Origin of the sequence: Streptomyces sp. NPDC059828 (assembly GCF_042731955.1) — a bacterium.
In the GTDB taxonomy this organism is placed as follows: Bacteria; Actinomycetota; Actinomycetes; order Streptomycetales; family Streptomycetaceae; genus Streptomyces.
Genome location: NZ_JBHWIW010000005.1, coordinates 164269 through 212944, shown reverse-complemented (window position 1 = coordinate 212944; position 48676 = coordinate 164269). Strand labels below are relative to the sequence as shown.

The window sequence follows — 48676 nt, the reverse complement described above, 5'->3', positions numbered from 1 at the left end:
GGACGAAAGTCCCGGGCCCGGCCCTGAATGCCTGCCGACGGCTACGCGCGCTTCGCGCGGCAGCCCGTCAGTTGTCGTCCTCGTCGATGAGGAAGCCCCGCATCGGCGACGGTGCCTGCTGCATCGGCTGCTGGCCCTGGGGCCGCACCGGTGCCATCGGCTGGGTCATCGCCGGCGACATCTGCTGCTGGCCGCCGTAGGACGGGCCCGCAGGCGAGGGGTGGCCGCCCATGGTCTGGTTGCCGCCGTAGGACGGGGCACCGGCTCCGGCCGGGGCCATGGAGGGCGCCGGGGACGGGGGCAGCGAAGCCGTCGCGGGGGTCCGCGGCGGGGCCAGGGAGTCATCGGCCTGGGTCTCCAGCTGACGGAGCTGGCTCTCCAGGTAGGACTTCAGCCGCGTGCGGTACTCGCGCTCGAAGCCGCGCAGGTCCTCGACCTTGCGCTCCAGCGTGGCGCGGGCCGACTCCAGCGAGCCCATGGCGACGCGGTGCTTCTCCTGTGCGTCCCGCTCCAGCGCGTCGGCCTTGGCGCGGGCGTCCCGCTCCAGGCCCTCGGCGCGCGAACGCGCCTCACCGACGATCTTGTTGGCCTCGGAGCGGGCCTCGGCGATGGCCTGGTCGGCCGTCTGCTGGGCGAGCGAGAGCACACGCGCGGCACTGTCGCCGCCCGGGCCCTGACCGGGGCCACCCATCGGACCGCCCATGGGGCCGCCCATCGGGCCACCCATGGGACCGCCCTGCATCGGACCGGGGCCCATGGGGCCGGGCCCCTGCGGACCGCCCTGCATCGGACCACCCTGCATCGGACCACCCTGCATCGGACCACCCTGCATCGGGCCGCCCTGCATCGGACCGGCCGGCAGCTGAGGGGCACCACCGGGCAGCTGGGGGGGACCCATCTGCGGGGGCTGCTGCTGGACCGGGGGCCCGGATATGGCAGCGGGCACAGGAGCGCCAGGACCTCGGCCGTCCTGCGGCTCCGGAGGTTTGCGCATGCCCTGCTGCTGGTTCTGCGCCGCGGCACGGGTCGCTGCCGCGAGCTTGGCGCGCAGGTCCTCGTTCTCGCGAAGCAGACGGGTCAGCTCGGCTTCGACCTCGTCGAGAAAGGCATCGACCTCGTCCTCGTCATAGCCTTCTCGGAGGCGGACGGTCGTGAACTGCTTGTTCCGCACGTCCTCGGGGGTCAGCGGCATCTCTTCTTCACCTCTACGTAGTCGTCGGCAGTCGGCAAGACCGTATCGCTCACATCCCGCTCCCCACCCCGCGGACGATGGAGAGCAAGATATAGACGATGATCATCAGAACGAAGAAGGACAGGTCGAGTGCCACGCCCCCGAGACGCAACGGCGGAATGAACCGCCGCAGAAGCTTGAGCGGTGGATCGGTGACAGTGTAAGTGGCCTCAAGGACGACCACCATCGCCTTCCCGGGTTGCCATGAGCGGGCGAACTGGAAGACGTAGTCCATGACCAGCCGGAAGAAGAGCACGACGAGGAAGCACACCAGCGCGATGTAGACAACCTGCACTGCGACGCCCATTACCGCGCGTACCTCTCCCCTGGCTCTCGTGTCCGGCCTCGCGGCCGGGTCGTTCGTTCCCGGTGTTCAGCTCTGATTGAAGAACCCGCCCTCTGCGATGCGGGCCTTGTCCTCCGCCGTGACATCGACGTTAGCAGGCGACAGCAGGAACACCTTCTGCGTCACTCGCTCAATGCTGCCATGGAGACCGAAGACGAGTCCCGCGGCAAAGTCGACAAGTCGCTTTGCGTCGGTGTCGTCCATCTCCGTGAGGTTCATGATCACGGGGGTGCCCTCGCGGAAGTGTTCCCCGATGGTACGGGCCTCGTTGTAGGTCCGGGGGTGCAGCGTCGTGATGCGGTAGGGCTCCCGCTCGGACACAACCTTGGGCATGATCACCGGGGCGTTCTTCTCCAGATTCGGACGTTCAGGTGTGATGGATGCCACGGGGGCGATTCGCGCCGGACGTCCTGATTCCGCGGGCGGCGGCGCGGAATGGGCAACCGGTTCACGAGGGGCGGGCGGCTGCACGGCACGCACCGGCTCCTCCCGTTCCACCTGGTGCGGGGGCTGGTGCCGACGCCGATCCCGCTCGGGCTCCGGGTCCATCTCGGGTTCGAAGTCGTCGTCGGGGTCGAAACCCCGGCCGTCGTACCCATCGTCCTCCACGAGGCCGAGGTAGACCGCCATCTTGCGCATCGCGCCGGCCATTCTCTGAGTCCTCCGCTCTGTGGTGGATCGGCTTCGTTCGGCTACGTCACCAAGTGCCCGCGATCCACTCGGCCTGTCCGCTATTCGACGGAAATGACCATATTTTCTACTGTGGTCCGACTTGCATCGCGACGTTACCCGAGCCGAGGTCGGACTCCGAGTACCGCCGTACCGACGCGCACATGTGTCGCTCCGGCCGCCACAGCGTCCTCGAGGTCCGCACTCATCCCCGCTGACACCATGTTCGCAGCAGGATGGGCCGCGCGCACGCCCGATGAGAATTCCATCAACCGCTCGAAGGCGGCCTGTTGACGCCCTGCGTAGGGACCTTCCAGCGGCGCGACGGTCATCAGTCCGTCGAGCCTGAGACCGGGCGACTCGTCGACCGCGGCCGCCAACTCCGCGATGCCGTCGGGCGAGACGCCGCCACGACCGCCCGAGCCCGACTCCGCTTCGAGGGCGACCTGGATCAGGCAGCCAAGTTCACGCCCCTCGCGCACCGCCGCGGCGGACAGTGCCCGAACGAGCTTCAACCGGTCGACCGACTGCACAATATCGGCATAAGTCGCCACCGATCGGACCTTGTTGGTCTGGAGCTGACCCACGAAGTGCCAGGTGAGATCGAGATCGGAACACTCGGCGGCCTTCGGTGCCGCGTCCTGGTCCTTGTTCTCTGCGACATGCCGCACCCCGAGCTCATGCAGCAGCCGCACATCGCTCGCGGGGTACGTCTTGGTGACCACGATGAGGGTCACTTCTTCCCGCTTGCGCCCGGCCGCGGTGCAGGCGGAAGCGATACGTTCCTCCACCCGCGCGAGGTTCTCGGCGAGTTCGGTCCTGCGGTCGGTCATCGCTCTTCTCTTCCACTGCCTTCGGCCCCCAGCCAGACGTAGCCGGCCAGACGCCCCGTGGTGCGGTCGCGGCGATACGAGTAGTGGTCGCCCGATTCCCGTGTGCAGACCGCCGATGCCTGGCGGTCACGTACCCCGAGTGCCGCGAGCTGGGCATGGACCCCGGCCGTGACGTCAACGGCGGGAGTGCCCCAGCTGGTCTCCGACCATGCCTCGGGCACCACGGCCGCGACCTCGGCGCGCATCGCCTCCGGCACCTCGTAACACCGCCCGCAGACAGCGGGTCCTGTGCGGGCGACGATCCGTCCCGGATCGGCCCCGAGCGCGATCATGGCCTCCACGGCGGCCGGTACGACCCCCGCGACCATTCCGGGGCGCCCCGCGTGTGCCGCACCCGCGACCCCGGCGACGGGATCGGCGAGGAGCACCGGTGTGCAGTCGGCGGTGAGTACCGCGAGGGCCAGCCCGCGCCGGGCGGTCACCACCGCGTCCACCGCGGGCGCATCCCCTGTGGACGCGGCGGTCGCCCAGGGGCCGTCGACCAGGGCGACATCACGTCCGTGCACCTGGTTCATCCAGATCACGAGTCCCGGTTCGAGCCCGAGCGCCTTGGCGGCCAGTTCACGGTTCGTGCGAACGGCGGCGGGGTCGTCGCCGACCGCGCCGCCGAGATTGAGCTCCGCGTACGGAGCGGCGCTCACCCCGCCCCACCTGTCGGTGAAGGCGAAGTGGGCGCCGCTCACGCTGTCCTGCCCCCGTATCACCGCGATGTCACTTCAGGAAGTCCGGGACATCCAGCTCTTCGGCCTGGCTGTCGTACGGGCGGGCCGGGGGGACCTGCGGGGTGGAGCCGCCATGGAGCGAGCTGTCGCCCGCCACGGGAGCCGGCTCGGCCGGGGCCGGGGACTCCTCGCGCGGGGGCACCGTGCCGAGGCCGCCGAGGGAGCGGGGCTCCGGGCGGGCCGCGGGCGCGGGCTCCTCACGCTTGGCCGCGGTGGAGCCGATCACGTTCTCCCGGCGGGCCGGGGGCTGGCCCCCGTCGAAGCCGGCCGCGATGACCGTGACCCGCACCTCGTCCCCGAGCGCGTCGTCGATGACGGCGCCGAAGATGATGTTGGCCTCGGGGTGGGCGGCCTCGCTGACCAGCTGGGCCGCCTCGTTGATCTCGAACAGACCGAGGTCCGAGCCGCCGGAGATGGAGAGCAGCACGCCACGGGCGCCGTCGATGGACGCCTCCAGCAGCGGCGAGGAGATCGCCATCTCGGCCGCGGCCACCGCTCGGTCGTCGCCACGGGCGGAACCGATGCCCATGAGGGCGGATCCGGCCTCGGACATGACCGACTTGACGTCGGCGAAGTCGAGGTTGATCAGGCCCGGTGTGGTGATCAGATCGGTGATGCCCTGGACACCGGACAGCAGGACCTGGTCGGCGGACTTGAACGCGTCGAGCACGCTGACCTGGCGGTCCGAGATGGACAGCAGCCGGTCGTTCGGGATCACGATGAGGGTGTCCACCTCTTCGCGGAGCTCGGCGATGCCGTCCTCGGCCTGGTTGGCGCGGCGGCGGCCCTCGAAGGTGAAGGGCCGGGTGACCACGCCGATGGTCAGTGCGCCCAGCGAGCGCGCGATGTTGGCCACGACGGGCGCGCCGCCGGTGCCGGTGCCGCCGCCTTCGCCCGCGGTGACGAAGACCATGTCGGCCCCCTTGAGGACCTCCTCGATCTCCTCGCGGTGGTCCTCTGCCGCCTTGCGGCCGACGGCCGGGTTGGCCCCGGCGCCGAGGCCGCGGGTGAGCTCGCGGCCGACATCGAGCTTGACGTCGGCGTCGCTCATCAGCAGCGCCTGTGCGTCGGTGTTGATCGCGATGAACTCGACGCCCTTGAGGCCGACCTCGATCATCCGGTTGATGGCATTCACACCACCGCCGCCGACACCGATGACCTTGATGACTGCGAGGTAGTTCTGCGGTGCTGCCACGTCGAAGGCCTCTCGCCTCGAGATACGTGTCGTCCTTCGCGGGGGATCCCGCGCCGTGACGACGGATGCCGATGGGACGGTCCGAAATGCCGACCCAAACCCTAACGTTGAAGTTTAGGGTTACCAGTGTCTCTTGTTCAGGACTCTCTCGAACGAGACACTAAGTCGATAAGTGGCGCGCGTTCAACGAACACGCCGAACCTCCCGTTTTTCTTTTCACCCTATGTGATCAGCCGTTGCGCTGACCAACCAGGGTGCTGGCCTGCGCATATGCGCGTCAACTTCCCGATGCCGCAGGGGCGGTCGGGGCACTGACATCGAAGTACCGGGCGTCGGGCTGTGCTTTCAGCAGCGCCGCCAGCGCCCGGGCCTTGGCCTCGCCGTCGTCTCCGCTGCCCCACATCACCGTTCTGCCCTGCGTCAGCTTCATGGTGATGAAGTCATACGAACGGATTTCGACGGACCGAAGCGCCCGGGCGGCACCCGGCGGAAGCCCGGAGGTGGCACGGACCGCCTCGCGCACCAGTCGCTGCTCGCCGAAACGGCGCAGACTCGACGGCTGGAGGCCGGTCGCCTCGAGCAGAGGCAGCCCCTTGGGGGGCGTGTCCACGGTCGCGAACCGCACCCCTTTCGCGTCCAACTCGACGAACTTCCCGCCCTCTTCCACGAGGAGCACCGGCTTTCGCTCCACCACCGTCAACTCGACCCCGCGCGGCCAGGACCGGACGGCCTCGACCGAGTCGATCCGGGGCATCTCCTGACGCAACCGCGCCTCGATCCCGTCCAGATCAACCGAAACGAGTGGTGATCCGACCGGGACCGCCGCCGCCCGTTCCACCTCGCGCGGGGTGAGCACGGTCGTACCGGCGACCCGGACCTCCTCGATGCGCAGCCAGGAAGAGCCGTACAGCAGCCAGATCCCGGCGCCGGAGAGCACGACGAGCGCCGAGACGGCCAGCAGCATCCGGAGGCGGAACACCCGGGACGGGCTACGGCCAGGGGCTCTCCCGCTCCGGCCCGGCTGCCCGGAACCGCCGGAGCCGGAGCCGGAGCGACTGGGTTTACCGGGTTTTCCGGATCCGCTGGACGGGCTCGACGGGCGCTGGCCGTTCGGCTTGCGTGCGCCGCGATCGGCGGTCGTCGGTCCGGCCATCTCCGCGCCCTGCCCTTCGTCGTGCTGCCGTCGTGGTGCCTGGCCGGCACCTATCGGCGCGCCCTGGCGGCAATCGCCTCGTAGACCATTCCGACAAGCAGATCGTCTGCATCCCGGCGTCCGAACTCGGCGGCGGCGCGGGACATCTCGTACAACCGGTGCGGATCGGCGAGCACCGGGAGCACGTTCCCCTGGACCCACTGGGGGCTCAGCTCGGCGTCGTCGACCAGCAGTCCGCCACCGGCCTTCACCACCGGCTGGGCGTTGAGCCGCTGTTCGCCGTTGCCGATCGGCAGCGGGACGTACGCGGCAGGCAGCCCGACGGCGGACAGCTCGGCGACGGTCATGGCGCCCGCGCGGCAGAGCATCATGTCGGCTGCCGCATACGCGAGATCCATCCGGTCCAGATACGGTACCGGGATGTAGGGCGGCATTCCGGGCATGTTGTCGACGCGCGGCAGCTCGTTCTTGGGGCCGACCGCATGCAGGATCTGGATCCCGGAGCGCTGGAGCAGCGGGGCGATCTGCTGGATCACCTCGTTGAGCCGGCGGGCTCCCTGGGAGCCACCGGAGACCAGCAGCGTGGGCAGATTGGGGTCGAGCCCGAAGGCCGCGCGGGCCTCGGGGCGCACCCGGGCCCGGTCCAGGGTCGCGATCGCCCGGCGCAGCGGGATGCCGATGTAGCGGGAGTCGCGCAGCTTGCTGTCCGGAGTGGAGACCGCTACAGCCGCGGCGTAGCGGGAGCCGATCTTGTTGGCCAGGCCCGGGCGGGCATTGGCCTCGTGGACCACGATCGGCACACCGAGCCGCTTGGCGGCGAGATAGCCGGGCAGCGCGACATAGCCTCCGAAGCCGACGACGCAGTCGGCCTTGGTGCGCTCCAGGATCTGCTCCGCCGCCTTGATGGTGCCGCGCAGCCGCCCGGGAACCGTGATCAGTTCGGGAGTCGGCTTGCGCGGCAGCGGCACGGCGGGGATCAGGGCCAGCTCATAGCCCCGCTCGGGAACAAGCCTGGTCTCCAGGCCCCGCTCCGTACCGAGTGCTGTGATGCCCACGGCCGGATCCTGCCTGCGCAGGGCGTCCGCGAGGGCGAGCGCGGGCTCGATGTGGCCGGCGGTCCCCCCGCCGGCGAGTACGACATGCACCGAAATTCACCGCTCTCCGGACGGACGCTTCGTCATGCGCCGTCTCATCGTCTTCCATCTCACCGCTGTCCCGCGTGCGGCCAGGGCCGCCTTCGCCGCGGGGTCCTCACGCGCGAACGCGATCAGCAGCCCCACGGCGAACATGGTCGGCAGCAGGGCGGAGCCTCCGTAGGAGAACAGCGGGAGGGGGACTCCGGCGATCGGCAGCAGACCGAGCACCGCACCGATGTTGATCACGGCCTGCGCCGTGATCCAGGTGGTCACACCTCCCGCGGCGTACCTCACGAAGGGGTCCTCCGTGCGTCCGGCCACGCGGATACCCGCATAGCCTAGAGCCGCGAAGAGAGTGAGCACCGACAGCGTCCCCGCCAGCCCCAGTTCCTCCCCGGTGATGGCGAAGATGAAGTCGGTGTGCGCTTCGGGTAGTTGGCCCCATTTTTCCACACTCGCACCGATGCCGGAACCGAACCATCCGCCGGACGCGAGCGCGTAGATCCCGTGCACGGCCTGCCAGCAGATGTCCCCGGGTCCCGGGTCGGTGGCGCCCACGCACTGGAACCTGCCCATCCGGTTGGGGCTGGTCTTGATCAGTACGGCACCGATGACCACGGCGACGGCGAGTACTCCGGTGAACAGCCTGGTGGGGGCTCCGGCCAGCCAGAGCAGCCCGAAGAGGATCGCGGCCAGGATGATCGAGGTGCCCATGTCCCCGCCGAGCATGATCAGCCCGAGCAGGAGGAAGGCGACCGGCACCAGCGGCACGAGCAGGTGCTTCCACTGGGTGAGCAGCCGCTTGTCCTGCTTGCGGGCGAGCAGGTCGGCGCCCCAGAGGATCAGGGCGAGCTTGCCGAACTCACTGGGCTGGAGCTGGAAGGGACCGCCGAGGTAGATCCAGTTCTGGTTGCCGTTGACGGAATGCCCTATCCCCGGGATCTGCACCAGCACCATCAGGAAGACGCTGACGAGGAGCAGAGGGTAGGCGAGCGCCCGGTGGAGCCGGGACGGCATCCGGGAGGCGGCCAGCAGCAGCACGGTGCCGATGGCCGCGGCCAGGAACTGCTTGCGGAAGAAGTACGAGGGGGCCAGCGAGTACGTCAGCGCCGTGATCATCGACGCGGAATAGACCATCACCAGGCCCAGCCCGGTGATCAGCAGCCCCGCGCCGAGGATCACGTAGTACGCGGTGAGCGGCCGGTCCCAGGCCCGTCGCGCCTGTTCGATGATCCGCCGGGGCCCCCCGCCTCCCGGTGCGCCGGGACTGCTGCCGCGGCTCGTCCCGCCGGGCACGGAGGGGCGTCGCCGCGCCGGGGTGCCCGCGGTGCTGCTGCGCGGCAGTACTCCGGGGAGCGCGGCAGTGGGGTCGTGCTGCGGCATGGGCGGTGTCCCCTCAAGAGCTCGGTTGGCCTCCGGTCGTGGGCGGTGGCGACGGGGACCCGGCCGGTCAGGCGAGTGCGCGGACGGCTTCCGCGAAGGCCTCGCCCCGCTTGTTGTAGTTGGTGAACATGTCCATCGAGGCACAGGCGGGGGCCAGCAGCACCGTGTCCCCCGGCTGTGCGAGCCCCGCCGCCGCGCGGACCGCCGCCGGCATCGCCCCAGTGTCTGTCCGCTCGATGTCGACCACCGGGACCTCGGGGGCGTGTCGCGCGAGCGCTTCGGCGATCAGCGCACGGTCCGCGCCCATCAGTACAACGCCCCGCAGCCGGGGTGCGGACGCGCGGACCAGCTCGTCGAAGGTCGCGCCCTTCGCCAGCCCGCCCGCGATCCATACGATCGGTTCATACGCCGCCAAAGAGGCTTCCGCGGCATGGGTGTTGGTGGCCTTGGAGTCGTCGACGTAGGCGACCCCCGCGACATGCGCGACATGCTCGATGCGGTGCGCGTCGGGGCGGAAGGCGCGCAGCCCGTCCCGTACGGCCGCGGGAGCGACCCCGTAGGCCCTGGCGAGGGCTGCGGCGGCCAGCGCGTTGGCGATGTTGTGCGGGGCCGGCGGGTTGATGTCGGAGACCTCGGCCAGCTCCTGGGCCTGCTTCTGCCGGTTCTCCACGAAGGCGCGGTCCACGAGGATGCCCTCCACCACGCCGAGCTGGGAGGGCCCGGGGGCGCCGAGGGTGAAGCCGATCGCACGGCAGCCCTCGACCACATCGGCCTCGCGCACCAGGTCCTCGGTGGCGGGGTCGGCGGCGTTGTAGACGCAGGCGACCGTGTTGCCCTCGTAGATCCGGCCCTTGTCGGCGGCGTACGCCTCCATCGAGCCGTGCCAGTCGAGGTGGTCGGGTGCGAGGTTGAGCACGGCGGCCGAGTGGGCGCGCAGCGAGGGCGCCCAGTGGAGCTGGTAGCTGGAGAGTTCGACGGCGAGCACGTCGTACTTTTCGTCGCCTCGCACGGCGTCCAGCAGCGAGACCCCGATGTTGCCCACGGCCGCCGTCTTCAGCCCCGCGGCCTCCAGGATCGAGGCGAGCATCCGCACGGTGGTGGTCTTGCCGTTGGTGCCGGTGACCGCGAGCCAGGGGGCCGAGTCGGGGCCGCGCAGCCGCCAGGCCAGTTCCACATCGCCCCAGACCTCCACGCCCGCCTCGGCGGCCGCGGCGAACAGGGGCTTGTCGGGCTTCCAGCCGGGCGCCGTGACGACCAGCTCGGTGCCCTCCGGCAGGGTCGCCCCGTCACCGAGGCGGACGGTGATCCCCGTCGCCTCCAGCTCCGCGGCCTGCGCACGCGCGCGCTCGTCGTCGCCGTCGTTGACGACCGTGACGACCGCACCCAGACCGTGCAGGACGCGCGCGGCCGGAATGCCGCTCACGCCCAGCCCGGCGACGGTGACGTGCTTGCCCTGCCAGTCCTGCGTGCTCACTTGTCGGCCGCCCAGCCCGCGTAGAAGATACCCAGACCCACGATGACGCACATGCCCTGAATGATCCAGAAACGGACCACCACCAGCACTTCCGACCAGCCCTTGAGCTCGAAGTGGTGCTGGAGCGGAGCCATCCGGAACACCCGCTTTCCGGTGAGCCGGAAGGAGCCGACCTGGATGACCACCGACATGGTGATCAGCACGAACAGACCGCCGAGCAGGGCCAGCAGCAGCTCGGTGCGGGAGCAGATCGCGAGGCCTGCCAGCGCACCGCCGAGGGCGAGCGAGCCGGTGTCACCCATGAAGATCTTGGCCGGTGAGGTGTTCCACCACAGGAAGCCGAAGCAGGCGCCCATCAGCGCGGAGGCGACCACGGCGAGGTCGAGCGGGTCGCGCACCTCGAAGCAGGCGTTGGGGTTGGTCAGAGTGACGGCGTTGGCGCAGGACTCCTGGAACTGCCAGAGCCCGATGAAGGTGTAGGCGCCGAAGACCATCACGGAGGCACCGGTGGCCAGACCGTCCAGGCCGTCCGTGAGGTTCACACCGTTCGACATCGCGAGGATCATGAACAGCGCCCAGACCACGAACAGCACCGGCCCGATGGACCAGCCGAAGTCGGTGACGAACGAGAGCTTCGTGGAGGCGGGGGTCTGGCCGCGGATGTCGGCGAACTGGAGCGCCAGGACGGCGAAGGCGATACCGACGATCAGCTGTCCGGCCATCTTCGCCTTGGCCCGCAGCCCCAGCGACCGCTGCTTGACGATCTTGATGTAGTCGTCCAGGAAGCCGACCAGGCCCATACCCGCCATCAGGAACAGCACCAGCACGCCCGAGAACGACGGCTTCTCGCCGGTGATCACCTTGGCGAGGGCGTAGGCGATCAGCGTGGCCAGGATGAAGGCGATGCCGCCCATCGTGGGCGTGCCCTTCTTGCTGCCGTGGCTGCGCGGCCCGTCGTCACGGATGAACTGGCCGTAACCCTTGCGGGCCAGCAGCTTGATCAGCAGCGGGGTACCAATGAGCGTCAGGAAGAGCCCGATGGCTCCCGAGAAGAGGATCTGCCTCATCGACCGGCTACCTGCCCCTCGGAAGAGCCCGCCGCGTTCGTGTTCTCGAGCAGCGCCAGGGCGACCCGCTCAAGCCCGGCCGACCTCGAAGCCTTCACCAGCACGACGTCTCCCGGACGCAGTTCTCTGCGCAACAGATCAACAGCCGCCTGCGCGTCGGACACGTGCACCGACTCCTCACCCCACGAACCCTCGTTATAGGCGCCCAGTTGCAACCAGGACGCTTCCCTGCCCCCGACTGCCACGAGCTTGCTGACGTTGAGCCGGACGGCGAGCCGTCCGACCGCGTCGTGCTCGGCGAGCGCCTCGTCCCCGAGCTCGGCCATCGGGCCGAGCACCGCCCAGGTACGTCCCCCGGCGGCCCGTGCAGCCGCTCCCATGGCCACGAGGGCGCGCAGGGCGGCCCTCATGGACTCGGGGTTCGCGTTGTAGGCGTCGTTGACGATCGTCACGCCGTCCGGACGCTCGGTGACCTCCATACGCCAGCGGGAGAGGGTGCCGGCCTCGGAGAGCGCGGTGGCGATCTCGTCGACGGGCATGCCCAGCTCATGGGCGACGGTGGCCGCGGCGAGCGCGTTCGACACGTGGTGCTCACCGTACAGCCGCAGGGTCACTTCACCGCACCCGGAGGGGGTACGCAGCCGGAATGCGGGCTGTCCGCTCGGCGTCAACCGGACGTTCTCCGCCCGTACGTCCGCTTCGCCCGCCTCGCCGAAGAGCACGACGCGCGCCTTCGTACGGGAGGCCATCGCGCGCACCAGGGGGTCGTCGGCGTTGAGGACGGCGATGCCGCCCTGTTCCGCGGGCGGAAGGGACTCCACGAGCTCGCCCTTGGCCTGGGCGATCTGCTCCCGGCCGCCGAACTCGCCGATGTGGGCGCTGCCGACGTTGAGCACCACACCGATACGCGGCGGGGTGAGGCCGGTGAGGTAGCGGATGTGGCCGATGCCCCGGGCGCCCATCTCCAGTACGAGATGGCGGGTTTGCGCCGTTGCGCGCAACGCGGTCAGCGGCAGACCGATCTCGTTGTTGAGGGAGCCGGGTGTCCACACCGTCGGAGCGTGGCGCTCCAGCAGCTGGGCGATGAGGTCCTTGGTGGAGGTCTTCCCGGCGGAGCCGGTGAGGGCGACGACCTCCGTACCGAGCCGCTCGACCACGGCCCGGGCCAGCGCGCCCAGAGCGGTCTGCACATCGTCCACGACGATGGCGGGCACGCCGACGGGGCGCACGGCGAGCACCGCGACGGCACCCGCCGCGACCGCGCGCTCCGCGTAGTCATGGCCGTCGACATGCTCACCGGTGAAGGCGGCGAAGAGACTGCCGGGCTCGACCTGACGGGAGTCGATGACAACGGATCCGGTGACCTCGATGGCCGGATCCGGTATGTCGTGGGTCTGCCCGCCGACGATGTGGGCGATCTCGGCGAGGGAGAGGGCGATCACTGCTTCATCCCTGACTGTTCTGGAAACGGGCTGCGTCTGCCGTGTCCGCTGCGTGTGCTGTATCCGCTACGTCTGCCGCGCCTGCTGTTTCCTGCGCGCCGGTACGGTGCCCCGAACGGGCTTCGATCGCTTCGCGGAGCACCTGCCGGTCGTCGAAGGGCCGGACCACCCCGGCGATGTCCTGGCCCTGTTCATGGCCCTTGCCCGCGATCAGCACGGTGTCGCCCGCTTCGGCCCGTGCGACCGCCGCCTCGATCGCGGCGGCGCGGTCCTCGAACACCTGGACCTCGCCGCGCTCGTGCGCGGGCACCTCGGCGGCGCCGGCGAGCATCGTGGCGAGGATCGCGAGCGGGTCCTCGGAGCGGGGGTTGTCGGAGGTCAGGATGGCGGTGTCGGCGTGACGTGCCGCCGCGGCGCCCATCGGTGCCCGCTTGGTCGTGTCACGGTCGCCGCCGCAGCCGAGCACGATGTGCAGCCGGCCCTTGGTGACCTTGCGCAGGGCGCGCAGCACCGACTCCACGGCGTCCGTCTTGTGCGCGTAGTCGACGACGGCGAGATAGGGCTGTCCGGCGTCGACGCGTTCCAGCCTGCCGGGCACCCCGGGGACCGCGGCCACTCCGTCGGCCGCGGTCTGCGGGTCGATTCCGGCCACGGCGAGGGTGGTGATCGCGGCAAGGGTGTTGGCCACGTTGAAGGGCCCCGGCAGCGGCGCCCGGGCGCTCACCCGCTCGCCGCGCGGGCCGACGGCGGTGAACACCGATCCGAGCGAGCCCAGTTCGACCTCCTCAGCCCGCCAGTCGGCGTCCGGGTGGCCCTCGGCGGAGAAGGTGACGACCGGGATCGGAGACTCGGCAGCCAGCCGCCTGCCGTACTCGTCGTCCAGGTTGACGACGCCACGCCGGGCCCGGGCGGTAGTGAAGAGCTGCGCCTTGGCCTGGAAGTAGTCCTCCATGCCGGAGTGGAACTCCATGTGCTCCGGGCTCAGGTTGTTGAAGACGGCGATGTCGAAGACACAGCCGTCGACCCGGCCGAGCACCAGGGCGTGGCTGGACACCTCCATGGCGACCGACTCGATGCCGCGCTCGCGCATCACCGCGAACAGCGCTTGGAGGTCGGTGGCTTCGGGGGTGGTGCGCTCCGCCTTGATGCGCTCGTCGTCGATGCGCATCTCGACCGTGCCGATGAGTCCGGTGCGGCGGCCCGCGCCGCGCAGCCCGCCCTCCACCAGATAGGCGGTGGTGGTCTTCCCCGAGGTACCCGTGATGCCGATCTGGAGCAGGCCCTCACCGGGCTGCCCGTAGATCGCCGCCGCGAGGGCGCCCATACGGCCGCGCGGGTTCTCGGTGACCAGCACCGGCAGTCCGGTCGCGGCGGCGCGCTCCGCGCCGGTGGGGTCGGTGAGTACGGCGGCGGCGCCGAGATCCTTCGCCTGGGCGACGTAGTCGGCGCCGTGCAGGCGGGCTCCGGGGAGCGCCGCGTACAGGTCTCCGGGGCGCACCGCCCGGGAGTCATGGGTGATGCCGGTGACCGCGCCGGAGCCAGGGCGCTCGACCCCCAGCCGGTCGGCCAGCTCACTGAGGTCGATCGGGCGGACCTCGGCCGGACGGGGTGGGGCGGTTCGGTACTGATCAGCATGTGGCACGGCGGTGAGCGTACCGGGCGTACCGGGACCGGTGCTAAATGAGGGGGGGTCGGGCGTGATCCTTGTCACTGAAGGTGCCTCCCGGGTCATGTGCCCGGTTCGAACGTCACCGGAAGCCGCGCGGGCGGTTTGCCGGTGGGTGCGACCTGAAGAGTCCTGAGGGCGAATTCCATGACCTTCTTGTAGATGGGTCCGCAGATCTGACCGCCGAAGTAGCTGCCCTTGGTCGGGTTCTGGATGGCGCAGTAGACCGTGATGTGGGGGTCGTCGGCGGGTGCGAAGCCTGCGAAGGAGGCGGTGTAGCCCTTATAGCGGCCCGTTTCCGGATCGACCCGGTTGGCCGTACCGGTCTTTCCGGCGACGCGGTAGCCCGGGATCTTGGCTCTGGTGCCGGTGCCCTCCTCGTTGCCGACGACCGATTCGAGCATGGTGGCGAGCGTGCGGGCGGTCTTCTCGCTGACCACCCGGGACTTGCCGGGCTCGGGGGCTGCGGTGAACCTTCCGTCGGGCCCGGTAGTGCCCCGGATCAGCGTGGGGTCGATGCGTACGCCGCCGTTGGCGATGGTGGAGTACACCGACGCGGCCTGGACGGCATTGACGGACAGGCCCTGGCCGAAGGGGATCGTGTACTGCTGCGAGGTGGACCACTTCTGCGGCTTGGCGAGGATGCCGGGCGACTCGCCGGGGTAATGGAGTCCGGTCGGGCTGCCGATGCCGAACCTGCGCAGATACGAGTGGAGCACCCGGTTGGCCTCCGCCTGGGTCCTGCCGAGCTGACCGGCCGCCAGGATCGTGCCGATGTTGCTGGACTTGGCGAGCACCCCGTTGAGGGTGAGATGCCAGGTGGGGTGGTCGATGTCGTCGTGGAAGAGCCGGTCGCCGCGGTGCAGCCGGTTCGGGACGGTGACATGGGTGGCGGGGGTCGCGGCCTGCTCCTCCAGGACCGCGGCCATGGACATGACCTTGCTGGTGGAGCCCGGCTCGTACACATCCTGGAGTGCGGCGTTGCCCATGGCCGCCGCATTCGCCTGGGAGATGTCGTTCGGGTCGAATCCGGGGGCGTTGGCCATGGCCAGGATCTCGCCGGTGCGGGTGTTCTGGACCACGACATAGCCGCGGTCGGCCTTGGACTTCTTCACCTGGGCGGCGATCGCCTGCTGGGCGGCCCACTGGATGTCGCGGTCGATGGTGAGCTCGATGTCGGAGCCGGGGACTGCGGGCACCTCGCGCGCTCCCGCGGTGGGGACGCGCCGGCCACCGGACTGGGCGTAACTGATCTCGCCGTCCTTGCCCGCGAGTTCGGCGTCGAGCATGGACTCCAGGCCGCCCCCGCCACGGCCTTCGGCGTTGACGTAACCCAGTATCCCCGCCCCGAGATCACCGTTCGGGTAGACGCGCTTGCTGCTGGCCTCACGGAACACCCCGGCCAGCACATTGGCCCCCGGGCCGCCCTTGGCCTGGTCGGCCCTGGCCTTCTCGGCGAAGACGCCCTTGAGGTCGCTGATCTGCTTCCACACCTGGGGCGTCTGCCGCCGGGCGAGGACGGTGTAGCGGGACTTGGGGGTCTTGAGCCGGTTCGCGAGCTCGGCGGCCTCCTTGCCGAGGATCGGGGCGAGCAGCGCCGCCGCCTGCTCGGGTGCGTCCGGTGCCTTGCTCTCCTCGGGGGTGAACATCTTCGGGTCGGCGGTGATGTCGTACGCGTCGACGCTGGTCGCGAGAGCGATTCCGGACCGGTCGGTGATCTCGCCCCGTTCGGCGGTGAGCTTGTGACTCATGTAGCGGTTCTTGTCGGCCATGGCCGCGTATGTGCTCGCGTCGACCGCCTGCACCTGGAGGAGGCGTACGACGAACACGAGCATGGTGAGGCTGAGGGCCAGGCTGACGAGCCGCAGCCGTGGGCGAGGGCTGCCGAGCCGGATCCGCTGGGGCGGGGCTGCGGGCCGGCGCGCGGCAGGGCGTGGGCGGTTCGCGGACCGGGGCCGGGGACGCTGGGCACTGCCGGAGGGGCGGGCGGGGCCGGGGACGCGGCGGCGCGGAGTTTCCTTGGGGGGCACTGCGTCACCTGCCGGAGTTCGTGGACGGCTGCTGCGGTGTCTGGGAGGCTGCGGGCTTCGCGGGGGCCACGGGCCGCACAGGGGTCGCGGGCAGTGCCGGATTCGCGGGCTCCGCTCGGCCGGCGGGCGCGGCAGGGCTCGCGGATGGTGCGGGGTTCGCGGACGCGGGGGGAGAACCGGGCGCGGCAGATGCGCCCGCAGACGGGGCAGGGGGTGCTGCGGAGGAAGCGGGGGACGCGGCGCCGGGCGTCGCGGCGGGGGTCTCCGGGGCCGCGTACGGCTCGGCCGTGGCCTTCCTCGGCACTCCCCTGACCTTGCCGTCCGGGTCCAGGAACGCGGGGTTGCCACCGGGCACCATGCCGAGCTCTCGGGCCCGTCGCTGGAGCGCGTCGGGGGCCGAGCGGCTGTCCACGTCCCGCTGGAGGGCCTGTTCGTCGTCGGTGGACTCGGTGGTCTTCCTCCTCAGTTCGCTCAGTTCGAACGACCCCTCGTTGAGGGAGGAGTTGAGCAGCAGCAGGCTGATGAGGCCACCGCCCAGGAGGACGACCACAAGCAGGACGAACGGCGTACGGGCGGCGGTGCTGGGGCCGGACGGCATCAGCCCGGCCAGCCGGGCGGCCCGTCCCCTGAGCTGACCGGCGGCCTTCTTCACCACGTACCCTCCCTCACCCGGCCGCCGGCACCGGACGGCTCGTCCCCGGGACTGCCGTCGCAGGTGCCGCGGCGGCTGTCACTGTGCGTCCTCGCGGATCCGCTGCGCGCCACGCAGCCGGGCGGGCGCCGCGCGGCGGTTCTCGGCGACCTCCTCCTCGGTGGGGAGTTCGGCGCCACGGGTCAGCAGCTTCAGCCGGGGCTGGTAGCGCTCGGGCACCACGGGCAGCCCGGGCGGGGCCGTACTGGCCGCGCCCGCCGCGAAGACCTGCTTGACCAGCCGGTCCTCCAGCGAGTGGTAGGAGAGCACGGCGATCCGGCCACCGACCGCGAGGGCCCGCACCGCGGCGGGGATCGCCCGCTCCAGGACCGACAGCTCGCCGTTGACCTCGATCCGCAGCGCCTGGAAGGTGCGCTTCGCCGGATTGCCACCGGTGCGCTTGGCGGCCTGCGGCAGGGCGTCGCGGATCAGCTCGACAAGCCTGGCGCTGTGGCTGAACGGCTCCTTCTCGCGCTCGCGCACGACCGCCGCCACAATCCGCTTCGCCTGCTTCTCCTCGCCGTAGGTGCGCAGGATCCGCACCAGCTCACCGGGCGGGTAGGTGTTGAGCACCTCCGCCGCGCTGACGCCGGTCGTCTGGTCCATACGCATGTCGAGCGGGGCGTCCTGGGCGTAGGCGAAACCGCGGTCGGCCTCGTCGAGCTGCATGGAGGAGACACCCAGGTCGAAGAGGACGCCCTGGACCCGGGGGGTGCCGAGCCGGTCGAGCACCTCGGGCAGCTCGTCGTAGACGGCGTGCACCAGCGTGGCGCGCTCCCCGAAGGGGGCGAGCCGCTCGCCGGACAGCCGCAGCGCCTCCTTGTCGCGGTCGAGCGCGACCAGGCGGGCTTCGGGGAAACGGGTGAGCAGCGCTTCGCTGTGGCCGCCGAGCCCAAGGGTGCAGTCCACGACGACGGGAGCCTGTGCCTCGTCCCCGGAAGGTGCCGGCTCCAGGGCGGGTGCCAGCAGGTCCAGGCACCGCTGGAGCATCACCGGGACGTGTCGCTGGCTCAATGCGCCCTCTCAGGTCCGACGCGTTCGGATGCCGGGGCGCCGGGGGCGTACGTATGCCGTTCGCATGCCGTTGCCGGTGCCACGCCGCACACGCGGGAAAATCATGGAAATGTGCAGGATGCGTCCACGCCCGTGGCCATGGCCGCGGGCCGGACACTCCGCGTCACTTTAGTCCACTGGACGGGCCGGTCAATCAACCGGCTGGCGCGTCGCACAGCCGGTCGGACGGGCCGTCCATGATCGGAGCGCTTCACTCGTACGGGCTCGGCGGGCTCCCACCTGTGGGTTACCTCACAGCACGGTTCATTGACGCTCTTTGTCGCTCTTCGTCCAGCTCTCATGGCGGGCCCGGAGAAGCTGCGGCCAGTACCGTCATAGCCATGTCGACCTCTGCGCACCCACCCGCCGAAGCCGCTGTCGAGAGCGGCACCGTCACCGACCAGCTCGTCGCGGCGAACGAGCGGTACGCCTCGGGGTTCAGCGACCCCGGTATGGACGCACGTCCCGTGCTGGGCGTGGCGGTGGTGGCCTGCATGGACGCACGCCTCGACCTGCACAAGGCCCTCGGCCTGAAGCTCGGCGACTGCCACACCATCCGCAACGCCGGCGGCGTGGTCACGGACGATGTGATCCGCTCACTCACCATCAGCCAGCGTGCCCTCGGCACCCGCAGCGTGATACTCATCCACCACACCAACTGCGGCCTGGAGAAGCTGACCGAGGACTTCCGGCACGAGCTGGAGGACGAGGTCGGGCAGCGGCCGTCCTGGGCGGTGGAGGCGTTCCGCGATGTCGACCAGGATGTACGGCAGTCCATGCAGCGGGTGCGCACATCGCCGTTCCTCCTGCACAAGGACAACGTGCGGGGATTCGTCTTCGACGTCACGAGCGGACTGCTGAGGGAGATCGACCCGGCTGAATGAACCGGCGGCGCGGACCGTAGTACGTCATACGCGGCGAGTACGGCGTGCGTCCCAGTTATCCACAGGCGAGTGACACGAAGCGGCAGCGGCAACAAGAATGCGGGAGTGACACCACGGCGGCGGCTGCCGGGTGTGGTGTCCGTGTTTCGGGGTGGGCCGTGCCGTTCGCAGCGCATCGGCCCATGGAAAGGGCCGAGGAGGGCCGGGTGACGACCTATGACGATCGAGCGAGCCTCACAGATCTGACCGCAACGGCGGAGCGTGTCAGCAGGTCGGTCGAGGGTGTGATCGAGGGCAAGCCTGAGGTCGTACGGCTTTCGCTGACCGTGCTGCTCGCCGAGGGGCATCTGCTCATCGAGGATGTGCCGGGCGTGGGCAAGACCATGCTGGCGAAGACGCTGGCGCGGTCCATCGACTGTTCGGTGCGGCGTATCCAGTTCACGCCGGACCTGCTGCCGTCGGACATCACAGGTGTGTCGATCTACGACCAGCAGCGGCGGGACTTCGAGTTCAAGCCCGGGGCGATCTTCGCGCAGATCGTGATCGGCGACGAGATCAACCGCGCGTCGCCGAAGACCCAGTCGGCGCTGCTGGAGTCCATGGAGGAGCGACAGGTCACCATCGACGGGCAGACGTATGAACTGCCCAGCCCGTTCATGGTGGTGGCCACGCAGAACCCGGTGGAGATGGAGGGCACCTATCCGCTGCCCGAGGCGCAGCGGGACCGCTTCATGGCGCGGGTGTCGATGGGGTATCCGACCCCCGAGGCCGAGCTTCAGATGCTGGACGTGCACGGCGGGGAGTCGCCGCTCGACGACCTCCAGCCGGTAGCCCACGCCCACGACATCGTGAAGCTGATCGACGCGGTGCGCACGGTCCATGTCGCCGAGTCGGTGCGGCGCTACGCGGTGGAGCTGGTCGCCGCGACCCGCACCCACCCCGACCTCAGACTCGGTGCGTCGCCGCGTGCCACGCTGCATCTGCTGCGGGCGGCGAAGGCTTCCGCGGCGCTGTCCGGCCGGGACTACGTGCTGCCGGACGATGTGCAGTCGCTCGCCGTGCCCGTGCTGGCGCACCGGCTGCTGGCGACCGCCCAGGCGCAGCTCAACCGCCGTACGTCCGAGCAGGTCGTCCTGGAGATCCTGGCCCGGATTCCGGTGCCCACCTCGGGCAACGACAGCGGCTACGGCGGCGTGACGCGGCCTTCGCCGTCCGGCGGGCTCTACGGCCACCAGCAGCCCGGGGCCCGGCGGCTGTGATGGTGTCGGGGAGCCCTGCGGCCACCGGTGGCCCTTCCCCGGAGGGTGAGGACAAGAGCGGTCTGCGGGCGGCTCTCGGCGGGCTGACCACACGCGGCCGGTCCTTCCTCGCGGCCGGTATCGCCGCCGCGGTCTGCGCGTATGTGCTGGGACAGAGCGATCTGCTCCGGGTCGGGCTGCTGCTCGCGGTGCTTCCGCTGATCTGCACCGCCGTGCTGTACCGCACGCGCTACCGGGTCGCGGCGACCCGCAGGCTGTCCCCTCCGCGGGTGCCGGCCGGGTCGGAGGCGCGGGTGCATCTGCGGATGGACAATGTGTCGCGGATGCCCACCGGCCTGCTGATGCTCCAGGACCATGTGCCGTACGTGCTTGGCCCGCGGCCGCGGTTCGTGCTGGACCGGGTGGAGCCCGGCGGGCGTCGCGAGGTGTCCTACCGGGTCCGTTCCGATCTGCGGGGGCGCTATCCGCTGGGGCCGTTGCAGCTCCGGCTGAGCGATCCGTTCGGGATGTGCGAGCTGACCCGCTCGTTCAGCGCCTCCGACCTGCTCACGGTGATACCGCGGACCGAGCCGCTGCCGCCGGTGCGGCTGGCGGGCGAGGCCGCCGGGCACGGGGACGGACGGCAGCGGTCGCTGGCTCTCGCGGGCGACGACGACATCATTCCGCGTGCGTACCGGCACGGCGACGACCTCCGCCGGGTGCACTGGCGTTCCACGGCGCGCTACGGCGAGCTGATGGTCCGCCGTGAGGAGCAGCCCCAGCGGACCAGGTGCACGGTGCTGCTGGACACACGTGGCCTCGCCTACCAGGGCGCGGGTCCTGACTCGGCCTTCGAGTGGGCGGTCTCGGCGACGGCGTCGGTGCTGGTGCACATGCTGGAACGGGGCTTCGCGGTGCGGCTGCTGACCGACACCGGGAGTTCGGTGCCCGGTGCGGGCTCCGAGGGATACGCCGGGGGCACGCAGAACTCCGCGGACTCAGCGGGGCTGATGCTGGACACCCTCGCGGTCGTGGACCATTCGGACGGTGCGGGTCTGTCCCGGGCGTACGACGTGCTACGGGGTGGGAACGAAGGCCTGCTGGTCGCCTTCTTCGGGGATCTCGACGAGGAACAGGCGGCGATCGCCGCCCGGATGCGGCAGCGCTGCGCCGCCGCGGTGGCGTTCGTCCTGGACAGCGGCACCTGGCTGACCAGCGGCGCGGTGCCGGGTGCGGTGGAGGAGCGGCTGCGCGGGCTGCGTGAGTCGGGTTGGACCACGGTGGCCGTGCCGGCCGGTGCTGCGCTGCCCGAGCTGTGGCGTCTTGCGGCCGGAGAGCGGCCGGAATCGGATTCCGCGGCTGCTCCGGCTGGTTCGCCGGCCGACTCGTCCCGCAGTGCGAGCGTGAGTGCGAGCGGCTTTTCGGGGGGACGGTCATGAGCGGTCGCACGAGACTGGCCCTGTGCGCCTACGCCGCCACGGTGATGGCGTCGGGCGCCCTGATGCCACTGGTCGATCCGGCGACCTGGATCGTGCTGGCGGCGCTTCTGGTGGCCGTGCAGAGCGGGGTCGGCGCACTGACCCGGCGGGTGCCGCTGGCCCGGCCACTGACGGTGGCCGTGCAGGCGGTCGCTGCGCTGCTGATGCTCACGCTGTGCTTCGCCCGGGAGCAGGCGGTGCTGGGACTGATCCCGGGGCCGGAAGCCTGGGTGCACTTCAGCGATCTGCTGTCGTCCGGCGTCCAGGACGTCGGACGCTACGCGGCGCCCGCACCGGCCACCGACGGGATCAGGCTGATGCTGGTCGGCGGGGTGCTGCTGATCGGTCTCCTGGTGGACGCGCTCGCGGTCACCTTCCGCAGTGCGGCCCCGGCCGGTCTGCCGCTGCTGGCGCTGTACTCGGTGGCCGCTGCGCTGTCCGGGGGTGATGCCAGCTGGCTGTGGTTCCTCCTGGCGGCGGTGGGCTATCTGCTGCTGCTGCTCGCGGAGGGCAGGGACCGTTTGTCGCAGTGGGGCCGGGTCTTCGGCGGTGCGCCGGGAGCATCGGGCGCCGGGACGGGGGGCTTCGAGCTGGGCGGCGGCGGGCCGCAGGCGCCAGTGCGCACCGGCCGCAGGATCGGCGCGCTCGCGCTCGGCGTCGCGCTGGCCGTCCCGGTCGTACTGCCCTCCCTGAACGGCGGACTGCTGGGAGGCGCGGGCAACGGGCCCGGTGCGGGCGGTGGGCGCGGCGGCACGATCAACGCCGTCAACCCGGTGGTGACTCTGCAGGACACACTCAACCAGCCCGGGCTGAGCGAGTGGCTGAAGTACAAGACCAACGCGGGAGACACCAACGGGATGTATCTGCGGCTGCTCGCGCTGAACCAGTTCGACGGGGACTCCTGGAAGTTCTCCCAGCGTTCGGTGACCGACATCCCCGGCGAGTTGCCCAGACCCGAGGGGCTCAGCGACTCCGTCGCCACGACGGAGGTCCGTACGAACATCTCCGTCGCCGGTTCCTACCAGCAGGGCTGGCTGCCGATGCCGTATCCCGCGACGAAGGTGGAGGTCGGCGGGAAGTGGCGGTTCGACCCGGCGCGCCGGACGATCATCGGCGACCACGGTCAGACCACGAGCGGACTTCAGTACAAGGTCACCAGCCTCCAGGTGAAGCCGACCCGTGAACAGCTCGCCGACGCGCCCAGGCCCCCCTCGGAGCTGCTGAAGGAATACACCCAGGTGCCAGCGCAGCTCCCCGCCGATGTGCGGGAGACCGCGGTGCAGGTGACCAAGGGCGCCACGAGCGACTACGAGCGGGCGGTGAAGCTCCAGGACTGGTTCGCGTCGAAGGGCGGCTTCACCTATTCGACCCGGGTGCAGTCGGGCGGAGGCGCGGAGGGCATCTCGCGGTTCCTGAAGAGCAAGGAGGGATTCTGCGTCCACTTCTCCTTCTCGATGGCCGCGATGGCTCGGACGCTGGGCATACCGGCACGGGTCGCGGTGGGCTTCACTCCTGGTTCGCCGGTGGCGGGCGGGGCCGCATCGGTCACCAACCGCGATGCCCATGCCTGGCCCGAGCTCTACTTCGAGGGCGCCGGGTGGACTCGGTTCGAGCCCACTCCTACGCGGGGCAGCGCTCCTGACTACGCCAGGGCGCAGGCGCCGTCCGACACGCCCAGCGCTCCGGCGCAGCCCGAAGCGAGCAGCTCGGCGGCGGCGTCGACCGCTCCGTCCAGCTCGTCGAGCTGCGCGGCCGGGGATCTGCGACTCGGGGACTGCGGGGCCGCGGCGCCACAGGACACAGCGGGGGCCGCGGACCAGGGTCCGTCGCTGCAAGCGGTCCTGGGGTGGGGGCTCGCCGGGGTCGCGATCGTGCTTGTGCCGCTGTTGCCGATGCTGTGGCGGCTGAGGGTGCGGGCGCGCCGGCTCGGCTCGGACCGACATGTCCGCACGGGAGGGAAGCCCGGTGGACGGGCCCCGGGTGCTTCGGATGAGCCACTCGTGGAGCCGGACGCGAGATCGACGGCCGAGCAGGACGGTCCCGGCGATACGGAGGATGCCTCCGCGCGCGTGCTGGCCGCCTGGCGGGAGATCTGCGACTCGGCCTGGGACCACGGCATCCCCCCGGACGATTCACAGACGCCGCGTAAGACGGCGGCGCGGATCGTACGGCTCGGGCAGCTCGACAACAGCACGGTCGGCGGTGCCGACACCACCGACGGTGCCACCGACGCCGTTCACCGGGTGGCCAGGGCCGTGGAGCAGGTGCTGTATGCACCGACCCCGGGTCCGGCGACCGGGCTGGTGGAGGATGTGCGGCGAGTCCGCTCGGGGCTGTCCGCCCGGTCGAGCCGGGTCGGGCGCCTTCGCGCCCTGCTGCTGCCGCGCTCGTCCGCGCGGGTCATGTGGGCGTTGTCCGGCCGGTGGTCCGCGGCCGCGGACCGGTGGGCAGCCACCCGTGACCGTGTCCTGTCCCCGGCCACGGACCGCCTCCGCCGCCTCGCACGCCAGCGCGGCTAGGCCCTGTCCGGGCGATCTTTGAGGATCAGCCCCGCGGCATCAGATGCATGGGGTCTCCCCAGGCCCCCGGGGCCGAGGGGGTGGGGTCTCCCCAGGCCCCCCGGGGCCGAGGGGGTGGGGTCTCCCCAGGCCCCCCGGGGCCGAGGGGGTGGGGTCTCCCCAGGCCCCCCGGGGCCGAGGGGACGTTGCAATGGTCGGACTCCCCCGCCGAAGGCCGCCCAGCAGCACACTGTCCGGGCCGGCGCAGTGTCTGCTGCGCCGTAGGAGTGGCGCACTGCGCCGAACGGGTGAGGGGTGACCGCTGAAACGCGGTCACCCCTCGGTCGTATGTGGTTTTCCGTAGCCGGTTTTCCGGTCGGGACGCCGTGGGCGGCGTCCGGGGCGGCGACGATCAGGAATTGACGGGAGGCCTCAGTGGCCCTGCTCATCGCGGCGGCGCTGCCACCGCTGCTCGATCCGGTCCATCACGGACCGGCGCTGCCTGGGCTGCCGACGCGCCTGCTGCGCCCCGGGGCCCTGCTCGCCCGGCTTCGGCGCCTTGCGCCAGCCGGTGACTGCGAGGACCGCACAACCGAGCATGACGAGAAAGCCCACCACACTGATCCAGATCACTGTGGTGACCATTCCGGCCATGAGGAGCGCGATACCCACCAGGAAGCCGGCGATCGCCTGGTAGACCCGTCGCCGGGTGTACGTACGCAGCCCGCTTCCCTCGAGCGCTGTCGCGAACTTGGGATCTTCGGCGTACAGCGCTCGCTCCATCTGCTCGAGCATTCTCTGCTCGTGCTCTGAGAGCGGCACGGAGTCCTCCTAGTCGTCGGTCGCTGGGGCGACCGGTAAACGGCCCTTTCAGGATAGGCAGGGAATCACCCCCGTGAAACCCGCCCAGTGCCCAATTCGCTGCTATAGGGCCGTCATGGCGGCCCGACTGCTGAAGCGTTGATTCCCCAGCCGCCGATCCGTCATGCCGGACGATGTCCCCCGATCATACGGGGCCGACGCCCCGAAAGGGGGATGAGTGACGTACTCCGTCTGCGGCTGCCGTGCTGATCAGCGGGGGCGGAGCCCCGTCTCAGCCGTGCTTCTCGCCCAAGACGTGGAGCTGAGTGGCGACCGCGTGGAAGGCGGGCAGCTCGGCCGCGGCCTCCTCCAGCTTCAGCAGGGCCTCGAGGGCCCCGGGCTCGGTGTCCACGAGAACACCGGGCACCAGGTCGGCGAAGACCCGCACTCCGTGCACGGCGCCGACCTTCATTCCGGCCGCCGCGACCAGGTCGGCGAGCTGCTCGGCGGTGAAGCGGCGTGGCACGGGATCGCCCTCGCCCCAGCGGCCGGCCGGGTCGGCGAGGGCGTGCCGGGCCTCGGTGAAGTGTCCGGCCAGCGCCCTGGCGAGGACGGCTCCGCCGAGGCCGGCGGCGAGCAGACTGAGCGAGCCGCCCGGGCGCAGGGCCTCCGCCGTGTTGCGCACGCCCTCCGCGGGGTCGTCGACGTACTCCAGCACACCGTGGCAGAGCACGATGTCGAAGCCACCGCGGTCGACCACGTCGAACAGGCCGTGGACATCGCCCTGGACTCCGCGCACCCGGTCGGCGACACCGGCTTCGGCGGCCCGGCGCTCCAGCGCGAACAGGGCGTTCGGGCTGGGGTCGACCACCGTGACCCGGTGACCGAGGAGAGCGGCGGGCACCGCGAAGTTGCCGGAGCCGCCGCCGGTGTCCAGGACGTCCAGCGCGCCTCTCCCGCTCTCCCTGGTGCGGCGGTCGAGGGCGTCCTTGACGACATCCCAGACCACGGCGGTACGGAGGGAGGCCCGGGAGGGGCTGCCCTCGGTGCGGGGCCGCTGGGGGCGCATCTGGTCCGGCACGGCAGTTGACTCCTCGGCGCGGTGCCGCCCCGCGGGGCGGGGCGTGTGACGTTGCAGGCAAGACCGGACCTGAGAACTCCCGCCTGGCTCGGCGGGCGGCGGCTTCTGGAACACGGCCTGGTTCTCATGCACGGCCTTCCCACCCTATTGCCTCAGCCCCGCCTCCCCGTCACCCCACGGCATTCCCCGTACCACCCCGGCCGGAAGGGCTCTTCGCCGCCACTGACCCGGGCGCCCCGGACCCGGTGGCTCCAGGCTCGGTGGCCCCGGACCCGGTGGCCTCAGGCCCGGTGGCCCCGGGCTCGGCCCTGGCGGCCGGCAGCACCGGCTGGAGCACGAGCATCCGTTCGACGAGCCGGAGGAACATGGCTGCGTCACGCAGCAGATCGTCTGCGTCGCGGGCGGTGGCGGCGCCCTGGATACCCGCCTCCGCACGCGCCCTGCGCGCCGCGCCGGAGGCGAAGAGCGCGCTCCACTCGGTGAGCTCCGGTGTTGTCTCCGGGAGCACCTCCCAGGCGGACCGTATCCGGGACCGGCGCCGCGCACTGGTCTCGGGACGGCCGCGGACGGCGAGCACGGCCGCCGCGGTGCGCAGGGCGGCGAGGTGGGCGGTGGCATAGCGTTCGTTGGGGGTGGGCAGTCCGGCGGCTTCTTCGAGACCGGCGCGGGCCTGGGCTAGCAGTTCGACAGCGGCCGGCGGCGCGGATGAGCGCCGCATGACCGGATGGATGTCGCTCGCCGGGCCTCCCAGCGAGGACCCGGGCAGTGAGGGGGCAGGGCCGTCTGTGCGGAGCCGCCGTGCGGCGGCGGCGTGGGAGCTGGCCATGACGAACCTCCTGTCGTCGTGTTACGGCATCGTGGCCGTATGTGTCCATGGTGGACGGCACCACTGACAATCGGCCTGACCTGCGCTTTCGCCTGTGGAGGTGAGGTATGGGGGCGGCAGCTAAGGTGAGTGGGGGACTCAGGTGGGACCTTCGGAGCGGTCATGCGGGGACATCACGCGCACCCGCCCGACGATGCGCAGCAGCTCCTGCTGACCCTCGGGCGCCTCGTCGACCAGGCCGTGGAGCGGATCAAGCTCCAGCGAGCCAGGGTCGAGCTGGCCATGGCGCTCCAGCGCCATATGCTCCCACCCGAGCTTCCGAAGCTCCCCGGTGTGCATATCGCGGCCCGCTACGCGCCCTCGCGGGACGGACTCGCCGTGGGGGGCGACTGGTACGACGCGTTCCTGATGCTGGACGGATCGCTCGGGCTCGCCATCGGGGACGTGCAGGGTCATGACGCCGAGGCCGTCGCGTTCATGGGCCAGGTCCGCACGAGCCTGCGGGCGCTCGCCGAGGCGACGAGCGATCCGAGTGAGGTGCTGAGCCGGACCAACGACCTGCTGATCTCCATGGGATTCGGCCTCTTCGCGACCTGCTGCTTCCTGCGTTTCGACCCGGTCAGCAGAGATCTCACGGTGTCCCGCGCCGGGCACGTCCCGATGGTGTGGGCCGCTGCCAGTGGCCATTCGGGTATCGCCCTGGACCGCGGCGGCCCCCCGCTCGGCATCGTCCCGGGAGAGCACTATCCGGTGACGCGCCGGCGGCTCATCGAGGCCGGAGTGCTCGTACTGATCACCGACGGCGTGGTGGAGGGCCCGGACTACCCGATGGAGGCCGGGCTGGCCGAGGTGGTCAAGCTGGTGCGCGCGGGTTTCGACGCCGACCCCGATGTGCTCGCCTCCGCCGTGATCAAGGTGGCGGAGCTGACCGGCCACCGTGACGACGCCGCCGTGCTGGTCGCCCGCTACGACGGCCCATGCGAGGGCTGAGCCGCCCGGGCCGTCCGACTCGCCGTGCCACGGGCGGCGGCGCAGACTGCTGTGGTGCACAAGGAGGAGGTCCGGGACCACGGGATCGCGGTGCTGTGGATTCTCGCTGTCGCCGCCGTCTACTACGGAGCCGCTCAACTGGGCCTCCTCCAGCAACTGGTGCGGGGGCAGGTCACTCCCCTGTGGCCGCCGACCGGGCTCGCCCTGGCCGCGCTGCTGCTGCTCGGGTTGCGTGTGTGGCCCGGTATCGCACTGGGGGCCTTCCTGACCAACGTGTCCATCGGCCCCACGCCCCTCGCCGTCCTGGTCATCGTCGCCGGGAACACCCTGGCTCCTGTGGTCGCCTACCTCCTGCTGCGCCGTGCGGGCTTCCGCTCCGAGCTCGACCGGCTGCGCGACGGGCTGCTCCTGGTGTTCCTCGGCGCGCTGACCGGGATGCTGATCAGCTCCACGGTGGGCAGCAGTGTGCTGATGCTCTCGGGGGCGGTGACCCCGGGCGCCTTCTGGTCCACGTGGTCGGTGTGGTGGACGGGGGACGCCATGGGCGTGCTGGTGGTCACGCCGTTCCTGCTGGTGCTGCGCAGACTGCGGTGGCCGGCGCGGGCCAGACCGGCCCGCTGGGTGGAGGCGGTGGCGCTGACGCTCTGCGCCATCGCGGCCACGGTGCTGGCGACGCAGTCCCGCAGCTCCTCGCTGCTGTTCCTGGTGTTCCCCGTGCTGATCTGGGCGGCGTTCAGATTCCAGCTGGCCGGCGCGGCGCCCTGCGCGCTCGGCGTCTCGACGCTGGCCATCCTCGCGGCGACGCGGCACGCCGGCCCGTTCGCGGATCAGGACCTGTTCGCCAGTATGGTCACGCTCCAGGCCTTCAACGGCTCCACCGCGCTGGTGGCCCTGCTGCTCGCGGCGGTCATCGCCGAGCGGAACGAGACCCATGAGGAGATCAAACGGGTCTGCAGGCGGCTGGAGGAGATGGTCGCGCACATCGAACCCGGTAGCCCGGGAAGCACAGGAAACCCTGGTAGTCCTGGTGACAGGAACGGGTGAACGGGCCCTGTCGGCAGTTGATTTGTCTCCGCGGTGATCCCGCGCTACTTTTTAGACTGACCAGTCAGTCCAAAAAGTTGGAGGGGGTCCGTGGAAACGCACGGGGCGGCCGTCACCGCCGAGAACTTCGGGCTCAAGGGCCCACGCGGCTGGGCCTTCCGGGGGATGGACATCAAGGCCGCGCCGGGATCGCTGATCGCGGTCGAAGGCTCGTCCGCCTCAGGCCGCACGTGTCTGCTTCTCGCCCTCACCGGCCGGATGAAACCGTCGGAGGGGCACGCCGAGATCGGCGGGCTGCGGCTGCCCGGCAAGATGGCCGCCGTACGCCAGGTCACCGCCCTGGGACCCGTCCAGGGTGTCAGTGAACTGGACCCCTCCCTCACCGTCGCCGAGCACCTCCGGGAGCGGGCGATGCTCGAGCGGCGGTACGAAGGCTCACTGCGGGCCCTGCTGCGACCTCGCCGCGAGCAGCGGGCAGCGGCCCTCAGCCGCGTCGAGGAGGCACTGAAGAGCGCGGGCCTCGATGTGGAGACCCTGCCGAAGGGGGACCGCACGTCCGTGCGGGACCTGGAGCGCCTGGAGGCCCTGCGCCTGTCGGTCGCGCTCGCGCTGATCGGGCGGCCCCGGCTGCTGGCTGTCGACGATGTCGACCTCAAGCTCTCCGAAGCGGACCGGGCCGAGGCCTGGGCGCTGCTGCGCGGCATCGCCGCGCAGGGCACGACGGTCCTCGCGGCGTGCAGCCAGGCGCCTGGTGACGCGGTGCTGATCCGTACGGAGACGAAGCCGGCCGGTGAGGCCCGCACGACCGCTGAGGGCGCCGGCACGGCCGACGGCGACACCGCTGCCACCAGCGCGGACGCCGACACGGAAACGACCGGAACCACCGGCACGACCGTAACCACCGAGACCACGGGGACCACGGGGACCACGGGGACCACGGGGACGACCGGGACCACGGGGACGACCGAGTCCACCAAAACGACCGAGTCCACCGAGACGGGCCATTCGACCGAGGCCGCCGAGGACACCAAGAACGCCGAGACCACCGACACCGTCGAGGGCACCGGGGACACCAAGGAGGGGGCTGACGATGCGCTCGCCGAAACTGGCCGCGCTTGAGCTGAAGCGGTTCGGCAGGGGGAAACTGCCGATGGCCGCGCTGGTATCGGTGCTTCTGCTGCCGCTGCTCTACGGCGCCCTTTACCTGGCGTCGTTCTGGGACCCCTACAGCCGTCTCGACCGGATACCCGTGGCACTCGTCAACGACGACAAGGGCGCCACCGTCTCGGGCAAGAAGCTCACCGCGGGTGACGAGATCACCGAAGGGCTGCTTGAGAGCAAGGTCTTCGAGTGGCACCAGGTGCGCGATTCCGAGGCCCGCAAGGGCGTGGAGGACGGAACGTACTACCTCTCGCTGACCATGCCGTCCGACTTCAGCGAGCGCATCGCCTCCAGCTCCGGTGACTCCCCGGAGACCGGCGCCCTGGAGGTGCGTACCAACGACGCGAACAACTACATCGTCGGCCAGATATCCCGGTCGGTCTTCTCCGAGGTGCGCAAGTCCGCGTCGCAGAACGCCTCCCGGTCCATCCTCGACAAGATCTTCATCTCCTTCTCCGACATCCATGACGCGACGGAGAAGGCCGCCAACGGCGCGGACAAGCTCAAGGGCGGCATCGGCCAGGCCAAGGAAGGCTCCAAGGACCTCGCCGACGGCCTCGAGAGCGCCAAGGACGGCAGCGGAAAGCTGAAGGGCGGCATCGGCCGCCTCAACGAGGGAGCGGGCGACCTGGAGAAGGGCGCCCGGGAGGTCGCGGGCGGCACGCAGAAGCTGGCCGACCAGGTCAACGGCATCTCCGACGCCATCCAGCCGTACTTCAAGGACAACGGCAAGGCGATCGGGGACACCGCGCGCCTTGCCGATGACACCGCCCGGGCGACGCAGCGGCACCTGGACGATCTCGTGAAGCGGGCTCCCGCGGCCGCCGCCGGATCGCGGAAGGCCGCGGACGCCCTGGCGGGGTACTACGAGGAGCGCTGCGAGGACGCGCTGCTGCCCGACAAGCGCCTGTGCGATGTCCTGGGGCACGCCAAGACGGACGCCGAGGATGTCGCCGAGATCGCCGCCGACGTCAATGAGCTCCTCAAGGACAACGACAGCGACCTGAAGACGCTGGACAAGCAGCTCGACACCTTGCAGACCCAGGCGAAGGACCTCGCCAAGCGCTCCCCGCACCTGGACGAGGACGTGGCGAAGGCCGTGCGCGACATCAACCGGCTCAACTCCGGGGCACAGCAGGTCGCCAAGGGCGCGGACCGGATCCACAGTGGTCTTGCCGGTGCGCAGACCGGCTCCGCCAAACTCGACACCGGGGTCGGCCGGCTGTGGACCGGTGCCCAGGACCTCGACGGCGGGATGTTCAAGCTGGTCGACGGCTCGACAGAGCTCGCCGGGGGACTCAGCGACGGTGTGGAGAAGATTCCCGACTACGACAAGACCGAGCGCGACCGCCGTACCGAGGTCATGTCCGACCCCGTCCAGCTCGCCTCCCAGTCACTGCACAAGGCGTCCAACTACGGCACCGGCTTCGCCCCGTACTTCATCCCGCTCTCCCTGTGGGTGGGTGCGATGGTCGCGTACATGCTGATCCAGCCGCTCAACCGCCGAGCGCTCGCCGCCGGATCCCCGGCCTGGCGCATCGCCCTCGCGGGCTGGCTCCCGGTCGCCGGGATCGGACTGCTCCAGGTCGGCGCCCTGATGTCCGTGCTCCACTGGGGGCTCGGTCTCGAAATGGCCCACGCGGCAGGCACGATCGGGTTCCTGGCGCTGACGGTGCTCTGCTTCGCCGCGATCATCCAGTGGCTCAACGCCCGCTTCGGCGCGGCGGGCCGGATCCTCGTACTCGCCCTGCTGATGCTCCAGCTCACCTCGGCCGGGGGCACCTACCCCGTGCAGACCAGCCCCGGCTTCTTCAACGCCGTCCACCCCTATCTGCCGATGACCTATGTCGTCGAGTCGCTGCGCCGGCTGATCACGGGCGGTGGGATCGGCTCCGTCTGGGGCGCGTGCGCCGTGCTGCTTGCCTTCACCATCGGGGCGCTGGCGCTCACCGCGCTCGCCGCGCGGAACAAGCAGGTGTGGACGTTCGACCGCCTCCATCCCGAGCTGAGCATGTGAGATCACCGAACCTGTGAGAATCAACGCCATGAACAGCAGCAGCACCCGGCGGCAGGCGACGCGCGCCAAGCTCTACGAAGCCGCCGTGACCCTCATCGCCGAACAGGGATTCTCCGCGACGACCGTCGACGAGATCGCCGAGCGGGCGGGGGTCGCCAAGGGCACGGTCTACTACAACTTCAAGAGCAAGACCGAGCTCTTCGAGGAGTTGCTGCGGTACGGGGTGGGCCTGCTCACCGCGTCCCTCCAGGCGGCGGAGGAGGAGACGGAGGAGCGGGGCGGCACCCGAGTCGAGGCCCTCGACGCGATGGTCAGGGCCGGCCTGGTCTTCATCGACCGCTACCCCGCTTTCACCCAGCTGTACGTCGCCGAGTTGTGGCGCACCAACCGCGCCTGGCAGTCGACGCTGATGGTGGTGCGTCAGCAGGCGGTGGCCGTGGTGGAGACCGTGCTGCGGGAGGGGGTCGAGCGCGGCGAGCTGAGCGAGGAGATCGATGTGCAGCTCACCGCCGCCGCGCTCGTCGGGATGGTGCTGGTGGCCGCGCTCGACTGGCAGGCGTTCCAGCCGGAGCGGTCGATCGACGATGTCCACGCGGCGCTGTCCCGGCTGCTGCACGGGCGGGTCAGCGGGCGCTGAGCCCGGCCCCCGGGCCGGCCTGGAGACAAGAGAAACCGGTCCCGCGAAGCTCGATCCCCCTGAGCTTCGCCGGACCGGCGTTTCCCCCGTGCTCCCCCGTGTTCCCCCCGTCCCCTGTCCCCCCTTCTCCCCCGTGGCATTGCCCGGGACCACGACCCCCGTTCCCCTGTTTCCCCCGGGTCCGGGCAACCCCCGTTCGGACCGGTACGCCGCGCCGTTCCGCCGCCCCGTGCCGGCGGTGCGGCGCCGCGCCCTTTCCATGGCCCCCACTCTTCCCTCCGCGCAGGTGGGACCCCATCCGCGCGCCTACTCATCTCGCGGCCTAGGTACGGATACTCAGAGCCCCGTGCTCATCCCCAGGCGGCTCCCCGGCACGGTCCGCTGTCAGCGCCTGCCGATACAGTCCCTGACATGGCACGAATTGCGGTGATCGGCGCGGGGATGGGCGCCATGGCGGCGGCGGCCCGGCTCGCGGTGGCGGGGCACCGGGTGACGGTCCACGAGCGCTCGGGGACCTTCGGCGGTGCGGTGGGCGGCTTCGAGCGGGACGGCTTCGCCTTCGACACGGGCCCCGGTCTGCTGCACCTGCCCGCGGTCTACCGCGATCTGTTCCTGAAGACCGGCAAACAGCCGCTGGAGAGCCTGGTCGAGATGGCCCAGGTGGAACCGGCGAGCCGCCATCTGTTCGCCGACGGCACGGATGTGTCCCTGCCGAATGCCTCACACGGAGGCGCCGTCGCCGCGCTGGACTCGTCGCTGGGCTCAGGGACCGGTGAACGGTGGGGCGATTTTCTGAAGCGGGCGCGCGAGTGCTGGGACCGCTCACGCCGCCCCCTGCTGGAGGAGCCGCTGTGGCCCAACTGGCAGGTGCTGGGGCGTGAGCCGTATCCGGCACTGCGGCAGCGCCGGATGCTGCGCATCCGGCAGGCCGCCACGCTGGCCCAGGTCGGCGCATGGGAGCTGGGCGATCCCCGGCTCGCGACCCTGCTCGACGCGTGCGCTCTGTCGTACGGACTCGACCCGAGGCGCGTCCCGGCCAGCGCCGCGCTGCTGCCGTACATGGAGCAGGCGTTCGGGGCCTGGTACGTCCGCGGTGGCATGCGGTCCCTCGCGCGGGCGGTGTACGAGCGCTGTCTGGAGCGCGGGGTGGAGTTCGTCTTCAGCAGCGAGGTGACCGGCGTGCTCGAACGGGACGGCAGGGCCGCCGGCCTGGAGCTCGCCGACGGCTCCACGGTCGAGGCGGACCAAGTGGTGGCGGCTGCCGGGCGGGGCGGGCTCGGCGAGCGGAAGCTGTGGCGTGACGGCGCGGTGCGGCCCGCTACGGCGGACACGGATCCTGGCCGGTTCACGGTGCTGCTGGCCCTGCGCGGAGCCCGCCCTGCGGGAGCCGCGCACCGGACCGTGGTGCACTCCCCCGACACCGCGGCCGAGGCCACCGCGGTCTTCGGCGATGGGCTGGCCAAGCACCCGACGGTCACCGTGCTGCGCCCGGACGACCCGGCGAACCGTCCGGACGACGCCCATGAGGCCGTCACCCTGACCGCGACGGTCTCGGGCGATCCGGTGCGCTGGGCGGATGAGGCGGTGCGCGAGCGCTATGCGGACACCCTGATCACCGCCGTGGGGCGGGTGGTCCCGGACGCACGGGAGCGCCTGCTCTGGCGCGAGGTGCTCACCCCGGCCGAGACGGGCCGGGTCCGCCCGCCCGCGCTGGCGGGCGAAGGCGGCGCGTACCTCCGCCCCTCGAACAGCACCGCCTTGCCGGGCCTCCACCTGGCAGGCGGCTGGTCCCACCCTGGCGGCGGCCTGGCCCACGCGGGCATGTCGGGTGCGCTGGTGGCAGGCCTGATCGTGGAGGGCGAGGACTTCCGCGGCTCGCAATAGCACCCGGTGGGCTGTCGGCACGGCCACCGCACGGTGCCGGGCGGGCGAGCCCGGTCAGTCCTAGTAGCGGTACGGCTGCTGCTGGCCGTTCTCGTAACCGTCGTAGCCGTACTCGTAACCCGCGTTCGGGTAACCGTACGACTGCTGCGATGCCTGAGGCGCCTGGTCGCCGTCGCGCTGCTGGGGCACCCAGACTCCGCCCGGCGGGGTCTCCTGGTAGCCCTGCTGCGTGGCGTAGGGGTCGCCGTACTGCTGCTGGCTCTGCTGTGCGGCATAAGGGTCGTCGTACGACCCGTAGCTGGGGGTGCCGACGTACGGGTCGGAGTACGCGGCGTACTGCTGCGGACCAGCTCCGTAGTCGTACTGCGCGGCGTATGCGTCCTGCGCCTGCGCCGCGCTCGGCTGCTCGTACGGGGAGCTGTAGCTGCCGTAGCCCTCGTAGACGCCGTACTGGCTCGTGTCATCCGGCAGCGGCACCGGTTCGTACACCGGCTCCGCACCCGCGTGCGGCTCACGCGGTTCGTACGGCTCGTACTGCTCATCAGTGCCCGGCTCGTACGCGAGGTCCGAGACCTCGAGCGTGGGCTCACGGTGGGCCACGGCACCAGCTCCGGAGGCCTTGCGGCGGCGGCTTGACCCCGGCTTCCCCCCTATGGCCCAGCCCGTCGAGAACCCGCGCCGGAAGGACAACGTCACGTACGTCTGACCGACCGCGAAGCACACCGCGCCGATCCCGATGACGATCACGTTCGGCAGCAGCACGCCCAGGACGACGCCGAGGAACCCGACGAACGCGAGCAGACGCCAGCGCAGCCGCGCCTTGTACTGGAGCAGAACCTCGCCCAGCAGCCATAGCGCGACAATGCCGAACGCGATGTAGAGCGCCGTCCAGCCCATGCCCGCCCCTCCTCATCGGCCGCCGCCGGGGGTGTGGGCGGGGTGTGGCCGGTTACGACTGCTCGTGCAGTCCGAGATTCTCGTAGATTTCCAGTGTCGCGGTGGAGTTGTTGAGCGTAATGAAATGCAGACCGGGGACACCCTCGGACAGCAGTCGTGCACCGAACTCCGTCGCGAACTCGATGCCAATGGAGCGTACAGCGGCGGGGTCGTCGGCGACCGCGCGCATCCTCTCCTCCAGTGCGGCGGGAAAGGCCGCATTGCTCAGCTGACGGAACCGCTCGATCTGCTTCACGCTGGTCACGGGCATGATCTCGGGAATGATGGGGGTCGAGCACCCCGCCGCGGCGACTCGGTCACACAGCCGGAAGTAGTCGTCAGGGTCGAAGAACATCTGAGTGATCGCATAGTCGGCACCGGCCCGGCACTTGGCCACGAAGTGCTTGATGTCCGTGTCCCAGTCCGTGGATCGCGGATGCATCTCGGGGAAGGCGGCGACCCCGACGCAGAAGTCGCCGGCGTCCTTGATCAGCCGGACCAGATCGGCGGCATGGGTGACACCGTCCGGGTGGTCGACCCACTCGCCCATGGGGTCACCGGGCGGGTCGCCGCGCAGGGCCAGCATGTTGCGGATGCCCGCGTCGGCGAACTGGCCGATCATATTGCGCAGTTCGGCGACGGAATGGCCCACCGCCGTGAGGTGGGCGACCGGGGTCAGGGTGCTGTCCGCGGCGATCTCCTGGGTGGCCTTGACCGTGCCGGAGCGGGTCGAGCCTCCGGCGCCGTAGGTCACGGAGACAAAGCTCGGGCGCACCGCCTCGACTCTGCGCAGCGCGTTCCAGAGATTGCGCTCGCCTCTCTCCGTCTTGGGCGCCCAGAACTCAAAGGAGTACGAGGTCTTGCCGGTCGCCAGCAGCTCGCGCACGGTGTGGGCGCGGTCCGTCCTGGTCGAAGCTGTACCAAGGGCCATATTCGCAGGTTAGCCGGGGCTACCGGGGGACCCAACCGATGTCCACTTTTCGGACAGGAACTGTTCGCATTCAGCCTAGGCCCCTGAATCACCGTATCCGCGTATCCGCATGCTGAGATCGGACGCCGCAGCGCCCGGGTCGTCGGCCTCGGTGATCGCCCGGACGACGACGACACGACGGGCTCCCGCTTCCAGCACCTGCTCCAGATTGCCCGCGTCGATCCCGCCGATCGCGAACCAGGGGCGGTCCTGCGGAAGCGAGGCGGCGTAGCGCACCAGGTCGAGCCCGGGGGCCGGGCGTCCCGGCTTGGTGGGGGTGGGCCAGCAGGGCCCCGTGCAGTAGTAGTCCACGCCCGGCTGGACGGCCGCCGCGGCGACCTCCTCCGGGGCGTGGGTGGAACGCCCGATGAGCACCTCGTCACCGAGGATGGCCCGGGCCGCCGGGACGGGCAGATCGCCCTGGCCCAGGTGCAGCACGTCGGAGCCGATGGCATGGGCGACATCGGCCCGGTCGTTCACCGCGAGCAGCTTTCCATGGCGGCGGCAGGCATCGGCGAAGACGGCCAGATGACCGAGCTCCTCACCGGCCTCCATGCCCTTGTCCCGGAGCTGCACGATGTCCACACCGGAGGAGAGCACCGCGTCCAGGAACTCGGGGAGGTCGCCCTGGCTTCTGCGGGCATCGGTGCAGAGATAGAGCCGCGCGTCGGACAGACGCGCGCGAGCGGTGGACATGGGCTGCTCCCCCGTGGTTCGTCGGCTTGCCGGGCGGCAGCGGTGCACGAAGCCGGTCGCGCCTGGCGCATGACTGCCCGGGCGGCCGGTCCGTACACCGCTGCCGCTGGTGTATTCAGGGTTCGGAATGTCAGACGGCGAGCGCCTGGGCCCGGCGCTTCACCTCCGTGCCGCGATTCTCGCTGAGTGCCTCCGCGGGGGTGCCCGGCAGGGTGGGGTCTGGTGTGAAGAGCCACTCGAGCATCTCTTCGTCGGTGAAGCCGTCGTCCTTCAGGAGCGTCAAGGTGCCGGAAAGGCCCTTGACCACCTTGTCGCCCTGGATGAAGGCGGCCGGCACCTGAAGCGTCCGGTTCTCACCACGGCGCACGGCGATCAGCTGCCCCTCCTTGACGAGCTGGCGCACGCGCGTCACCTCGACATCGAGCATTTCCGCGATGTCCGGCAGGTGGAGCCAGGCGGGGACGAGAGCATCGATCTTTGCGTCAATCTCGGTCACAGGACAAGCCTGCCATCCCGCACTGACAGTCGGTAGCCGGGCCCTATGCGACTGCCGCCTTCAGAGGGACCCCGGGATCCCCCGCACGGGCGGGGTCCAGGCGGGCGCCCGCCTCGATGAGGCGGCGGCCCTGGGTCACGTCACGGGGCCTGCCGACCGCCAGGACCGCGGCCAGTACGCCGTCTTTCAGCCACAGCACGGACCAGCCGGAATCCGCCGCGGGGTCGCCCCGCCGAATGAGTGTCCCGGCGCCCTCGTGGTGGCCCGCGTACTGCACGAAGCGGCCGAACTGCTCGGACCAGAAGTACGGCACCGGGTCATAGGTCAGCGGCGGCTCGCCCTCGGCGCCTTGCAGGGCCCGCAGCACATTGGCGGCGACCGTGCGCGGGCCCTGGAGCGCGTTGTCCCAGTGGTGCACGAGGAGCCGCCTGCCGTAGCGCCGCGAGGGGAAGGAGGCGCAGTCGCCCACCGCGTACACATCCGGCAGCGTGGTGTGCAGCTGCGCGTCGGCGGTGATCGACCCGTCCGGCCCGAGGCCGATGCCCGAGCCGGCGAGCCAGCCGGTCGCCGGACGCGCGCCGATGCCCACGACGACGGCCCCGGCCGTCAGCCGCCGGACCTCCCCGTCGGCCTCTGTGCCTTCGGCGATGACGACCGCCCCGGGCTCGACGGCGGCGACACGTGCCTCCGTGAGGAGTGAGGCGCCGCTCTCGGCGTACCAGTCGGCCATCGGCCGGGTCACCTCGGCGGGCAGGGCACCCGCGAGGGGCCGGTCGGCCGCCTCCACCACGGTGACCGCGCAGCCGGCCCGGCGCGCGGCGGTGGCGAACTCCGCCCCGATCCAGCCCGCGCCGACCACCACGATGTCGTGCTGCCGCTCCAGCACGGGGCGCAGCCGCCGTGCGTCGTCGAGGGTGCGCAGCAGATGGACGCCCTGGACGCCTTCGGTGCCGGGCAGGGTGAGGGGCTCGGCGCCGGTGGCGATCACCAGGGTGTCGTACGGGACGGGGCCGGCCTCGGTGTCGAGCTCATGGGTGTCCGGGCGCAGCCCGGTGACCTCACGGCCCAGCCGGAGGTCGATGTCGAGCGCGTCGAAGTCGACGTCGAGTGCGGAGCCCTCCGCCGTGCCGAGCAGCACGGCCTTGGAGAGCGGAGGCCGGTCGTAGGGCTGGTGCGGCTCGGCGCCGATCAGGGTGAGGCTGCCGGCGTAGCCCTGTTCGCGCAGGGCCACCGCGGTCTGTACCCCCGCCATCCCGGCCCCGGCGATGACGACTCGACGCTGTGTGGTGTGCTCGTTCACCAGGCCAGCCTAATCATCTGACGAACCGTCAGGAAGCTTGGCGGTCGACCGGGGACCCGGCCGGGAGCTCTTCGACGACGCTGGTGCCCCTGCCGTCCCGGGACTCCCACTCCCATGTCTCCTCAAGGCGCACCCGCCCGTCCGGGAGTTGAACCACCGTGGAGACGCAGTGCCCGGATGCCGTCGTTCCGTCCCGCTTGAGCTGGACATAGCGGAAGTCCAGCCGGTCGCCGTCCCGGGTGCCGACGAGGTGCCCGCGGACCACGTCCCCGCCCTCGTACTCGGCCCAGACCTGGCCGTCCCGCTCGTGGTAGGCGAACCGGGTCCGGATGCCCACCTGGCCCGGGGCCTGGTCCGCCAGGGGGGCGAGGACGAGTCCGTCGAGCGAGCGGGCCACGGTGCGGGCTCCCTTACTGCGAGTTGATGACCGGAGTTAGGCTGACCACCGTACTGCTACTCGCGGGAGCCCGGCCGCACCGGGCTGAGAGGGAGGCTGAGGCGGCCTCCGACCGTACGAACCTGATCCGGGTCATGCCGGCGAAGGGAGGGTCCGGATGCCCGTGCATCCACGGACGTCCGCTGACGTCCTGGTCGTCGGGGGCGGAATCATCGGCCTGGTCACGGCCTGGCGGGCGGCGCAGCGCGGACTGCGTACGGCGCTCGCCGACCCCGATCCGGGCGGCGGGGCCGCACAGGTCGCTGCCGGGATGCTGGCCGCCGTCACCGAGCTGCACTACGGCGAGGAGACGCTCCTCGGCCTCAATCTCGCCTCCGCCCGGCGCTATCCGGACTTCGTCGCGGAGCTGGAGGAGGCGAGCGGCCAGGACACCGGTTACCGGACCTGCGGGACGCTCGCGGTCGCGCTGGACGCGGACGACCGGGCTCATCTGCGCGAGCTGCACGCGCTTCAGCGCCGCTGCGGGCTGGAGTCGGTGTGGCTCACCGGACGCGAGTGCCGCCGGCTCGAACCGATGCTCGCCCCGGGGGTCAGGGGCGGACTGCGGGTCGACGGTGATCATCAGATCGACCCGCGGCGGCTGGCGAGTGCGCTGGTGGTGGCCTGCGAGCGGGCGGGGGTGGTCTTCCACCGCACCTGGGCGGCCGGACTCACGGTCGACGGCGACCGCGCCACCGGGGCCGTCCTCAGCCCGCCCGGGGCCACCGCCGACGGCCCCGGCGCTGCCCATGAGGTGGTCGCGGATCAGGTGGTACTGGCCGCGGGCAGCCTCAGCGGCCGGCTGGCCGGCGTGCCCGACGAGGTCCTGCCTCCGGTGCGGCCGGTGAAGGGGCAGGTGCTGCGACTGACGGTGCCGGGTCCGCGCGCCCCGTTCCTGTCGCGGACCGTACGGGCCGTGGTGCGGGGCAGCCAGGTGTACCTGGTGCCCCGTGAGAACGGCGAGCTGGTCGTGGGCGCCACGAGCGAGGAGCTGGGCTGGGACACCACGGTCACGGCGGGCGGGGTGTACGAGCTGCTGCGCGACGCCCATGAGCTGGTGCCGGGCATCACCGAACTGCCGCTCACCGAGACCCGTGCGGGCCTGCGGCCCGGCTCACCGGACAACGCGCCGCTGCTCGGGCCTACGGAACTGCCCGGGCTGCTGCTCGCCACCGGCCACTACCGCAACGGCGTGCTGCTGACCCCGGTGACCGGCGACGCCCTGGCCGACGCCCTGGTCACGGGCGAACTGCCGGAAGAGGCCCGCCCCTTCGCCCCTCATCGCTTCTCTCCCGCACGCCAGGAGGCGTCCGTATGAGCACGACCGTGAATCCGACCGTCTCCGTCAACGGGGAGCCGCTGGAGATCGCGGCGGGTACGAGCCTCGACGCGCTGGTCGCGACACTGACCGCGGCTCGCTCCGGCGTCGCGGCCGCGGTGAACGAGTCGGTCGTCCCGCGCAGCGAGTGGCCGGGGACCCCGCTCGGCGACGGCGACCGGGTGGAGATCCTCACCGCGGTGCAGGGCGGGTGACCGGGGCCATGGCAGATGATCGTTTCGTGCTGGGCGGGGTGGAGTTCTCGTCCCGGCTCATCATGGGTACGGGCGGGGCGCCGAGCCTCGACGCCCTGGAGCGCGCACTGGTCGCCAGCGGCACGGAGCTCACGACCGTCGCGATGCGGCGGCTGGATCCGGCCGTGCGGGGCTCCGTGCTGTCGGTGCTCGACCGGCTGGGCATCCGGGTGCTGCCCAACACCGCCGGCTGCTTCACGGCGGGCGAGGCCGTGCTCACGGCGCGGCTGGCCCGGGAGGCGCTGGGCACGCACTGGATCAAGCTCGAGGTGGTCGCCGACGAGCGCACTCTGCTGCCCGATCCGGTGGAGTTGCTGGACGCCGCCGAGGTGCTGGTGGACGACGGCTTCGTCGTGCTGCCGTACACCAACGACGACCCGGTCCTCGCCCGGAAGCTGGAGGAGGTCGGCTGCGCGGCGATCATGCCACTGGGTTCCCCCATCGGCTCCGGGCTCGGCATCCGCAACCCGCACAACTTCCAGCTCATCACCGAGCAGGCCGGTGTCCCGGTGATCCTGGACGCCGGGGCGGGCACCGCGTCGGACGCGGCCCTGGCGATGGAGCTGGGCTGCGCGGCGGTGATGCTCGCCTCTGCGGTCACCCGGGCCCAGGAGCCGGTGCTGATGGCCTCCGCGATGCGCCACGCGGTCGAGGCGGGCCGCCTCGCACACCGCGCGGGCAGGATCCCTCGCCGCCATTTCGCCCAGGCGTCCTCACCGGTCGGCGGGCTCGCGGTGCTGGACCCGGAGCGCCCGGCGTTCTGACGTACGCCGACGGGCCGCGAGGCTACCCAGCGAGCGGCTTCTCACACCCGCGCGTCACAGCCACGCTTCAGTACGGTGCCGGAGGTGGTCCTGGGGGAGAACGGCCCCGCGTCCGGCTCGTAGACTCGCCTGCGTGGATACGACCCTTCAGGACCCCCTCGTCGGGCAGCTGCTCGACGGCCGCTACCGCGTCGACGCGCGTATCGCCGTCGGCGGGATGGCCACGGTCTACCGGGCCGTGGACATCCGGCTCGACCGGGTGCTCGCTCTCAAGGTGATGCACCCGGACCTCGCGGCGGACGCGTCCTTCGTGGAGCGCTTCATCCGTGAGGCCAAGTCCGTGGCCCGGCTGTCCCACCCCAATGTGGTGGGGGTGTACGACCAGGGGGCTCAGGGCGCGTACGTCTATCTGGCGATGGAGTACGTCCCGGGATGCAATCTGCGCGATGTGCTGCGCGAGCGGGGCGCGCTCCAGCCGCGGGCCGCGCTCGACATCCTGGAGCCGGTGCTGGCGGCGCTGGGGGCGGCGCACAGGGCCGGGTTCGTGCACCGGGACATGAAGCCGGAGAACGTGCTGATAGGCGATGACGGCCGGGTCAAGGTGGCCGACTTCGGGCTTGTCAGGGCCGTGGGGTCGGTGACGAACACCACGGGCTCGGTGCTCGGGACCGTGTCCTATCTCGCACCGGAGCAGATCGAGTCCGGCACCGCCGGCACCCAGGCCGATGTCTATGCCTGCGGGGTGGTCCTCTACGAGATGCTGACCGGCGCCAAGCCGCACACCGGGGACTCCCCCGCACAGGTGCTCTACCAGCATCTGCACGAGGACGTGCCCGCCCCGTCCGCCGCCGTACCCGGGCTCGCCGCCGAGCTGGACGGCCTGGTCGCGGGGGCCACCGCCCGCACTCCGGAGCAGCGCCCGGCCGACGCCGTCGCGCTGCTGGCCCTCGCCCGTGAGGCGCGCGCCGCCCTCTACGACGCGCAGCTCGACGCCGTACCGCCGCAGTCCAGGGCCGCCGCGCACGACGGTGCCGATGACCGTACGAGTGTGATCCCGCGTGCCGTCCGGTCAGCGACGCACGCCACGGCGGAGCCCGGGGCCGGGCAGCCCGGGGTCGTGGAGCACACCAGCCGCCTCGAGCTGCCGGCGGATGCCCCGGAGGGGTTCCAGCCGGCGGGTCACGGGCACTCGCGCTCGCGGCGGCCCAGCCGGGGAATGCTCGCGGCTGTCGTGGCCGCGCTGCTCCTGCTCGGGGTCGGCACCGGTGTCTGGTACATCAATTCCGGTCAGTTCACGAGGGTGCCCTCCGTGCTCGGCAAGACCGAGACCGAGGCCAGGAAGCGCCTCACCGACGCCGGACTCGAGGTAGAGCCGTCGAAGAAGGACTACAGCGAGGTCTTCAAGCGCGGCACCGTCATGGCCGCCGACCCCGAGCAGGGCAAGCGCATCCGGCACAACGGCTCGGTGACGCTGACGATCTCCCGGGGTCCCGAGATCGTCAAGGTGCCCGAACTGGAGGGGCTGAGCCTCTCCGAAGCGCGCAGCGCCCTGCGCAAGGTGGGCCTGGCACCGGGCGTGGTCACCAGGGAGTTCGACGAAGAGGCCGCCCAGGGCACCGTCACCGGCTCGGATCCGGTGACCGGCACCGGAGCGCGCCCGGACTCCGCCGTCGCACTGGTCGTCAGCAAGGGTGCGCCGATCGACGCCCCCGGGGTCGTCGGCGAGACCGTCGAGGACGCCACGGCCGCGCTCGAGGAGGCCGGGCTGAAGGTCAAGGTCGCCCCGCAGCAGGTCCACTCCCCCGAGGAGGCAGGTACCGTCGCCGCGCAGTCCCCGGCCGAGGGCGGCCAGGTGGCCGCGGGCGACACGATCACTCTCACCGTCTCCAAGGGCCCGCGCATGATCGAGGTGCCGGACGTCACCGGCGACAACGTCGAGTCGGCGACCAGCGAGCTCAAGAAGGCCGGCTTCGAGGTGAAGGTCGAGCGCAGCTTCCCCTTCCTGGGCAACGAGATCGAGAGCCAGTCCGTGGCCGGGGGCGAGCAGGCGCCCGAGGGCAGCACCATCACCATCAAGACCAAGGGACTCTGAGAGACGATGCACCACCCCGTCGGCGCCCACGTTCCCGTAGCCGGCGGCCTCGCCAGGACGGGCCTGGGGTACGCACGCGAGATCGGCGCCGAGACCGTCCAGGTCTTCGTGGCCAATCCGCGCGGCTGGGCGACGCCTCCCGGGAATCCCGCGCAGGACGAGCGCTTCCGCGCCGACTGCGCGGCCGAGAGGGTACCGGTGTACGTACACGCTCCGTATCTGATCAATTTCGGCTCGCACACCCCTGCGACCGCCGAGAGCTCCGTGGAGTCGATGCGGCACTCGCTGCGCCGCGGCCGGGAGATCGGGGCGCTGGGCGTGGTGGTGCACACGGGTTCGGCCACCGGAGGCCGCTCGCGCGAGGTGGCGTTGCGGCAGGTACGCGAACTGGTGCTGCCGCTGCTCGACGAGCTCACGCACGACGAGGATCCGGTGCTGCTCCTGGAGTCCACCGCCGGTCAGGGCTTCTCGCTCTGTTCCACGATCGAGGACCTCGGGCCGTACTTCGCGGCGCTGGACGCCCACCCGAAGCTGGGCGTCTGCCTGGACACCTGTCATGTCTTCGCCGCCGGGCACGACCTGTCCGCGCCGGGCGGGGTCAAGGAGACCCTGGATCTGCTGGTGGACACGGTGGGAGAGGGACGGCTGAAGCTGGTCCACGCCAATGATTCGAAGGAGCCATGGGGGTCGCACCGGGACCGGCACGCGAACATCGGTGCGGGCCATATCGGTGAGGAGGCGTTCCGGGAGCTGATGGCGCATCCCGCCGCCGAGGGGGTGCCGCTGATCATCGAGACCCCGGGTCCGAAGGGCGCCTACGCGGCGGACGTGGCGCGGCTGAAGGGGCTGCGCCTGCCCTGACGGGTGACGCCGAACCGGCCCCAGCCGGTCACGGTCGACACGTCGTCAGAGCTCGGGGCCGTCCCCGGGCTGCTCCTGGTAGGAGTAGCGCTGCTCCCGCCAGGGGTCGCCGAGGTTGTGGTAGCCCCGCTCCTCCCAGAAGCCCCGGCGGTCCGTGGTCATGTACTCCACGCCCCGCACCCACTTCGGGCCCTTCCACGCGTACAGATGCGGCACGACGAGCCGCAGCGGGAAACCGTGTTCGGCGGTGAGCAGCTCACCGTCCTTGTGGGTGGCGAAGATCGTACGGTCGGAGAGGAAGTCGGCGAGCCGGAGATTGGCGCTGTAGCCGTACTCGGCCCAGACCATGACATGGGTGACGGACGGCGCGGGCGGGGCCAGCTCGACGATGGTCCGGGCGGGGACCCCACCCCATTCGGCCCCGAGCATGCTGAATTTCGTCACGCAGTGCAGATCGGCCACGATCGTGGCGAACGGAAGGGCCGAGAACTCCTCGTGGTTCCAGCAGTGCTTCTCGCCGTCCGCTGTCGCGCCGAAAACCCGGAACTCCCAGCGCTCGGCCCTGAACTTGGGGACGGGGCCGTAGTGGGTGACGGGCCAGCCACGCTGCATTCGCTGCCCCGGAGGGAGCCCGGACTGCTCGGACTCGCGTATATCCCGGCTCTCCGGCTGACCCATGCCTTCCATGGTGACAGACCGGGAGGGGTGGTCATGACCAGGTCTGGGCCGATTCGGGCAACTCCTACTAAGCATGCACTTACTGGACGGCCATGGATCACGGTGCGAGGATGCGCCCATCCTGCCCCAGTCACACGCGCGGAAGGAGCCTCTGCGATGCAGGGCGACCCTGAGGTCATCGAGTTCCTCAATGAGCAGCTGACTGCCGAATTGACCGCGATCAACCAGTACTTCCTGCACGCGAAGATGCAGGAGAACTTCGGCTGGACCAAGCTCGCCAAGTACACCCGGGCCGAATCGTTCGACGAGATGAAGCACGCGGAGGTGCTGACCGACCGGATCCTGTTCCTGGAGGGCCTCCCGAACTACCAGCGGCTCTTCCACGTGCGGATCGGGCAGACGGTCACCGAGATGTTCCAGGCCGACCGGCAGGTCGAGGTCGAGGCCATCGACCGGCTGCGGCGCGGGATCGAGGTCATGCGGAACAAGGGCGACATCACGTCGGCCAACATCTTCGAGTCGATCCTGGCCGACGAGGAGCACCACATCGACTATCTCGACACACAGCTCGAGCTGGTCGAGAAGCTCGGGGAGCCGCTGTACATCGCCCAGCTGATCGAGCAGCCCGAGAGCTGAGCGCGAGGGGCGGCAGGGAACTAGGCGGCTTCGGGCAGTGCCTGCGGGATGTCCGCTGACTCGGCCGACGTGCCGTCCGAGGCGCCAAGCGTCGCGTCGGGGCCGAGTGACAGCGCGGCGGTGCGGTCGCCCTGCTCGAGGAGCTCACGGCGGGGGCACGCGCCACGGCCGAGGAGTCCCTGGATCCGACGGACGCACGATCCGCAGTCCGTGCCCGCCTTGGAGACCGAGGCGATCTGGCGGGGGGTGCAGGCACCGGCCTCCGCGTGCTCCTTGACCTGCTTCTCGGTGATGCCGAAGCACGAGCAGACGTACACGCGGTTCACCTCCCGATGGGATCGGATCGTCGGATCGGATCGATAGTGGCGCCGTCCCGATGATCGGTGAGGCTAACCTAACCTTACCCGCCGCCCCTGGGTGGCAAAAGCCCCGGACGCAACTGTGGGGCGCGGATCACAAGGATCCGCGCCCCACAGTCATGTACAACGTGCATACGGTCACTACTGGTCGCGGTACATCTCCGCCACCAGGAAGGCCAGGTCCAGCGACTGGCTGCGGTTGAGCCGCGGGTCGCAGGCCGTCTCGTAGCGCTGGTGCAGATCGTCCACGAAGATCTCGTCACCGCCGCCCACACACTCGGTGACGTCATCGCCGGTGAGCTCGACATGGATGCCACCGGGGTGCGTGCCGAGCGCCTTGTGGACCTCGAAGAAGCCCTTGACCTCGTCCAGCACGTCGTCGAAGCGGCGGGTCTTGTGCCCGGAAGCCGCCTCGAAGGTGTTGCCGTGCATCGGGTCCGTCACCCAGGCCACCGTGGCACCGGACGCCGTCACCTTCTCGACCAGCTCGGGGAGCCGGTCACGGACCTTGTCGGCGCCCATGCGGACGATGAAGGTCAGCCGGCCGGGCTCGCGCTCCGGGTCCAGCTTGTCGATGTACCGCAGGGCCTCGTCGACCGTCGTGGTCGGGCCGAGCTTCACACCGATGGGGTTGCGGACCCTCGACGCGAACTCGATGTGCGCACCGTCCATCTGCCGGGTGCGCTCACCGATCCACAGCATGTGGCCCGAGACGTCGTAGAGCTGTCCGGTACGGGAGTCCGTACGGGTCAGCGCCGACTCGTAGTCCAGGAGCAGGGCCTCGTGGGAGGCGAAGAACTCGACGGTGCGGAACTCGGCCGGGTCGGTGCCGCAGGCCTTCATGAAGTTCAGCGCGTTGTCGATCTCGCGCGCGAGCTGCTCGTAGCGCTGCCCCGACGGGGACGACTTCACGAAGTCCTGGTTCCAGGCATGCACCTGGCGCAGGTCGGCGTAACCACCGGTGGTGAAGGCGCGCACCAGGTTCAGCGTCGACGCGGACGCGTGGTACATGCGCTTCAGGCGCTCGGGGTCCGGGATGCGGGCCTCTTCGGTGAAGTCGAAGCCGTTGACGGAGTCGCCCCGGTAGGTCGGGAGGGTCACACCGTCGCGGGTCTCGGTGGGCTTGGAGCGCGGCTTCGAGTACTGGCCGGCGATCCTGCCCACCTTGACGACCGGCACCGACGCGGCGTACGTCAGCACCGCGCCCATCTGGAGCAGGGTCTTGAGCTTGTTGCGGATGTGCTCGGCGGACACACCGTCGAAGGCCTCCGCGCAGTCGCCGCCCTGGAGCAGGAACGCCTCGCCCCTGGCGACGGCTCCCATCCGGGCGCGCAGCTGATCGCACTCGCCCGCGAAGACGAGCGGCGGATACGACTCGAGGTCCGCGATCACATCGCGCAGAGCCTCGGCATCGGGGTACTCGGGCTGCTGCGCCGCGGGCAGGTTTCGCCAGGTGTTGCCACCGGTGTCGGTGGTCTTAGCGTTCACGGTCACCTCGACAACATTACGGGGTCGCACGCGGAGTCCAGACCTCTGCTCATTTTTTGAGACAACCCTCGCCAATCCATGATCCCCTCCGAAGCCCGGGGACCATGGGCCGGAGCACTCCGTATACGCTCTCCCGCGGATGGGGGACTGACAATGGACACCGGCGGCGTGGGCGGTTAGGGCGACGTGCGAGGGGCGCGGACAGCAACGGCGATCACCGGGGCAGTGCTGTGCCTCGGTATGTCGATCTGGGGGGTCTGGCTGGTCTTCGGCGCCCGGCTGACCGCGGTGACGGGGTCGGGTCCGGCCGACGGCGTCCTCACCGTGTCGGAGTGTCACGGCAACCACGACATCGGGGCCAGTCTGCTCGGCGTGGACTGCGAGGGCGCCTTCGCCGCCGCGGGGAGCCAAGGACCCGCGTCCCGGGACAACGTGGTCCTGGTCGGGGCCGACGAGGATTACCCGGCGGGCAGCCGGGTCGAGGTGCGGCTGACCGACGGCGCGGCCTTCGAGCCCTCGCCCGTGGAGTTCGTCACCTACGCGACCTGGGCTGCACTGCTGCTCACCCCGGGGGCGGTCGCCTGCCTGTGGATGTCCGTCGTCGCCTGGCGCGGCACGGCGCCGGGAACGCCCGGCGGCTACGCCCTGCTGGTCTTCGTCGGCGGTATCGGCGTGCTGCTGCTGGGTCTGGTGGTCCAGCTG

The 48676-nt window shown here is 70.9% G+C and carries 45 protein-coding genes and 1 riboswitch (1 of these 46 cut by a window edge); of the genes, 17 read left to right on the top strand and 28 right to left on the bottom strand.

Annotation, left to right across the window (positions count from 1 at the left end):
• Positions 1-67: 67 nt before the first annotated feature.
• From ACFV6V_RS05285 to rsmH, 16 genes are all read right to left on the bottom strand, one after another.
• The gene (locus ACFV6V_RS05285; protein WP_385559338.1) at positions 68-1192 is read right to left on the bottom strand and encodes a DivIVA domain-containing protein; all 1125 of its coding nucleotides are present in this window, start codon (positions 1190-1192) and stop codon (positions 68-70) included.
• 49 nt (positions 1193-1241) lie between these two features.
• Positions 1242-1538: a YggT family protein gene (locus ACFV6V_RS05280; RefSeq protein WP_361278332.1), complete on the bottom strand. Its 297-nt coding sequence runs from the start codon at positions 1536-1538 to the stop codon at positions 1242-1244.
• A gap of 66 nt (positions 1539-1604) precedes the next feature.
• On the bottom strand, positions 1605-2228 hold the full coding sequence (gene sepF / locus ACFV6V_RS05275; RefSeq protein WP_361278335.1) for a cell division protein SepF: 624 nt from the start codon (positions 2226-2228) through the stop codon (positions 1605-1607).
• A gap of 134 nt (positions 2229-2362) precedes the next feature.
• Positions 2363-3079, bottom strand: a complete 717-nt coding sequence (locus tag ACFV6V_RS05270) for a YggS family pyridoxal phosphate-dependent enzyme (RefSeq protein ID WP_385559335.1) — start codon at positions 3077-3079, stop codon at positions 2363-2365.
• A complete protein-coding gene (pgeF, locus tag ACFV6V_RS05265) occupies positions 3076-3822 on the bottom strand; it encodes a peptidoglycan editing factor PgeF (RefSeq protein WP_385559332.1) in 747 nt (248 codons plus the stop codon). Before pgeF ends, ACFV6V_RS05270 begins: the two co-directional genes overlap by 4 nt.
• Before the next feature lie 28 nt (positions 3823-3850).
• Positions 3851-5056 (bottom strand): cell division protein FtsZ, encoded by a 1206-nt coding sequence (gene ftsZ / locus ACFV6V_RS05260; RefSeq protein WP_385559329.1) that lies wholly within the window; start codon positions 5054-5056, stop codon positions 3851-3853.
• 277 nt (positions 5057-5333) lie between these two features.
• A complete protein-coding gene (locus tag ACFV6V_RS05255) occupies positions 5334-6209 on the bottom strand; it encodes a cell division protein FtsQ/DivIB (protein ID WP_385559326.1) in 876 nt (291 codons plus the stop codon).
• Positions 6210-6259: 50 nt separating this feature from the next.
• On the bottom strand, positions 6260-7354 hold the full coding sequence (gene murG, locus ACFV6V_RS05250; RefSeq protein WP_385559323.1) for an undecaprenyldiphospho-muramoylpentapeptide beta-N-acetylglucosaminyltransferase: 1095 nt from the start codon (positions 7352-7354) through the stop codon (positions 6260-6262).
• 6 nt (positions 7355-7360) lie between these two features.
• Positions 7361-8728 (bottom strand): putative lipid II flippase FtsW, encoded by a 1368-nt coding sequence (gene ftsW / locus ACFV6V_RS05245; protein WP_385559321.1) that lies wholly within the window; start codon positions 8726-8728, stop codon positions 7361-7363.
• A 67-nt stretch (positions 8729-8795) separates the two neighbouring features.
• A complete protein-coding gene (gene murD / locus ACFV6V_RS05240) occupies positions 8796-10202 on the bottom strand; it encodes a UDP-N-acetylmuramoyl-L-alanine--D-glutamate ligase (RefSeq protein WP_385559318.1) in 1407 nt (468 codons plus the stop codon).
• Complete coding sequence (gene mraY, locus ACFV6V_RS05235; RefSeq protein ID WP_361278354.1) at positions 10199-11269, bottom strand: phospho-N-acetylmuramoyl-pentapeptide-transferase; 1071 nt, start codon at positions 11267-11269, stop codon at positions 10199-10201. The genes murD and mraY overlap by 4 nt, the downstream gene beginning before the upstream one ends.
• A complete protein-coding gene (murF, locus tag ACFV6V_RS05230) occupies positions 11266-12711 on the bottom strand; it encodes a UDP-N-acetylmuramoyl-tripeptide--D-alanyl-D-alanine ligase (protein ID WP_385559315.1) in 1446 nt (481 codons plus the stop codon). The genes mraY and murF overlap by 4 nt, the downstream gene beginning before the upstream one ends.
• Positions 12712-12715: 4 nt before the next feature.
• The gene (locus ACFV6V_RS05225) at positions 12716-14422 is read right to left on the bottom strand and encodes a UDP-N-acetylmuramoyl-L-alanyl-D-glutamate--2,6-diaminopimelate ligase (RefSeq protein WP_385559313.1); all 1707 of its coding nucleotides are present in this window, start codon (positions 14420-14422) and stop codon (positions 12716-12718) included.
• A gap of 17 nt (positions 14423-14439) precedes the next feature.
• Positions 14440-16407, bottom strand: a complete 1968-nt coding sequence (locus ACFV6V_RS05220; protein WP_385559310.1) for a peptidoglycan D,D-transpeptidase FtsI family protein — start codon at positions 16405-16407, stop codon at positions 14440-14442.
• Between the two features lie 4 nt (positions 16408-16411).
• The gene (locus ACFV6V_RS05215) at positions 16412-17059 is read right to left on the bottom strand and encodes a septum formation initiator family protein (protein WP_385559369.1); all 648 of its coding nucleotides are present in this window, start codon (positions 17057-17059) and stop codon (positions 16412-16414) included.
• A gap of 78 nt (positions 17060-17137) precedes the next feature.
• Complete coding sequence (rsmH, locus tag ACFV6V_RS05210; protein ID WP_385559308.1) at positions 17138-18112, bottom strand: 16S rRNA (cytosine(1402)-N(4))-methyltransferase RsmH; 975 nt, start codon at positions 18110-18112, stop codon at positions 17138-17140.
• Positions 18113-18492: 380 nt separating this feature from the next.
• Here rsmH and ACFV6V_RS05205 point away from each other — a divergent pair, with 380 nt between their 5' ends.
• From ACFV6V_RS05205 to ACFV6V_RS05190, 4 genes are all read left to right on the top strand, one after another.
• Positions 18493-19035, top strand: a complete 543-nt coding sequence (locus ACFV6V_RS05205; RefSeq protein ID WP_385559305.1) for a beta-class carbonic anhydrase — start codon at positions 18493-18495, stop codon at positions 19033-19035.
• Positions 19036-19241: 206 nt separating this feature from the next.
• Positions 19242-20294: an AAA family ATPase gene (locus ACFV6V_RS05200; protein WP_385559302.1), complete on the top strand. Its 1053-nt coding sequence runs from the start codon at positions 19242-19244 to the stop codon at positions 20292-20294.
• The gene (locus ACFV6V_RS05195) at positions 20294-21712 is read left to right on the top strand and encodes a DUF58 domain-containing protein (protein WP_385559300.1); all 1419 of its coding nucleotides are present in this window, start codon (positions 20294-20296) and stop codon (positions 21710-21712) included. The genes ACFV6V_RS05200 and ACFV6V_RS05195 overlap by 1 nt, the downstream gene beginning before the upstream one ends.
• Positions 21709-24270 carry a DUF3488 and DUF4129 domain-containing transglutaminase family protein gene (locus ACFV6V_RS05190; protein ID WP_385559298.1) on the top strand — a complete coding sequence of 854 codons (2562 nt, stop codon included), beginning with the start codon at positions 21709-21711 and terminating at the stop codon, positions 24268-24270. The genes ACFV6V_RS05195 and ACFV6V_RS05190 overlap by 4 nt, the downstream gene beginning before the upstream one ends.
• Before the next feature lie 411 nt (positions 24271-24681).
• Here ACFV6V_RS05190 and ACFV6V_RS05185 read toward each other — a convergent pair whose 3' ends face one another.
• The 3 genes from ACFV6V_RS05185 to ACFV6V_RS05175 form a co-directional block, all read right to left on the bottom strand.
• The gene (locus tag ACFV6V_RS05185; RefSeq protein WP_338676176.1) at positions 24682-25071 is read right to left on the bottom strand and encodes a DUF3040 domain-containing protein; all 390 of its coding nucleotides are present in this window, start codon (positions 25069-25071) and stop codon (positions 24682-24684) included.
• Between the two features lie 271 nt (positions 25072-25342).
• The gene (locus ACFV6V_RS05180) at positions 25343-26131 is read right to left on the bottom strand and encodes a methyltransferase (RefSeq protein ID WP_385559294.1); all 789 of its coding nucleotides are present in this window, start codon (positions 26129-26131) and stop codon (positions 25343-25345) included.
• Positions 26132-26300: 169 nt separating this feature from the next.
• The gene (locus ACFV6V_RS05175) at positions 26301-26957 is read right to left on the bottom strand and encodes an SAV_6107 family HEPN domain-containing protein (RefSeq protein WP_385559291.1); all 657 of its coding nucleotides are present in this window, start codon (positions 26955-26957) and stop codon (positions 26301-26303) included.
• Positions 26958-27119: 162 nt separating this feature from the next.
• Between ACFV6V_RS05175 and ACFV6V_RS05170 the strand changes: the two genes are divergently transcribed.
• The 6 genes from ACFV6V_RS05170 (at position 27120) to ACFV6V_RS05145 (ending at position 34690) form a co-directional block, all read left to right on the top strand.
• Entirely contained in the window at positions 27120-27947 is an 828-nt protein-coding gene (locus ACFV6V_RS05170) for a PP2C family protein-serine/threonine phosphatase (protein ID WP_385559289.1), read from the top strand.
• Between the two features lie 51 nt (positions 27948-27998).
• Entirely contained in the window at positions 27999-28991 is a 993-nt protein-coding gene (locus ACFV6V_RS05165) for an MASE1 domain-containing protein (protein ID WP_385559286.1), read from the top strand.
• Positions 28992-29081: 90 nt separating this feature from the next.
• Positions 29082-30110, top strand: a complete 1029-nt coding sequence (locus tag ACFV6V_RS05160; protein WP_385559283.1) for an ATP-binding cassette domain-containing protein — start codon at positions 29082-29084, stop codon at positions 30108-30110.
• A complete protein-coding gene (locus ACFV6V_RS05155; protein ID WP_385559281.1) occupies positions 30082-32169 on the top strand; it encodes a YhgE/Pip family protein in 2088 nt (695 codons plus the stop codon). Before ACFV6V_RS05160 ends, ACFV6V_RS05155 begins: the two co-directional genes overlap by 29 nt.
• A 28-nt stretch (positions 32170-32197) precedes the next feature.
• Positions 32198-32806 carry a TetR/AcrR family transcriptional regulator gene (locus tag ACFV6V_RS05150; protein ID WP_385559278.1) on the top strand — a complete coding sequence of 203 codons (609 nt, stop codon included), beginning with the start codon at positions 32198-32200 and terminating at the stop codon, positions 32804-32806.
• A 411-nt stretch (positions 32807-33217) separates the two neighbouring features.
• A complete protein-coding gene (locus ACFV6V_RS05145) occupies positions 33218-34690 on the top strand; it encodes a phytoene desaturase family protein (RefSeq protein ID WP_385559276.1) in 1473 nt (490 codons plus the stop codon).
• Between the two features lie 60 nt (positions 34691-34750).
• Here the strand turns inward: ACFV6V_RS05145 and ACFV6V_RS05140 are convergent, their stop codons facing one another.
• The 6 genes from ACFV6V_RS05140 to ACFV6V_RS05115 form a co-directional block, all read right to left on the bottom strand.
• Positions 34751-35587: a hypothetical protein gene (locus tag ACFV6V_RS05140; RefSeq protein WP_385559273.1), complete on the bottom strand. Its 837-nt coding sequence runs from the start codon at positions 35585-35587 to the stop codon at positions 34751-34753.
• Positions 35588-35639: 52 nt separating this feature from the next.
• Entirely contained in the window at positions 35640-36557 is a 918-nt protein-coding gene (metF, locus tag ACFV6V_RS05135; RefSeq protein ID WP_385559270.1) for a methylenetetrahydrofolate reductase [NAD(P)H], read from the bottom strand.
• Between the two features lie 75 nt (positions 36558-36632).
• Entirely contained in the window at positions 36633-37292 is a 660-nt protein-coding gene (gene thiE / locus ACFV6V_RS05130) for a thiamine phosphate synthase (RefSeq protein WP_385559267.1), read from the bottom strand.
• 130 nt (positions 37293-37422) lie between these two features.
• The gene (locus tag ACFV6V_RS05125; protein ID WP_385559264.1) at positions 37423-37788 is read right to left on the bottom strand and encodes an Rv2175c family DNA-binding protein; all 366 of its coding nucleotides are present in this window, start codon (positions 37786-37788) and stop codon (positions 37423-37425) included.
• A gap of 43 nt (positions 37789-37831) precedes the next feature.
• On the bottom strand, positions 37832-39040 hold the full coding sequence (locus ACFV6V_RS05120; RefSeq protein ID WP_385559366.1) for an NAD(P)/FAD-dependent oxidoreductase: 1209 nt from the start codon (positions 39038-39040) through the stop codon (positions 37832-37834).
• A 76-nt stretch (positions 39041-39116) separates the two neighbouring features.
• Complete coding sequence (locus tag ACFV6V_RS05115; RefSeq protein WP_385559261.1) at positions 39117-39485, bottom strand: hypothetical protein; 369 nt, start codon at positions 39483-39485, stop codon at positions 39117-39119.
• A gap of 52 nt (positions 39486-39537) precedes the next feature.
• Positions 39538-39651, top strand: a riboswitch (TPP riboswitch).
• Between ACFV6V_RS05115 and thiO the strand changes: the two genes are divergently transcribed.
• The 5 genes from thiO to ACFV6V_RS05090 all read left to right on the top strand — a co-directional run bounded on the left by thiO (position 39643) and on the right by ACFV6V_RS05090 (position 44813).
• Entirely contained in the window at positions 39643-40842 is a 1200-nt protein-coding gene (gene thiO, locus ACFV6V_RS05110; protein WP_385559258.1) for a glycine oxidase ThiO, read from the top strand. Its footprint overlaps the riboswitch before it by 9 nt.
• A complete protein-coding gene (thiS, locus tag ACFV6V_RS05105; RefSeq protein WP_385559256.1) occupies positions 40839-41057 on the top strand; it encodes a sulfur carrier protein ThiS in 219 nt (72 codons plus the stop codon). Before thiO ends, thiS begins: the two co-directional genes overlap by 4 nt.
• Before the next feature lie 8 nt (positions 41058-41065).
• A complete protein-coding gene (locus ACFV6V_RS05100; RefSeq protein WP_385559253.1) occupies positions 41066-41860 on the top strand; it encodes a thiazole synthase in 795 nt (264 codons plus the stop codon).
• 133 nt (positions 41861-41993) lie between these two features.
• Positions 41994-43952, top strand: a complete 1959-nt coding sequence (pknB, locus tag ACFV6V_RS05095; protein ID WP_385559250.1) for a Stk1 family PASTA domain-containing Ser/Thr kinase — start codon at positions 41994-41996, stop codon at positions 43950-43952.
• A 6-nt stretch (positions 43953-43958) separates the two neighbouring features.
• Positions 43959-44813 carry a deoxyribonuclease IV gene (locus ACFV6V_RS05090; RefSeq protein ID WP_385559247.1) on the top strand — a complete coding sequence of 285 codons (855 nt, stop codon included), beginning with the start codon at positions 43959-43961 and terminating at the stop codon, positions 44811-44813.
• Between the two features lie 45 nt (positions 44814-44858).
• Here ACFV6V_RS05090 and ACFV6V_RS05085 read toward each other — a convergent pair whose 3' ends face one another.
• On the bottom strand, positions 44859-45491 hold the full coding sequence (locus tag ACFV6V_RS05085) for a sulfite oxidase-like oxidoreductase (RefSeq protein ID WP_385559244.1): 633 nt from the start codon (positions 45489-45491) through the stop codon (positions 44859-44861).
• Between the two features lie 156 nt (positions 45492-45647).
• Here ACFV6V_RS05085 and bfr point away from each other — a divergent pair, with 156 nt between their 5' ends.
• On the top strand, positions 45648-46127 hold the full coding sequence (gene bfr / locus ACFV6V_RS05080; protein ID WP_361278417.1) for a bacterioferritin: 480 nt from the start codon (positions 45648-45650) through the stop codon (positions 46125-46127).
• Between the two features lie 20 nt (positions 46128-46147).
• On the opposite strand, the gene ACFV6V_RS05075 is transcribed toward bfr, so the two are convergent.
• Positions 46148-46453 carry a bacterioferritin-associated ferredoxin gene (locus ACFV6V_RS05075; RefSeq protein WP_385559241.1) on the bottom strand — a complete coding sequence of 102 codons (306 nt, stop codon included), beginning with the start codon at positions 46451-46453 and terminating at the stop codon, positions 46148-46150.
• A 174-nt stretch (positions 46454-46627) separates the two neighbouring features.
• Positions 46628-47974, bottom strand: coding sequence for a class II 3-deoxy-7-phosphoheptulonate synthase (locus ACFV6V_RS05070; protein WP_385559363.1), 1347 nt, complete (start codon positions 47972-47974; stop codon positions 46628-46630).
• Between the two features lie 240 nt (positions 47975-48214).
• Between ACFV6V_RS05070 and ACFV6V_RS05065 the strand changes: the two genes are divergently transcribed.
• A protein-coding gene (locus tag ACFV6V_RS05065) for a hypothetical protein (RefSeq protein ID WP_385559238.1) crosses the window boundary here: on the top strand, positions 48215-48676 show its 5' portion. 30 nt of this gene lie beyond the right edge of the window; only the first 462 of its 492 coding nucleotides appear in the window; the start codon lies at positions 48215-48217; its stop codon lies off the right edge, out of view.

What these genes read in the sequence shown, in the direction of transcription:
- ACFV6V_RS05190 (WP_385559298.1), top strand. Translation starts at nt 21,709, where the DNA reads ATGAGCGGTCGCACGAGACTGGCCCTGTGCGCCTACGCCGCCACGGTG.
- thiO (WP_385559258.1), top strand. Translation starts at nt 39,643, where the DNA reads ATGCCCGTGCATCCACGGACGTCCGCTGACGTCCTGGTCGTCGGGGGC.
- ftsW (WP_385559321.1), bottom strand. Translation starts at nt 8,728, where the DNA reads ATGCCGCAGCACGACCCCACTGCCGCGCTCCCCGGAGTACTGCCGCGC.
- mraY (WP_361278354.1), bottom strand. Translation starts at nt 11,269, where the DNA reads ATGAGGCAGATCCTCTTCTCGGGAGCCATCGGGCTCTTCCTGACGCTC.
- ACFV6V_RS05155 (WP_385559281.1), top strand. Translation starts at nt 30,082, where the DNA reads ATGCGCTCGCCGAAACTGGCCGCGCTTGAGCTGAAGCGGTTCGGCAGG.
- ACFV6V_RS05255 (WP_385559326.1), bottom strand. Translation starts at nt 6,209, where the DNA reads ATGGCCGGACCGACGACCGCCGATCGCGGCGCACGCAAGCCGAACGGC.
- ACFV6V_RS05150 (WP_385559278.1), top strand. Translation starts at nt 32,198, where the DNA reads ATGAACAGCAGCAGCACCCGGCGGCAGGCGACGCGCGCCAAGCTCTAC.
- metF (WP_385559270.1), bottom strand. Translation starts at nt 36,557, where the DNA reads ATGGCCCTTGGTACAGCTTCGACCAGGACGGACCGCGCCCACACCGTG.
- thiE (WP_385559267.1), bottom strand. Translation starts at nt 37,292, where the DNA reads ATGTCCACCGCTCGCGCGCGTCTGTCCGACGCGCGGCTCTATCTCTGC.
- ACFV6V_RS05195 (WP_385559300.1), top strand. Translation starts at nt 20,294, where the DNA reads ATGGTGTCGGGGAGCCCTGCGGCCACCGGTGGCCCTTCCCCGGAGGGT.
- ACFV6V_RS05205 (WP_385559305.1), top strand. Translation starts at nt 18,493, where the DNA reads ATGTCGACCTCTGCGCACCCACCCGCCGAAGCCGCTGTCGAGAGCGGC.
- ACFV6V_RS05145 (WP_385559276.1), top strand. Translation starts at nt 33,218, where the DNA reads ATGGCACGAATTGCGGTGATCGGCGCGGGGATGGGCGCCATGGCGGCG.
- ACFV6V_RS05120 (WP_385559366.1), bottom strand. Translation starts at nt 39,040, where the DNA reads ATGGCGGGGGTACAGACCGCGGTGGCCCTGCGCGAACAGGGCTACGCC.
- ACFV6V_RS05285 (WP_385559338.1), bottom strand. Translation starts at nt 1,192, where the DNA reads ATGCCGCTGACCCCCGAGGACGTGCGGAACAAGCAGTTCACGACCGTC.
- ACFV6V_RS05175 (WP_385559291.1), bottom strand. Translation starts at nt 26,957, where the DNA reads ATGGCCAGCTCCCACGCCGCCGCCGCACGGCGGCTCCGCACAGACGGC.
- sepF (WP_361278335.1), bottom strand. Translation starts at nt 2,228, where the DNA reads ATGGCCGGCGCGATGCGCAAGATGGCGGTCTACCTCGGCCTCGTGGAG.
- ACFV6V_RS05100 (WP_385559253.1), top strand. Translation starts at nt 41,066, where the DNA reads ATGGCAGATGATCGTTTCGTGCTGGGCGGGGTGGAGTTCTCGTCCCGG.
- ACFV6V_RS05090 (WP_385559247.1), top strand. Translation starts at nt 43,959, where the DNA reads ATGCACCACCCCGTCGGCGCCCACGTTCCCGTAGCCGGCGGCCTCGCC.
- ACFV6V_RS05085 (WP_385559244.1), bottom strand. Translation starts at nt 45,491, where the DNA reads ATGGGTCAGCCGGAGAGCCGGGATATACGCGAGTCCGAGCAGTCCGGG.
- ACFV6V_RS05170 (WP_385559289.1), top strand. Translation starts at nt 27,120, where the DNA reads ATGCGGGGACATCACGCGCACCCGCCCGACGATGCGCAGCAGCTCCTG.
- thiS (WP_385559256.1), top strand. Translation starts at nt 40,839, where the DNA reads ATGAGCACGACCGTGAATCCGACCGTCTCCGTCAACGGGGAGCCGCTG.
- ACFV6V_RS05140 (WP_385559273.1), bottom strand. Translation starts at nt 35,587, where the DNA reads ATGGGCTGGACGGCGCTCTACATCGCGTTCGGCATTGTCGCGCTATGG.
- bfr (WP_361278417.1), top strand. Translation starts at nt 45,648, where the DNA reads ATGCAGGGCGACCCTGAGGTCATCGAGTTCCTCAATGAGCAGCTGACT.
- ACFV6V_RS05280 (WP_361278332.1), bottom strand. Translation starts at nt 1,538, where the DNA reads ATGGGCGTCGCAGTGCAGGTTGTCTACATCGCGCTGGTGTGCTTCCTC.
- ACFV6V_RS05270 (WP_385559335.1), bottom strand. Translation starts at nt 3,079, where the DNA reads ATGACCGACCGCAGGACCGAACTCGCCGAGAACCTCGCGCGGGTGGAG.